Source organism: Caballeronia sp. LZ024 (assembly GCF_031451455.1).
Lineage (GTDB): Bacteria > Pseudomonadota > Gammaproteobacteria > Burkholderiales > Burkholderiaceae > Caballeronia > Caballeronia telluris.
On record NZ_JARUXL010000001.1, the window covers coordinates 2,355,934 to 2,413,020 of the forward strand.

The following is a 57,087-nucleotide window of genomic DNA, read 5'->3' on the forward strand; positions in this document are numbered from 1 at the left end:
CGCAGACGCACCGCTTCTTCCACCGCGATCTCATCGAAGGGATTCATCGACATCTTCACGTTCGCGATATCGACGCCGCTTCCGTCCGACTTCACGCGAACCTTGACGTTGTAGTCGACCACTCTTTTCACTGGCACCAGGATTTTCATGCACACGCTCCAAAGTTACGATTACGTCAACCCAGCGTCTCATTATACGAGCGACGCCTGCCCTCCGATCCACCGAATGGTCGAGAGCGGCCGCCGGGTTGCCGATCAATCAGCATGGTCCGAATATTATCGAACGATCGTGCTATTTTAAATAGAAAGAAACCCGAAGTGCAAATCGACCTGCGTCCGGGCGTCTTACCACGCCGCGATCACGGCGCCCGCGTATTTGCCCTCGATATACTGCTTCACTTCCGCCGAGTGATACGCGGCGAGGAGCTTCGCGACCCACGGCTTGTCCTTGTCAGCGGCGCGAATCGCGATGATGTTCGAGTACGGTCCCTTCGGATCTTCGATCGCGATCGCGTCCGACTTCGGCTTCAGACCCGCTTCCATTGCGAAGTTCGTGTTGATCGCGGCGGCATCGACGTCGTTAAGTGAGCGCGGAATCTGCGCCGCGTCGAGTTCGACGATCTTCAGCTTCTTCGGGTTGTCCACGACGTCGAGCGGCGTCGCCTTCAGGCCCGCATCCGCGCGCAATTTCAGCAGGCCTTGTTTTTGCAGCAGCAACAACGCGCGGCCGCCGTTGGTCGGATCGTTCGGCACCGCGATGCGCGCGCCCGGTTTCAGTTCGGCGAGCGACTTGATCTTCTTCGAATAGATGCCCATCGGGAACGTGACGGTGTCGGCGAGCTTGATCAGCTTGTAGCCGCGGTCCTTCACCTGCGCATCGAGATACGGCGCGTGCTGGTAGCTGTTCGCGTCGAGGTCGCCGGCGGCGAGCGCGGCGTTCGGCTGCACGTAGTCGGAGAATTCGACGATCGTGATCTTCAGGCCGTTCTTCGCGGCGACCTGCTTCACGACTTCCATGATCTGCGCGTGCGGGCCGCCGGTGACGCCCACCTTGATGGCTTCATCGGCGTGAGCGACGCCCGCGAAGAGCGAGACGGCGGAAAGCGCGGCGGCAAACTTCAAAATGAATCGACGTTGCATGGTTTTTTTGATGAGTGAGTAAGCGTTATTTGTGACTGAGACGGCGCACGAGCCAGTCGCCGAACGACTGTACGAGTTGTACGAACACGATCAGGATCACGACGACCGTCAGCATCACTTCGGGCAAAAAGCGCTGATAACCGTAGCGGATGCCGAGATCGCCGAGACCGCCGCCGCCGATCGCGCCCGCCATCGCCGAATAGCCGACGAGCGACACGAACGTGATCGTCAGCCCGGCGACGACGCCCGGCAGCGATTCCGGCAGCAGCACCTTGAAGACGATCTGGCTCGTGGTCGCGCCCATTGCCTGCGCCGCTTCGATCAGCCCGCGATCGACTTCGCGCAGCGCGGTTTCGACGAGCCGCGCGATGAAGGGCGCGGCGGCGATGGTGAGCGGCACGACGGCAGCGGCCGTGCCGATCGACGACCCGACGACGAGCCGCGTGAACGGAATCACCGCGACGAGCAGGATGATGAACGGCGTCGAGCGCACCGCATTGACGACGCCGCCGAGCACGCGATTCACCGCGACGTTCTGCAACACGCCGTCGCGGTCGGTGAGATAGAGCAGCACGCCGAGCGGCAGCCCGACCGCGGCGCCGACGAGTCCCGAGATGCCCACCATCACGAGCGTTTCCCAGAACGACTGCACGAACATATCGAACATTTCACTCAACATGCGAAAGCTCCTCCACCACGACGCCCTGTTCACGCAAATACGTAATCGCCTCGGCGATCTTCACCGGCTGACCGCCCGCGAGCACCGCGAGCGAGCCGAACGCCTGCCCCTGGATCTCGTCGATCTGGCCGTGCAGGATGTTGAAATCGAGTTCGTAGCGGCGGATCGTCTCGGAGAGGATCGGCTGGTCGACGCCCGAGCCCGTGAACGCGAGACGCAGCAAGTGGCCGCTGCCCGTCCTGAGCCGCTCGGCGACGCGCGCCTTCATGGCGGGCGGCAGTTCGTGCGCGATGACGTCGCCGATCAGCGCGCGCGTGACTTCGTGATGCGGCTGCATGAACACATCGACGACCTTGCCCTCTTCGACCACGCGCCCCGCGTCGAGCACGGCGACGCGATCGCACACCTGCTTGATGACGTCCATCTGGTGCGTGATGAGTACGATCGTCAGGCCGAGTTCGCGGTTGATCTTGCGCAGCAGGTCGAGAATCGCGCGCGTGGTTTCGGGATCGAGCGCGGACGTGGCTTCGTCGGAGAGCAGCACCTTCGGCTTGCTCGCGAGCGCCCGCGCGATGCCGACGCGCTGCTTCTGCCCGCCGCTGATCTGCGCGGGATAGCGGTCGCGCTGCGTGGTCAGCCCGACAAGATCGAGGAGCGGCGCGACGGTCGCTTCGATCTCGGCGCGCTTCATGCCGGCGAGTTCGAGCGGCAGCGCGACGTTGTCGAACACCGTGCGCGACGAGAGCAGGTTGAAGTGCTGGAAGATCATGCCGATGTCGCGACGCGCGGCGCGCAACTCGGGCGGCGCGAGCGTGGTGAGATCGCGTCCGTCGACGATCACGCTGCCTTCGCTCGGCCGCGTGAGCAGGTTGATGGTGCGGACCAGTGTGCTTTTACCGGCGCCGCTGCGCCCGATGATGCCGAACACTTCGCCGGCGGGAATCGTCAGATTGACGTTGTGCAGCGCTTCGACCCAGCCCCGCGGTCCCGCGAACCGCTGCGACAGATTGCGTATTTCGATCATGTAAATACAAACGGCGGAGGCTCCGTGCGGATGTCGCGGGAGCCGGCCGCCGTGGAAAGTTCTTAGTGTCAATCCCAAATTTTACCGCACCCGCCTCATTCGGTTTAATAATGAATTTTGCGTGCGTCATAACTCGCGGACATTAAAGAACGGCTCGATTATCATCGCTTCATCTCAAAAATAGCCGGCATCCCATGAGCATTCCCGCGCGCAGCACCTATTCGACCAGCACGATCACCACGCGTCAGGGCGTCGCACTGTTTCTGCATCGCTGGCAGCCGGCGACCGTCGACGGACGGCCGGTCGCGCGGATCGCGCTCGTGCACGGTCTTGCCGAACACGCGCGGCGTTACGACGCGTTCGCGTTGCGCCTGAACGCCGCGGGCATCGAACTGATCGCGGTGGATTTGCGCGGGCATGGGAAATCGTCGGGAGAACGGGCGTGGATCGAGCGATTCGACGACTATCTGCTCGACGCCGACGTGCTGGTCGAAGCCGCTGAAACCACGCCGCCCGCGAACGTGCCGCTCTTTCTGATGGGCCACAGCATGGGCGGCGCGGTCGCCGCGCTCTACGTGGCGGAGCGCGCGCAGAAGCGCAAGCTCGCGGGCCTGATCCTGTCGAGCGCCGCGCTCGAACCGGGCCACGACGTGCCGCGCTGGAAACTGGCAATGGGCCGGCTCGTCAGCCGGTTGGCGCCGCGCGCTCCGGCGCTAACCATCGATCCCGCGCTGTTGTCGCGCGCGCCCGGTGTGGTGGAGGCGAACCGGCGCGATCCGCTCGTGCATCATGGTGCGATTCCCGCGCGCACCGGCGCGCAAATCGTCGCGGCGATGGCGCGCATCGCGGCGAAGCGCGCGTCGATCACGCTGCCGGTGCTGATCTTCCACGGCACCGCCGACAAGCTCACGGAACCCGCCGGCAGCCGCACGTTCGACGCGAACGTCGGCTCGACCGACAGCATGCTCTTCATGTTCGACGGCAGTTATCACGAGACGCTGAACGATCTCGATCGCGACCGCGTGATCCGCGAGCTCGTCGAGTGGACGCTCGTGCGCGCCGATCTGGCGCGCGCGAGGATGTGAAAATACGGCTAGATGCCCGCCAGCGCCCGCACATGCGCGACGACGCTGCGCCCGAGCGCCGACAGGTTGTACCCGCCTTCCAGCGAACTCACGATGCGCCCTTTCGCGTGCTTGTCCGCGACCGCGCGAATCTGCTCGGTGAGCCAGGTGTAGTCGTCCTCGACGAGGCCCATGTTGCCGAGATCGTCTTCGCGATGCGCGTCGAACCCCGCCGACACGAAGATCATCTCCGGCTTGAACGCGTCGAGTCGCGGCAGCCACAGCATGTCGACCGCCTCGCGCACCGCCATGCCCTTGGTGTACGCGGGCATCGGCACGTTCACCATGTTCGGCGCATGACTGTCGGCGCCGGTGTACGGATAAAACGGATGCTGGAAGAAGCTGCACATCAGCACGCGCGGGTCGCCGGAAAAAGCGGCTTCCGTGCCGTTGCCGTGATGCACGTCGAAATCGATGATCGCGACGCGCTGCAAACCGTGCACTTCCAGCGCGTGGCGCGCAGCGACGGCGATGTTGTTGAAGAAGCAGAAGCCCATCGCGCGGGCCGGCTCGGCGTGATGTCCCGGCGGACGCACACTGCAGAACGCGTTGTCGAAACGGCCTTCGATCACGGCATCCGTCGCCGCGATCGCCGCGCCCGCCGCGCGCAACGCCGCCTGGTAGGAACGCGGACACATCGTCGTGTCGGGATCGATCTCGGCGCGCCCTTCGAGCGGCTGCCGATGCTTGATGAAGTCGATATGCGCCTGCGTGTGCACGCGCGCGAGTTCGGCTTCGTCGGCGAGCGGCGCGTCTTCGCGCTCGATCAGCGCATCGATGCGGCTCGCGATCAGTTGATCTTCGATCGCCTGCAGACGGCCCGGGCATTCGGGATGCCACGCGCCCATGTCGTGGAGGAGGCAGTCGGGGTGGGAATAGAAGCCGGTCGCCATGGTCGTTCTCGGCGGCCCGCGTGGCGCCGGGTCCGCGTGTCTCGTGTCTTTTCGTCATACGCGCGACCACATGCCGCGCGATTGACGTTAAGTTACCACACCCCTCGAGCGCGCCGTTCATCGCCATGCGCGGCAGGCTTCTTGCGGTTCCCGGCAAGGAGGCGTCGGTTATACTGCCCCGACTGTCGGACGCACTGCCACACATCGTTACAACAACGCACACCATGACCTTCAAGTTTGCCCCGCTTGCTCTGCCGGACGCGTTCAGGCCTCGTTCCTTCGCTTCCGTCGTTTCCAGGGCTGTCGTCGTTTTTGCGCTCGGCGGTCTCGTCGCCGCGAATGCGTTCGCGCAATCGCAGCCGCAAACCCCGACGCAGCAAGGGCAGGTCTTCGAGGAAGAAATCGTTCCGCAGCGCTACGCGAACAACCGCAATGTCGATGCGTTCATCAACGACATGGTCGCCCGCTACGATTTCGATTCGAGCGCGCTGCACGATCTCTTCAACCGGGTCAGCTATTCGGCGACGGCGGTCAAGCTCGTCCTCCCCGCGCCGACCCCTTCGGTCAAAAACTGGCGCGCGTATCAGTCGCGCTTCATCGAGCCGGTGCGCATCAACGCCGGAGTGAAATTCTGGCGCACCAATCAGGCGACCTTGCAGCGCGCGTCCGAGCAATACGGCGTGCCGCCGGAGGTGATCGTCGGGATCATCGGCGTGGAGACGATCTACGGCCGCTACATGGGCAACTTCCGCGCGCTCGACGCGCTCACGACGCTCACCTTCGACTACCCGAACACGCCGAACCGCGCGGAGCGGCAGGCGACGTTCCGCAAGAATCTCGAAGACCTGCTCGTATGGACGCGCGATGCGCAGATCGATCCGACCACCGTGCTCGGCTCGTACACCGGCGCGATCGGGATTCCGCAGTTTCTGCCGAGCAGCATCGTCCAGTACGCAGTGGATTACGACGGCAACAGCCGCATCGACTTGCGCACGAGCCAGGCCGATGCGATCGGGAGCGTCGCGAACTATCTGAACAAGCACGGCTGGGAAGCGGGCCGTCCGGTCGTGTGGCGCATCGCCGGCGACGAAGGCAGCCAGGGCATCGCGCAGGCCGGCGCCGACGGTCAGCCGGAACCGCGCTGGTCGCTCGCGCAACTGCTCAAGGCGGGCATGCTGCTCAACGAGCCGGGACTGAATGTCGCGGCGGAAGCCGCTACGCCGGTGACGGTCGTCGATTTGCCGACGCCCGGCCGTCCCACCGAATACACGCTCGGCACGCGCAATTTCTATGCGCTCACGCGCTACAACCGCAGCTTCTTCTACGCGCTCGCGGTTTATCAGCTGGGCGAAGCTGTGAAGGCGCGGATTGCAGCAGGCGACACCGGCACGGCGGTGCAATGAGGCATCGGCACTCGCCATGAGCGCCTGAAAACAAAAGGCCGTTCCGACCCAGTCGGAACGGCCTTTTGCATGGTGCGCCTGAAATCGGGCTCAGGCGGGAAATACGCCCGTCGACAGATAGCGGTCGCCCCGGTCGCAGACGATGAACACGATGGTCGCGTTCTCCACCTGGCGCGCGATGCGCAGCGCGACTTCGCACGCACCGCCCGACGATATGCCGCTGAAAATGCCTTCGACCGAGGCCATCCTGCGCGCCATCGCTTCCGATGCGGCCTGGCTCACGTTCTCCACGCGGTCGACGCGGCTGCGGTCGAAAATTTTCGGCAGATAGGCTTCCGGCCATTTGCGGATGCCCGGAATGCGCGAGCCCTCTTCCGGCTGCGCACCGATGATCTCGATCTTCTCGTTCTTTTCCTTCAGGAATTGCGACACGCCCATGATCGTGCCGGTGGTGCCCATCGCCGAGACGAAGTGCGTGATGCGCCCTTCGGTCTGGCGCCACAGTTCGGGGCCGGTTGCTTCGTAGTGCGCAAGCGGATTGTCCGGATTGGCGAACTGATCGAGGATGATGCCGCGGCCTTCGCGCTGCATCTGCTCGGCGAGATCGCGTGCGTATTCCATGCCGCCCGTGACAGGCGTGAGCACGATCTGCGCGCCGTAGGCCGACATGCTCTGGCGCCGCTCGACCGACAGGTCTTCCGGCATCAGCAGCAGCATCTTGTAGCCGCGCACGGCCGCGGCCATTGCGAGCGCGATGCCCGTGTTGCCGCTCGTCGCTTCGATCAGCGTGTCGCCGGGTTTGATGCGGCCGCGCTCTTCCGCCTTCTTGATCATCGAGAGCGCCGGGCGGTCCTTCACCGAGCCCGCCGGATTGTTGCCTTCCAGCTTGGCGAGAACCACGTTGTTGCGGCTGCGAATGTCGTCGTCGACGAGGCGGACGAGCTGCACGAGCGGCGTGTTGCCGATCGTGTCTTCGATTGTCATGTAAGCCATAAGCGGAGCGTTCGTACGAGGCGGGGAATCCAACGATTGTAGCCCACCGGTCATTTCGACGCCGACCGCCCCTATCGGCTTCAGGGATTGCGGATCAGGCCACCGCGAACAGCAAAGCGACAAAAAGCGGCGCACGAGCCGACCGGCGCGTCGGCAGCGTGCGCCGCGCCCCTTCTACTTCTTCACGACGACGGGTTGTCCCGCCGCGCTCGCCGTGAAGGCAGCCGAGCCCGGACGGGCAGCGGCGGCCGTCTTGCTGGCCGGCCCGATCGTGAGACCCTCGGCCTGCAGGCGTTCGACCGTCTTGCCGCCCATGCCCTTCACGCGCTTGCCGAGTTCGGCGGCGTCCTTGAACGGGCCGTGCGCTTGGCGTTCGTCGAGAATGGCTTTGGCTTTTGCCGGTCCGATGCCCTTGATGCCGCGCAAGGCGTCGGTGTTGGCGGTGTTGACGTCGACGGCCGCGAATACGGAACCGACCGCCATGGCGAGCGCGAACGCTGCGATTACTTTCTTGATCATCTGAGTCTCCCTTGAGAACCGTGAGGAACCGGTCAGCGTCGCTCGCTGACCGTGAGACCCAGTTTAAAAAAACGAACCGTGCTTTTATAGCTGGCCGAATAGCCAACGCACGTAGCGATCGACGCCTTCCTGCACGCTCAGAAACGGCGCGTCGTAGCCGGCTGCGCGCAGCTTCGACTGGTCGGCCTGCGTGAAGCACTGATACTTGCCGCGCAGCGCGTCGGGAAACGCAATGTACTCGATCAGCCCACGCTGCACGAGTTCCGCGAGCGACAGCGACGCCTCGCCGTCCATCGCACGCAGCGAGTTCACCACGGTCGATGCGATGTCGTTGAACGGCTGCGCGCGCCCCGTGCCGAGGTTGAAGATGCCCGACTTTTCCGGATGATCGAAGAAGAAGAGATTGACCTTCACCACGTCTTCGACCGAGACGAAATCGCGCGTCTGCTCGCCCGCCGCGTAACCGTTGTATTCGCCGAAGAGCTTGACGCGCCCTTCCGCGCGGAACTGGTTGAAGTTGTGAAACGCCACCGACGCCATGCGCGCCTTGTGCGTCTCGCGCGGCCCGTACACGTTGAAATAGCGAAAGCCGACGATCTGCGTGTTCGCTTGGGGCAATGTCTGGCGCACGATCTGGTCGAAGAGGAATTTCGAATAGCCGTAGACGTTCAGCGGCTTCTCGAACTCGCGTTCCTCGACGAACTGGCTCGATCCGCCATACGTCGCCGCCGACGACGCGTACAGGAACTGCACGTCCTGCTTCATGCACGCGTCCATCACGTCGCGGCTGTAGCGGAAGTTGTTGTCCATCATGTAGCGGCCGTCGGTTTCCATCGTGTCCGAACAGGCGCCTTCATGGAACACCGCGCGCACACGGCCGAAATCGCCGCGCTTGAACCGCTCGACGAACTCGGTCTTGTCGAGGTAGTCGTCGATCTCGCAATCGACGAGATTCTTGAACTTGTCCGCGCGCGTGAGGTTGTCGACCGCGATCACGCGTTGTTCGCCGCGATCGTTGAGCGCCTTCACGAGGTTGCTGCCGATGAACCCGGCCGCGCCGGTGACGATGATGGTCATGATGATCTCAAGCGAAAAGTTCGTTGTAGTCGACAGTCGCCGTGCCCAGCTTGCCCACGACGATGCCCGCCGCCCGGTTCGCGTAGGCGATCGAGTCGATCAGCGGCACGCCCGCGCCAAGCATGGTCGCGACCGTCGCGATGACGGTGTCGCCCGCGCCGGACACGTCGTAGACTTCGCGCGCGTCGGCCTGCGTGTGCACGACGCGATCGTTCGTGAAGAGCGTCATGCCTTCCTCCGAGCGCGTGAGCAGCAGCGCGTCGAATTCGAGTTCGCGGCGCAGCTTCGCGACGCGCTCATGAAGATCCTCCTCCGACTTCCAGTGCCCGATCACTTCGCGCAATTCCGCGCGGTTCGGCGTGATGAGCGTGGCGCCGCGATAGCGGTCCCAGTCGTCGCCCTTCGGATCGACGAGCACCGGCTTGCCCGCGCGCTTCGCGTCCGCGATCATCTGCGTGACGTGCGTCAGGCCGCCCTTCGCGTAGTCCGACATCAGGATGACGTCGTGCTGCGGCAAAAGATCGCCGAAGCGCGCGAGGCACGCGCGCAGCACTTCGTGCGTCGGCGAGTTCTCGAAATCGACGCGCAGCAACTGCTGCTGGCGCGACAGCACCCGCAGCTTGATCGTCGTGAGCAGTTCGGGATCGCGTTCGAGATACGCCGCGACCTTGCTCTCGCCAAGCAGTTCGACCACGCGCTCGCCCGGCTCGTCGTGCCCGACGACGCACAGCAGTCCCGCCTGCGCGCCGAGCGCCGCCGCGTTGCGCGCGACGTTCGCCGCGCCGCCGAGACGGTCTTCCTTCTTCTGCACGTGCACGACCGGCACGGGCGCTTCCGGCGAGATGCGGTCGACGTTGCCGAACCAGTAGCGGTCGAGCATCACATCGCCGACGACCAGCACACGCGCCGCCGAGATGCGTGCGCGCGGCACCACCGGAATGGGTGCCTGCTTGCCTGACTGTTCGGGCTTCTGATCAGGCGCCGGCGAGTTCGACATGGGGACGTCCTATTGCGTAATAGTCGATGCCGAGTTCGGCCATCGCCTCGGGTTCGTACAGGTTGCGGCCATCGAAGACGACCGGCATTTTCAGCTCGCTCTTCAGATGCGCGAAGTCCGGGCTCTTGAATTCCTTCCACTCGGTGACGATCACGAGCGCGTCGGCGCCGGGCAGCGCTTCCTTCTGCGAGCTCACGAACCAGAGGCGGTTCAGGTCGTCCGGACGGCCGGCGAGATCGAGCGCGAACACGCGCTGCGCTTCGTCGAGCGCCACCGGATCGTAGGCGCGCACGGTCGCGCCGCGCGAGAGCAGCGAATCGATCAGACGCCGGCTCGACGCCTCGCGCATGTCGTCCGTGTTCGGCTTGAACGCGAGGCCCCACACGGCGAACGTGCGCCCGCGGAGGTCTTCGCCCATGCGCTTCGTGATCTTGTTCACGAGCACTTCCTTCTGCGCGTCGTTCACTTCCTCGACCGATTCGAGAATGCGCAACCGATGGCCGTTCTCACGCGCCGTCTGCACGAGCGCCTGCACGTCCTTCGGGAAGCACGAGCCGCCGTAGCCGCAGCCCGCATAGAGAAAGTGATAGCCGATGCGCGGATCCGAACCGATTCCCCGACGCACCGCTTCGATGTCCGCGCCGACGGTGTCCGCCAAATTCGACAGGTCGTTCATGAACGAGATGCGCGTCGCGAGCATCGCGTTGGCCGCGTACTTTGTGAACTCGGCCGAGCGCACGTCCATGTACAGCGTGCGTTCGTGGTTGCGGTTGAACGGCGCGTAGAGCCGCTTCATCTTGTCGCGCGCAATGCTGCCGGCTTCGTCGTCGTCGAGACCGATCACGATCCGGTCCGGGCGCATGAAATCGTCGACCGCGGCGCCTTCCTTCAGGAACTCCGGATTCGATACGACGGAAAAGCCGTGCTCGTCCGACGTATCGAGCCCCCGCGCCTTCAGTTCTTCCGCGACGACCTTGCGCACCTGAAGCGCCGTGCCGACCGGCACCGTCGACTTGTCGACGATCACCTTGAAGCCGTTCGAATGGCGGCCGATATTGCGCGCCGCCGCGAGCACGTATTGCAGGTCGGCGGAACCGTCTTCGTCGGGCGGCGTGCCGACCGCGATGAACTGGATTTCACCGTGCTTCACGCTCGCCTCGACGTCCGTCGAGAACTGGATGCGGCCGGCCGCGCGCGTGCGCTTGAGCATTTCCAGCAAGCCCGGTTCGTGGATCGGCACGCCGCCGTTGTTGAGGATCTCGATCTTGCGGGGATCGACGTCGACGCAAAACACGTCGTGGCCGATTTCAGCAAGGCACGCGCCGGTCACCAGACCGACGTAACCCGTGCCGACGATGGTAATTTTCATACGCGTTCCCGTTGTCTGAGGTTGCCGGCAGGCACGCGAACGGGGGATGGCCCGAGCGCCTCATACCGGCGGGCTTGCCGCTCGCGCTGTCAGGCCGACGCCGTGATCGGCTCGACGCGGCGCGGCGCATACGTTTCCCAGCCGCTGCAGCCGGGACATTGCCAGTAGAAAAGACGTGCGCGGAAACCACAAGTTTGACACGTATAACGCGGCAGGTTCTTGGTGCGCTGCTTGACGAGCGTGCGCATCAGTTGCAGTTCGCCGCGACGCGGCTCTTCCGCGACCGCTTCCTGCGCTTCGAGCAGACGCGTCATGCCCGCGAGATTCGGCGAGCTTTGCATCTGCTTGCGCGCGAGCGTGTGCGCGGCGTCGAGGCCGCGCAGTGCCTCGACGTGCTTGAACGCGACGTCGAGCAGGTCGTTCGACGGATAGCGGTTCACATAGTCGGTCAGCAGATCGACGCCTTCTTCCGCGCGATCGAGCGCGCTGTACGCGTTCATCAATTTCTCGGCGACGAGCGGCAGATAAGCCGCATTCTGCTCCTCGACGCGCTTCCAGCACGCAATCGCGCCGACGAGATTGCCGGCCGCCGCATCGACGTCGCCCGCGAGGATGGTCGCGCGCACGTTGTCCGGGTTCGCGTCGAGCGCCAGTTTCAGCTCGGCGCGCGCGTCGTCGGGGTTTTTGCGCTGCAGCGCTTCCTGCGCGAGTTCGCAGTGAAAATGCGCGATTTCCTTTGCGAGCGTCGGCGCGCCCATTTTCTCGATGCGCTCGGCCGTCACGATCGACTTCGGCCAGTCCTTCTCGATCTCGTAGATGGTCAGGAGCGCGCGCGGGGCGCCCAGCGCGTACTCGCCGGCTTCGAGCGAGCGGAACGTTTCCTCGGCGCGGTCGAGCAGGCCCGCTTTCAAAAAGTCCTGGCCGAGTTCGAAAAGCGCGTGATCGCGCTCGGCATCGGGCAGATCGGCGCGGCTCAGCAGGTTTTGATGCACCCGGATCGCGCGGTCGGTCTCGCCGCGCCGGCGAAACAGGTTGCCGAGCGCAAAGTGCAATTCGATGGTTTCCGGATCGAGCTTCGCGACTTCGATGAAGGCATCGATCGCCTTGTCGTGCTGTTCGTTGAGCAGAAAATTCAGGCCGCGGAAGTACGAGCGCGGCAGATTCGCGTTCTCGGACAGCAGCGTTTTCAGGTCATAGCGCGATGCCATCCAGCCGAGCGCAAATGCGACAGGAATGACAAGCAGCCACCAGAAGTCTAGATCCATGCGATGCGTTGAAGGTCGGTAAGGTCGGTGAGTCGGGTTTGGGGTGCCGGCGTGGCCGGCGGCGGCTCAGATGAGCGGCGGCATCGGCGGCTCTTCCACCGCGACCGGCTGCTCGCGCGCGATGCGCAGTTCGCGCTTCAGACGGCCGTTTTCCATGCGCAAGCGGAACATCGCGGGCAGCGCGGACACGAGCCCTGCCAGCAAGCCGACGACAAAAAATGCGAGGCCGATCAGGATCAGCGGCGCCTGCCACACATAGCCAGCGAGGAACTTGAGTTCCGCGGTCTGCGTGTTGGCGAGCGCCAGAACCAGCAGCAGCACGAAGACGAGAACACGGATCAGCCAGACAAAAAATTTCATGGAGACTCTCTCGACGGCGGTGGCGGACGGCATCGGTTTGACTGCGCGCGTGAATCCGCGCGAGCGACACCCGGGCCGAAAGTGACCGGTATTGTAATTGATGCGTATCCCCGGCAGTGCAACGGCTGACGGCCGGTAAGAGTGAAACGGCATCGCCTGCTGCAGCAAGAGTCGAACCCATGCGCGCCTGCGTTGGCGCACACGAAAGCGTCGGACGAAAAAAAAGCACCCCGTGGGGTGCTTTTTTCCGGTCATTGCCGTCTGGCGGGACACGGCGGCCTTCGATTCCGACGCCGATCAGAGATCGTCGTCTTCGTCATCGGACGCTTTCAGCGGCTCGCCTGCGCGGCCGTCGACGCGTTCGCGCAATTCCTTGCCCGGCTTGAAGTGCGGCACGAATTTCTCCGGCACCAGCACTTTTTCACCCGACTTCGGATTGCGCCCGACACGCGACGGACGACGATTGAGCCCGAAGCTGCCGAAGCCGCGAATTTCGATGCGGTGACCGTTAGCCAAAGCTTCCGACATCGCATCGAGCATCGTCTTCACCGCGAAATCCGCATCCTTGAGGACAAGTTGCGGAAATCGCGACGCCAGTTGGGCGACCAATTCCGATTTGGTCATACTGCAGCAGTACCGTTAAGGCTTAGCTGTTCTGGCCGTCGAGCTTGGCCTTGAGCAGCGCGCCGAGGTTGGTCGTGCCGGTAGCAGCGGCGTTCGAGTCCGATGCTGCCAGACCGCGCATCGCTTCCTGTTGCTCGGCCGAATCCTTGGCCTTGATCGACAGGTTGATGCCGCGCGACTTGCGGTCGATGTTGATGATCATCGCATTGACCTTGTCGCCTTCCTTCAGCACGTTGCGAGCGTCTTCCACGCGGTCTTGCGCGATTTCCGAAGCACGCAGGTAGCCTTCAACTTCGCCGGACAGCGTGATGACCGCGCCCTTCGGATCGACCGACTTCACGATGCCGTCGACGATTGCGCCCTTGTCGTTGATCGCGACGAAGTTGCTGAACGGATCGCCTTCGAGCTGCTTGATGCCGAGCGAAATGCGTTCCTTCTCGACGTCGATGCCCAGAACCACGGCTTCGACTTCGTCGCCCTTCTTGTACTTGCGCACGGCTTCTTCGCCGGTTTCCGACCACGACAGGTCCGAGAGGTGAACCAGACCGTCGATGCCGCCAGGCAGACCGATGAACACGCCGAAGTCGGTGATCGACTTGATGGCGCCGCTGATCTTGTCGCCCTTCTTGAAGTTGCGGCTGAAGTCATCCCACGGATTCGGCTTGCACTGCTTCATGCCGAGGCTGATACGGCGGCGGTCTTCGTCGATTTCGAGAACCATGACTTCGACTTCGTCGCCGAGCTGCACGACCTTCGACGGTGCAACGTTCTTGTTCGTCCAGTCCATTTCCGACACGTGAACCAGGCCTTCGATGCCCGATTCCACTTCGACGAATGCGCCGTAGTCGGTGATGTTCGTGACCTTGCCGAACAGGCGCGTGCCCGACGGGTAACGGCGGGAAATGCCTTCCCACGGATCGTCGCCGAGTTGCTTGATGCCGAGCGAGACGCGGTTCTTCTCTTGGTCGAACTTGAGGATCTTCGCGGTGACTTCCTGGCCGACCGACAGAACTTCGCTCGGGTGACGCACGCGGCGCCATGCGATGTCGGTGATGTGCAGCAGGCCGTCGATGCCGCCGAGGTCCACGAACGCGCCGTAGTCGGTGATGTTCTTGACCACGCCTTCCACGATCGCGCCTTCCTTCAGCGTCTCGAGCAGTTTCGCGCGCTCTTCGCCTTGCGTGGCTTCGATCACGGCGCGGCGCGACAGCACCACGTTGTTACGCTTGCGGTCGAGCTTGATGACGCGGAATTCGAGCGTCTTGCCTTCATACGGCGTCGTGTCCTTGACCGGACGCGTGTCGACGAGCGAACCCGGCAGGAACGCGCGGATGCCGTTGACCATGACGGTCATGCCGCCCTTGACCTTGCCCGTGATCGTGCCGGTCACGAGTTCGTTGTTGTCGAGCGCTTTTTCCAGCGACAGCCACGAAGCGAGGCGCTTCGCCTTGTCACGCGACAGGATGGTGTCGCCGTAACCGTTTTCCAGCGCGTCGATCGCGACGGAAACAAAGTCGCCCGCCTGCACTTCGACCTCGCCCGCGTCGTTCAGGAATTCTTCGAGCGGAATGTAGGCTTCGGACTTGAGACCAGCGTTGACGACCACGAAGTTGTGGTCGACGCGCACGACTTCAGCGGAGATCACTTCGCCGGCGCGCATGTCCTGCTTGGTCAGCGACTCTTCGAACAGAGCCGCGAAAGATTCGGTATTCGGGGTGGAGGTTTGCAGGTCGGACATAAAAATCGATAGTTGCCTGGCTATTTCGCGATGCCTGCCTGTCTGGCCGAGGGCCAAAAGGCAAAAAATGGCAAAAAAGGCGAACGCCACGCGGGGTTAAGGGGTTGAAACACGCTCCGTGTTTCTCACGGAGCACCTTGCGAACCGGCGATGCCTCGCCAGCCTTGCTGCTTTTTACCGCTTCTTTGCTGCCGCTTCTTTGCTGCTACTCGACGCTCACTTCGCTGAACCAGCCGATGATCTGCTCGACCGCCTGGTCGATGGATAAGCCGGATGTGTCCAGCGTCTTTGCGTCCGCTGCGGGCTTGAGTGGCGCGGCGGCGCGATTGCTGTCGCGCGCGTCTCGTTCACGCAAATCTCTCAGCAAGTTTTCCATATTAGCAGAAAAACCTTTTTGTATCAATTGCTTATACCGTCTGGCCGCGCGGGCTTCGACGCTCGCCGTCAGGAAGACCTTCAGGGTGGCATCCGGGAAGATGACCGTGCCCATGTCGCGGCCGTCCGCGACGAGGCCCGGAAGCTTGCGGAACGCCCGCTGGCGGGCAATCAGCGCGCGCCTGACCTCCGGGTGAACCGCGATCGCGGAAGCCCGGTTGCCGACTTCCTCGGCGCGGATTTCCGCCGATACGTCCACGCCGTCGAGTTGCGCGCAACCTTCGCGAAACGTGATGTGGAGCGCGTCGACGAGTTTTGCAAGGGCGTCGGCGTCGCCCGCATCGATGCGGTAGCGCAGGCTCGCGAGCGCGGTCAGGCGGTAGAGCGCGCCGCTGTCGAGCAGGTGGAAACCGAGCGTCGCGGCGACCAGCGCGGCGACCGTGCCCTTGCCCGATGCCGTCGGCCCGTCGATGGTGATGACCGGGGTCTGATGAAAGGGACGGGTCGGTTTCATTGAATGAGGGTGCGCAAACGCGTTGTTACAGTCATGTCGTTCGGGTGGTTCAGGGTTTTGCGAGCGTCGCGAAGCGGTCGAAATAGTCGGGAAAAGTCTTGCCGACGCACTTCGGGTCGTTGATGCGCACCGGCACGCCGCCGAGCGCGACGAGCGAAAAGCACATCGCCATGCGGTGGTCGTCGTAGGTGTCGATCGCGGCGTTGGGCGTGCGCGCTTCGGCGGGCGGCGTGACGATCAGGTAATCCACGCCCTCTTCCACCGTCGCGCCGACCTTGCGCAATTCGGTCGCCATCGCGGCGATGCGGTCGGTTTCCTTCACGCGCCAGCTCGCGATGTTGCGCAGCGTCGTCGGGCCGTCGGCGAAAAGTGCGGCGACCGCGATCGTCATCGCGGCGTCGGGGATCAGGTTGAAATCCATGTCGATGGCCGCGAGCCGCCCGTCGTCCGATTCGACTCCGCGCACCTCGATCCAGTCGTCGCCCATCATCACGTTCGCGCCCATGCGGATCAGCGCGTCGGCGAAACCGACGTCGCCCTGGATGCTCGCGCGTCCGACGCCCTCCACGCGCACCGGACCGCCGCCGATCGCGCCCGCCGCCAGAAAATACGACGCCGACGATGCATCGCCTTCCACCATGATCGTGCCCGGCGACCGGTACTGCGCGCCCGCCGGCACGGTGAAGCGCGCCCAGCCGTCGCGCTCTACCGTAACGCCGAAGCGTTCCATCAGCCGGATCGTGATGTCGATGTACGGCTTCGAGATCAGTTCGCCTTCGACTTCGACGTGAATCGCGCCGCCCGGCGACTTCACAAGCGGCAAGGTCATCAGAAGCGCCGTGAGGAACTGGCTCGACACGTCGCCGCGCACGCGGATCGGCTTGTCGACGGCAATCTGCGCCGGGTGAATCTTGAGCGGCGGAAAGCCGTCGTTCAGTTCGTAGTCGATGCGCGCGCCGATTTGCCGCAGACCGTCGACGAGATCGCCGATCGGCCGCTCGTGCATGCGCGGCACGCCGTGCACGCGATATTCGCCGCCGTTGACCGCGAGCGCGGCCGTCAGCGGGCGCACCGCCGTGCCCGCGTTGCCGAGAAAGAGTTCGGCCGTCTTGACCGGAAACGCGCCGCCGGTGCCCGTCACGATGCAGCGCTCGCCGTCGTTCCGGACAGTCACGCCGAGCGCGGCCAGCGCGGCGAGCATCACGCGGGTGTCGTCGGAGTCGAGCAGGTTCGTGATCGTGGTGTCGCCCGCGCCCAGCGCGGCCAGCAGCAGCACGCGGTTCGAAATGCTCTTCGAGCCGGGCAGCCGGACCGTGCCGGACGCACGTGAGAAAGGTCCGAGATCGAGATATTCCATGATTAAGTCCTTAATTCGCGCCTATGGCTGCGGGGTGTGCGTCTCGGTGTGCGTCTCGGTGTACGTCTCGGTGTACGTCTATTTCGCGGGGAAGTCGTCGGCGGATTTGGGCGCGTTCGTCGTGCCGGATGCGCCGTTCGCCTTGGCCGCGTCGATCGTCCCGCGTTCCTGCCATTCGGTGCGCGCGGCGCGCGAGCGGTCGAACGCCGCTTCCAGCGCGGCGCCGTCGGCGGCGTCGATGGCCGCGCGAAAGCGCGCGAGCACGGCCGTGTATGCGTCGAGTTCCGCGAGCAGCGCCGCCCGGTTCGCGACGCACACGTCGCGCCACATTTCCGGGCTCGACGCCGCGATGCGCGTGAAATCGCGGAATCCGCCCGCGGCGAACGAAAACTTGAGCGCGGCGTCGGGCGCTTCGAGAATCTGTTCGACGAGCGCAAACGAGAGCACGTGCGGCAAATGGCTCACCGCCGCGAACACGCGATCGTGCTGCGCCTCGTTCATCCGGTGCACGGCGGCGCCGGCCGCCTGCCACATCGCGGCGACGCGTTCGACCGACTCCGCCGCGTTTTCGGCGAGCGGACACAGCACGACATTGCGGTTGACGTACAGCTCGGACAACGCGGCATCGACGCCGCTCGACTCGCGGCCTGCAATCGGATGCGCGGGCACGAACTGCGCGATCCGCGCGCCGAGCGCCGCGCGCGCCGCCGCGACGACATCGCTTTTCGTGCTGCCGGCGTCCGTCACGACCGTGCGCGCGTCGAGAAACGGCGCGATGCGCGCGAGGAGCGGCTCCGTCTGCGCAACGGGCGCGGCGAGCAGCACGACATCGGCGCCTTCGAGTGCCGAGCGGAGCGCCCGGTCGTCGTCGATGGGAACCGCCGCGTCGATCACGCCGAGTTCCAGCGCACGCGCGACCGACTTCGCCGAGCGCCCGACGCCGACGATCTCGCCCGCGAGCCCCGCCCGTTCGCGCAACGCGCGCGCGAGCGATCCGCCGATCAGCCCGACGCCGAAAATAACCAGTTTGTTGAAAGTGAACGCAGCCACGGGACCTTGCCAAAAAGCGCCTTGCGGCGCGCGGGTTCAGACGGACGCGAGCGACTTCTCGAGCGCGGCGATAAAGGCTTCGTTCTCCGCCGGCAACCCGATCGTGATGCGCAGCCACTGCGGCAGACCGTAGTTGCCGACCGGCCGCACGATCACGCCCTGTTTGAGCAACGCGAGATTCACGCGCGCGCCGGCGGCGTCGTCGTGCCCGACGCGCACCATCACGAAATTGCCGTAGGACGGCACGTAGGCAAGCCCGAGCTGATCGAACGCATCGGTCAGCCGCCGGTAGCCGCGCGCATTCACCGACGCGCTCTCGTCGAGGAACGCGCGGTCGTTCAGCGCGGCGACCGCGGCCGCCTGCGCGAGCGAATTGACGTTGAACGGCTGACGCAGGCGGTTGAGCAGATCGGTGAGTTCGGGCTGCGCAACCGCAAAGCCGATGCGCAGGCCCGCGAGCCCGAACGCCTTCGAGAACGTGCGCGATACGAGCAGATTCGGGTAGCGGCGCACCCAATCGATCGAATCGTAGCGTTTATCAGCCGGGAGATATTCGGTGTACGCCTCGTCGAGCACGATCGCCACGTGGCGCGGCACCTTCGCGATGAACGCTTCGAGCGCCGGGCCGTCGATGAACGTGCCGGTCGGATTGTTCGGGTTCGCGACGAAGACGAGGCGCGTGTCGTCCTCGATGGCGGCGAACATCGCATCGATGTCGTGGCCGTATTCGACCGCCGGCACGACGATCGCGCGCGCGCCCAGGCCCTGCGTCGCGAGCGCATAGACCGCGAACGAATACTGCGAATAGACGATCGACTGCCCCTTTTCGACGAACGCGTGCGCCGCCATTTCGAGGATGTCGTTGCTGCCGTTGCCAAGCGTGATCCATTCCGGCGGCACGCCGTAGCGTTCGCCGAGCGCAGCCTTCAGTTCGAAGCCGTTCGAATCCGGATAGCGCCCGAGTTCCTCGATGGCGAGCGTCATCGCGCGCTTCGCCGACGCCGGCATGCCAAGCGGATTCTCGTTCGACGCGAGCTTGACGATGCTCGCTTCGTTCAGGCCGAACTCGCGGGCCACTTCGGAAATCGGCTTGCCGGCGATGTACGGCGCGATGGCGCGCACATACGAAGGGCCGAATTGCGATGTCATGGTGTTCTCCAGTTCCAGTCGATGCGGCGAGCTCGCGCGTTAGCGGGCGCGCGGATACGAGCCGAGGATCTTCAGGAAAGCGGCCTTCTGGCCGAGTTCGGCGAGCGCGGCCGCGACGGACGAGTCGTCGCGATGCCCTTCCACATCGATGTAGAAGTAGTACTCCCACGTGCCCACGCGTGCCGGGCGCGACTCGAAGCGCGTCATCGACACCCCGTGAGCCGCGAGCGGCTCCAGCAGCTTGAACACCGCGCCGGGTTCGTTCGCCACCGACACGATCAGCGAGGTCTGGTCGTGACCGCTCGCACCGGTCGGCTGCTTGCCGATCATCACGAAGCGCGTGCGGTTGTGCGGATCGTCCTGGATATGCGTGAAGACCGCGCCGAGCCCGTAGTGCGTCGCGGCGCGATCGCCGGCGATGGCCGCGACGGTCGGATCGTTCACCGCCAGGCGCGCCGCTTCCGCGTTGCTCGACACCGCCTGCCGTTCGAGATGCGGCACGTTCGCCGTGAGCCAGCGCTGGCACTGCGCGAGCGCCTGCGGATGCGCGAAGACGCGCGTCACGCCGTCGAGCTTGCCGGTCGAGGTCAGCAAATTGTGATGAATCGGCAGCGCCAGTTCGCCGCCGATCGTGAGCGACGATTGCAGCAGCAGGTCGAGCGTGCGCGACACCGCGCCTTCCGCCGAATTCTCGACCGGCACGACGCCGAATTCCGCTGCGCCCGCTTCGACCGATCGAAACACTTCGTCGATCGACGGACACGGCACGCCTTCGATCGAATGACCGAAGTATTCGAACATCGCCTGCTCGCTATAGGTGCCGACCGGCCCCAAAAACGCGGCGCGGATCGTCTGTTCGAGCGCGCGGCTCGCGGCCATGATCTCGCGCCAGATCGCGCTGATGTGATCAGAGCCGAGCGGGCCGTCGCTCATGTCCTGCAGGCGCTGGATCACCTGCATCTCGCGCTCGGGACGAAACACGGGCGCGTTGAAATGCTTCTTCACCTCGCCGACTTCCAGCGCCACTTCCGCGCGCTGGTTCAGAAGGGCGATGAGTTGCGCGTCGATCGCGTCGATGCGTTCGCGCAGCGGTTTGAGTCTTGAATTGAGATCGTCGTCCATGCGTTTTGCGGGCGGGCGTTGAGGGCAAGTCAAAGTGCGGAGTGCAAGACGCGCAGGCTACGCGCGGCCCTGCTCGAAATCCTTCATGTATTCGACGAGCGCTTTCACGGCCTCGATCGGCACCGCGTTGTAGATCGATGCCCGCATGCCGCCTACGGACTTGTGGCCCTTCAGTTGCAGCAGCCCGCGCGCTTTCGCGCCGGCCAGGAAATCGCTGTTGCGCGATTCGTCGGCGAGGAAGAACGGCACGTTCATGCGCGAACGCGACTGGCGCTCCACCTTGTTGACGTAGAAATCGCTGGAATCGATGGTGTCGTAGAGCAGCTTCGCCTTTTCGGCGTTGCGCGCCTCGATCGCTTCCAGACCGCCCTGCCGTTTCAGCCACTTGAAGACGAGGCCCGCGATGTAGATCGCGTAGGTGGGCGGCGTGTTGTACATCGAATTGTTCTCGGCGACCGTCTTCCATTCGAACGCCGACGGGCAAATCGAGAGCGCGCGGTCGAGCAGGTCCTCGCGCACGATGACGACGGTCACGCCCGCCATGCCGATGTTCTTCTGCGCGCCGCCGAAGAGCACGCCGTACTTGGCGATGTCCATCGGGCGCGACAGGATGTGCGACGACGCATCGGCGACGAGCGGAATGTCGCCGAGATCGGGAATCTCGAAGGTCTCAACGCCGTCGATGGTTTCGTTCGTGCACAAATGCACGTAGGCGGGGTTGTCGGAGAGATGCCACTCGGCGATGCGCGGCACGTGCGTGAAACCTTGCTCCGTCTTGCCGTTCGCGGCGATGTGCGGCGTGCCGTACTTGTGCGCTTCCTTGAACGACTTCTGCGACCAGGAACCGGTCACGATGAAATCGGCGGTCTGCTTCGTGCCGAGCATGTTCATCGGCACGATGGCGTTTTCGCCGATACCGCCGCCCTGCAAAAAGAGAATGCGGTGCGACGCCGGCACTTGCAGCAACTCGCGAAGATCGGCGAGCGCGGCTTCGTGGATCGACATGAACTCGGCGCCGCGGTGGCTCATCTCCATCACGCTCATGCCGCTGCCGTTCCAGTCGAGCATCTCGTCGGCTGCCTGGCGCAGCACTTCTTCGGGCATCGCCGCAGGACCGGCGGAGAAATTGAACACGCGCATCTAGGAACCCCGAATGGCCTGGCGCGGCGGGAAGGAACAACACATACGGAAAACCGCGCCCGGAAAAGAAATGGCTGTTTGCGCTTTCGCGCAAACAGCCATTATCGCACCGTCCTGAAAACCCGCCAATCCGCGGGCGCCGCACGGCGCCCGCCCAGACGGACGGTTCAGGCCGATCAGCGCCTTACTTGGCCGGCTTCACGTTGGCGACTTCAGCGTCGGCCTGCGTGCGCGTCGCCTTGATGGCTTGCGGCATGTACTTCTGCATCAGGCCGTTGACGACGTCACGGCCAACCTGATCCTGCACCTGGATGAACTTGCGGCCGGTCGGGCTCTTGTAGAACGCCGTCAGGTCCTTGATTTCTTCCGTCGTGTAGTACTTCGCGTAGGCGTCGAACTGAGCCTTCATGGCGTCCTGGCGGAACGAATCCGTCGCGAACACCTGGCCTGCCGCGTCAACCAGCTTCGGCACGGCGTTCTTCTGCAGCGCCGGCACGGCGGCCTGCTTCTGCTTGTCGTTCATCGACTTGTTTTCGGAGAGCGCGTCCGACAGGATTGCCGGAACGAGCTGCTTCGATTGCATCTGCGCGCTGTTGCCGATGGCACCGACGAGCTTTTGCGCGTCGATGGCGCTCAGCAGATCGTTGATGGCCGCCTGCTTCGCAGAATCGACCGGCGCCGCTGCCGGGGCGGCCGGAGCGGCTGCCTGGTTCGGGGCCTGATTCTGGAGCGACTGAGCCATCGCGAAGGTCGGCACGAGGGCGGCCAGCAACATCCACTGTTTAAATCGTTTTTGCATCATTACTCCCTTTGAAAAGTATTCAAAACAGCCGTGCGACACCGCTTTGCCGGCCGTGGCCCGGCTCGTCTTCGAACGAGCGGAGCCCGGCGGCATGACGCGAGTCGCACGACTTGATCCATTCAGGCTTTTGAAAGCAGAACGCGAGTCACGCGAGACAAACGAGAATCAGGCTTCGCCGCCTTCATCGCCATTGACGTCGCCTTCGCCATTGACGCCATTTGCGCCATTTGCGCCGTTCGAGTCGGCAGCGTTGTCGATGTCGGCATCGAGCTCGGCCTCGGCTTCCGCCTCGGCGATGTGCTGCAGTCCCGAGAGCTTCGTCCCTTCATCAAGACTGATGAGTGTAACACCTTGGGTTGCACGCCCCATCTCGCGTATCTCGGAAACACGGGTGCGGATCAGGACACCAGAATTGGTGATCAGCATGATCTCGCTTTCCGGCTCGACGAGCGTCGCGGCGACCACCCGGCCGTTGCGTTCCGACGTCTGGATCGCGATCATGCCCTTCGTGCCTCGGCCGTGACGCGTGTATTCGTTGATCGGCGTGCGCTTGCCGAAGCCGTTTTCCGTAGCCGTGAGCACCGACTGGTTCTCGCCGCCCGCGACGAGCATCGCGATGACCTGCTGCCCGTCTTCGAGCTGCATGCCGCGCACGCCGCGCGCTTCGCGGCCCATCGCGCGGACGTCGTTCTCGTCGAAACGCACGGCCTTGCCGGCGTCGGAGAAGAGCATGACGTCGTGCTGGCCGTCGGTGATGGCCGCGCCGATCAGGTAATCGCCTTCATCCAGACCCACCGCGATAATGCCCTTGCGCAGCGGCCGGCTGAACGCTTCGAGCGGCGTCTTCTTGACGGTGCCGAGCGCGGTCGCCATGAACACGTATTTGTCCGCCGAGAATTCCTTGATTGGCAGCACGACGTTGATCTTCTCGCCGTCCTGCAGCGGGAACATGTTGACGATCGGCCGGCCGCGCGAGTTGCGCGAGCCCTGCGGCACTTCATACACCTTGACCCAGTACACGCGGCCGCGGTTCGAGAAGCACAGCATGTGATCGTGCGTGTTCGCGATGAAGAGCGTGTCGATCCAGTCGTCTTCCTTCATCTGCGTGGCCTGCTTGCCGCGGCCGCCGCGCTTTTGCGCGCGATATTCGGACAGCGGCTGCGACTTCACGTAACCCGTATGCGACATCGTCACGACCATTTCCTGCGGCGTGATCAGGTCTTCGGTGTTCAGTTCGGTGGCATTCAGTTCGATGCGCGAACGGCGATCGTCGCCGAATTCGCTGCGAATCTGGCCGAGTTCGTCGACGATGATCTGACGAATCCGCTCCGGGCGCGCGAGGATGTCGAGCAGGTCGGCGATCTGCGCCATCACGTCGCGATATTCGCCAACGATCTTGTCCTGTTCGAGTCCCGTCAGGCGTTGCAGGCGCATTTGCAGAATTTCCTGCGCCTGGACGTCGGACAATCGATAGAGACCGTCTTCCTGCAAGCCGTAAGCCGGATTCAGCCCTTCCGGCCGGTACGCGATGCGCCCGCCCGCGGCTTCCGTCTCGGTGCGCGTCAGCATTTCGCGCACGAGCGACGAATCCCACGAGCGGTTCATCAGTTCCTGCTTCGCGATCGGCGGCGTGGGCGCGGCCTTGATGAGCGCGATGAATTCGTCGATGTTCGCGAGCGCGACCGCCAGACCTTCGAGGATGTGGCCCCGATCGCGCGCCTTGCGCAGTTCGTAGACCGTGCGCCGCGTCAGCACTTCCCGGCGGTGCGACAGGAAGCACTCCAGCATTTCCTTCAGGTTCAGGAGCTTCGGCTGGCCGTCGACGAGCGCGACCATGTTCATGCCGAAGGTGTCCTGCAACTGCGTCTGCTTGTACAGGTTGTTCAGAATGACTTCGGGCACTTCGCCGCGCTTCAGCTCGATCACGACGCGCATGCCGCTCTTGTCGGATTCGTCGCGGATGTCGGAGATGCCCTCGATCTTCTTCTCGTTGACGAGTTCGGCGATGCGCTCGAGCAGCGTGCGCTTGTTCACCTGATACGGAATTTCGTCGACGATGATCGCCATGCGCTGACCGCGATCGATTTCCTCGAAGTGCGTGGTCGCGCGCATCACGACGCGGCCGCGCCCCGTGCGATAGCCGTCGCGCACGCCCGCGACGCCGTAGATGATGCCGGCTGTCGGGAAGTCCGGCGCCGGCACGATCTCGATCAGTTCGTCGACGGTGGATTCGGGATTGTTCAGCAGATGCAGACAGGCGTCGACGATTTCGCGCAGGTTGTGCGGCGGAATGTTGGTCGCCATGCCGACCGCGATGCCGGCCGAGCCGTTGATCAGCAGATTCGGGATGCGCGCGGGCAGGACCAGCGGCTCGCTCTCGCTGCCGTCGTAGTTCGGGCCGAAGTCGACGGTTTCCTTGTCGATGTCGGCGAGCAGTTCGTGGCCGATCTTCGCCATGCGGATTTCGGTGTAGCGCATGGCGGCGGCGTTGTCGCCGTCGACCGAACCGAAGTTGCCCTGCCCGTCGACCAGCATGTAGCGCAGCGAGAACGGTTGCGCCATCCGGACGATCGTCTCGTAGACGGAGGCGTCGCCGTGCGGGTGATATTTACCGATCACGTCGCCGACGATACGCGCCGACTTCTTGTAAGCGCGATTCCAGTCGTTGTTCAGCTCGTGCATCGAATACAGCGCGCGACGGTGAACCGGCTTCAGGCCATCGCGGACATCGGGAAGCGCCCGCCCGACGATCACGCTCATCGCGTAATCGAGATATGAGCGGCGCATTTCCTCCTCTAGGGAGATTGGCAGAGTCTCTTTGGCGAATTGATCCATTATCCGTGTCTTGAACTGTGCGACGGCAGCGCGGCGGCGAGCCCGGTTCGGGCGCTAATGGGCCCCATCAGGACTCCCGCATCAGGGCCCTTCGGCCACCGGTCGGCTACCGCTTGACTGCGCTTTCGCAACGACGCTGCGAACGCAGCGAATCACGCGATTCTAACATGCGCGACATCCGCGCCCGGACGGGTTGCGTATACATACAGTTCGCAGCCGTTACGAATGGAATAGTCGCCGGGGCGGCTTCGTATACACCGGAATCGGCGGCGGAGGAACACGGTCACGCACGCTTACAAATTGCTGCGGGGCGGCGCGTGAAATCGTCATGTGAAAGGGCTATGATGCCGCCTCGCCTGTTAGGACCCTTTGGCAGGGAATTGGCAAAAAAAGCTAAAAAACGGGCGTGTTGTGGCACGCAAAATGCGCAAGCGACGCGCCCGAGCAAAGTTTCATTCGCTTGCTGTCCCTTTCTTGTTGCTCTAGCACCACATAAGGTTGCGGGTCTATAGGAGGGGGGATATTTTTTATCGAAGCAAGGGAACGATATGGCAAAATGCCAACGCACAAAGTTAGACACTGCTCGAAGTCTACACGGCGCGTTTTGTTCCGCGGTAATGTTATACTTCGAGCAATGTATGACTTGTCTTCGTCAACAAGCTCGCAGTAAACCTGCGGTAATCTCAATTTCGAGAGGAGAAATATGAATAAACTTTCAAAGCTCGCGTTCATTGCAGCTACCGCAGTTATGGCTGCATCGGCTTCGGCGCAGTCGGTGCCGGCATCGCGACAAGCAGTGAACGACAACTGGGTGAACGGCACGGGCGAATACGTGTGGATGAACGGCACGAACGAGCTTTGCTGGCGTGATGCGTTCTGGACGCCGGCCACGGCAAACGCAAAGTGCGATGGCGCGCTGGTCGCCCAAGCACCGACGCCGCCCGCACCGGTCGCTCCGGCGCCCGCTATCGTGAGCCAAAAGGTTACCTACCAGGCTGACGCGCTGTTCGACTTCGACAAGGCAGTCCTGAAGCCGGCTGGCAAAGAAAAGCTGGACGATCTCGCATCGAAGATCGGCGGCCTGAACCTGGAAGTGGTGGTCGCAACCGGCTACACCGACCGCATCGGTTCGGACAAGTACAACGACCGCCTGTCGCTGCGTCGTGCACAAGCTGTCAAGGCATACCTGGTCAGCAAGGGCATCGAAGCGAACCGTATCTATACGGAAGGCAAGGGCAAGCGCAACCCGGTCACGACCGGTTGCAACCAGAAGAACCGCAAGCAACTTATCGCCTGCCTCGCACCGGATCGTCGCGTGGAAGTCGAAGTTGTCGGTACCTCGCGCGCACCGCAGTAATAGCAGCAAGGTTGCCGCAGGATCGAACCCCCGCCTCGGCGGGGGTTTTTTTTGCGCGCACACTTCACGCAAGCAGGTCCGGCGCGCGCGTGCCGCACGCGTTCCCGCTGCCGCCGACGCGCGCCCGCGACGCCTGGGCGCTTTTGCCCACCCCTTGCGCCGCCTATATACTCGGGGCTAACCGATTCACGACATCAGGAAGGGCTGCTTTCACCATGACGAACGTCGATCCCCACGAACTTCAGAAATTCAGCGAGCTCGCGCACCGCTGGTGGGACCCGAATGCCGAGTTCAAACCATTGCACGAGCTGAATCCGGTGCGGCTCGGATGGATCGACGCGCACGCGCATCTGATGGGCAAACGCGTACTCGACATCGGCTGCGGCGGCGGCATCCTGTCCGAATCGATGGCCTCGCGCGGTGCGACGGTCAAGGGCATCGACCTGTCGTCGAGCGCGCTCGGCGTGGCCGATCTGCATAGCCTGGAGAGCGGCGTGGAAGTCGCCTACGAGGAGATCTCGGCCGAGGCGCTCGCCGCCCGCGAGCCCGGCACGTACGACGTCGTCACCTGCATGGAGATGCTCGAACACGTGCCGAATCCGGCGGGTACCGTGGCCGCATGCGCATCGCTCGTGAAGCCGGGCGGCTGGGTCTTCTTTTCCACGCTCAACCGCAATCCGAAGGCGTACCTGTTCGCGGTGATCGGCGCCGAATACATCGCGCGGATGCTGCCCAAGGGCACGCACGACTACGCGCGCTTCATCAAGCCGTCGGAGCTCGCGGGCTTCGCGCGCGCGGCCGAACTGTTGCCCGTCGACATCAAGGGCATCACGTACCGGCCGCTCAGCAAGCACTTCGGCCTGTCGAGCGACACCAGCATCAACTACCTGATGGCTTGCCGCCGCGAAGCCTGACGCCATGAACCAAGACGACCTGATGGGCGAACAAAAGCCGACCGTCCTACCCGACGACCCCACGCCCCTCCCGCAGCACGTGCTGGACGGTGACCGGCTGGGCTTGTGCCAGGCGGTGCTCTTCGACCTCGACGGCACCATCGCCGACACCGCGCCCGACCTCGTCGCGGCGGTCAACAAGATGCGCCACGATCGCGGTCTCGAGATGCGGCCGCTGGAGACACTGCGGCCGTTCGCATCGGCGGGCGCGCGCGGGCTGCTTGCCGGCGCATTCGAAATCGGACCGGAGCATCACGACTTCCCGGCGATGCGCGAGGAATTTCTCGCGAACTACGAAGCGGATCTGTGCATCGAGACGACGCTCTTTCCCGGCATCGACGTCCTGCTCGATCAGCTCGACGCGCGCGGCGTGCGCTGGGGCATCGTGACGAACAAGGTGACGCGCCTCTCCGAGCCGCTCATCGCGCTACTCGGGCTCGACACGCGCGCGGCGTGCCTCGTCTGCGGCGATACCACGCCGCATTCGAAGCCGCACCCTGCCCCGCTGCTGCACGCGGCAGAATTGCTCGACGTCGCGCCGGAGCGCATCGTCTATGTCGGCGACGACCTGCGCGACGTGCAAGCCGGTTTTGCGGCCGGCATGATCACGGTCGCGGCGGCCTACGGCTATTGCGGCGACGACATTCCGCCGCGCCGCTGGCACGCGAATCACGTGGTGGACTCGCCGGTCGAACTGCAGCATCTTTTGCGCGACATCGGCTGACGGCCTTGCAAAACGGGCGGTTCGCCTCAACTAGGCTTCTGTGGGATAATGAAATCCGCTTGGGGGCGACCTGGTTTCGACAGGGGTTGCGAAGCGGCCAGGGCATACCGAGGACCCGTCACCTCGTTAATCAATGGGAAAAACGTAACTGCAAACGACGATACGTTCGCACTGGCAGCCTAAGGGCCGCCGTCCTCTGCCTAGTTTACTGACGGGCTAGTGTCGCAAGACCGGTAGCAATACCGACAGAGGTCATATACGTCAGTTAAGTCCTGGTGGCGTCACGACGCCAGGGTCGAAAATCTAGTGAATCGCTGTACCGAAGCGTGTTCGTTCGCGTCGGTGCGGTTAAATCAAAAGACAGAACTAAGTATGTAGAACTGGTCGTAGAGCGCTACTGGACGCGGGTTCGATTCCCGCCGCCTCCACCAATTGCTGTCAAAGAAATCCCGTAAGGTCAAAGCCTTACGGGATTTTTTCTTTGTCCGCCCATCGTCGCGACCTTCCGCGCGAAGCCCGACGGCAACGCTCTCCTAACACGCACCGAAACCCTGCCCATGTTCGCTTGACCACCGACTCCCGCGCTAGCCCCCGGCAATCTTCCGATTTATTCTGCTAAACGGGCGTTTAAGGAGGAAACATGGGCAGGGGCAAGTCGATGTCGATCACGTGGCGCGCGCTCGTCTGCGCGCTCTGCGCGGCGTTCTTTCCGGCGCACGCGCACGCGGCAGAGACGACCGGCGCATCGACCGCCAACTGTCACGCCGGCACGCTCGTGACCGTCGTCGCGCACCTCGACGACGACCTGCTCTTCGTCAATCCCGGCATCAGCGACAAGATCGACGCCGGCTGGTGCGTCACCGTCGTGCATCTGATCGGCGGCGCCAACGGCGCGAAATTCGACTACGTGCTGCTGCGCGAAACGGGCACCAAGCTCGCCTACGCGCGCATGGCAGGCGTCGCGAACGAATGGAGCGAGTCGACCGTGATGTTCGCCGGCAAACCGGTCCACGAACTCGTGCTGAAGGCACAGCCGCGCGTGAAGCTGCTGGAACTGCGTCTGCCGGGTGGCGCGGTGCGCGGCGGAAAGGTGCCGCTCGGCCTGCTGTGGGACCGCGGCGCGACGCTCAGCACCTACCCGATGCAGCGCGACGGCACCGGCTTCACCACCTACGACCGCCCTGCCCTCATCGCGACGTTGCGCGCGATCCTTTCGCAGGCGACCGAGGTCTACACGCTCAACCCGGACACCGTGCCGTTCATCGAGCATCCCGACCACATCTACGCGGCGCGCATCACGCGCACGGTCGCGCAGAGCCTCGGCAAGAGCCTGCCGATCGGCTATCACGTCACCTACCCCACGGGCGGCCTGCCGAAGAACCTGAGCACCACGGAGACGCTGCGCAAGCGCGATGTCGTCGGTAGCTATTTCGCCGTGGACGGCAACGACGCCGGCCACGTCTTCGGCGAATTCCAGTGGGACGGCAACTGGGTTGCGCGCCGCTACTGGAGCGCCGCCCGCACGAGCGACCCCGGCGCCGATTTCCGGCCGCGTCCGACCCAGCTCGTCAACGAATATTCGAGCCAGTGTCTGAGTTCCGGCGGCGGTGCGGGCAAGAGTCCGCGCCTCGCGGCATGCTCCGAATCCGCCACGCAGGACTGGCACTGGCAGCCGCTACCCGTCACGCCCGGCGACAAGAACGACGCGCAGCTCGTCAACGAGGGGACGCGCCTGTGCGTCGCCGAGCGCGACGGCCGCCTCGTCGAGGAAGCCTGCAGCGCGAGCGCCGCCGCGCAGCGCTGGACACCGTGGGACTTCGGACTCGTCTACACGCCATCGGGGCGCTGTCTCGGCGCGGTGAACGGCACCGTGTCGATCGGACGCTGCTCGCTTCTGACCGCCGAGTATCGCTGGGCGGTGTCGCCGCGCTCGCAATGGACCGACACGCGCGAGGAAGGCGCGCTCTACGGCGACGTGCGCGGCGCGGGACGCGACAGCACGGTCTACGTCCAGCGGCGCAAGGACGGCCCGGGCTTCAACGTGTGGGTCGCGGAGATGTCGCGCTTCGAGGGCGCGATGCCGTGGTATCTGAACGCCGTGCCGTTCGATCCGGAAGCCACCGCCCCTACCTGCACCGCCGACACGCTCTGCTTCGACGGCGCACGCTTTCTGGTCGCGGATTTCGACGGCGACGGCCGCGCCGATCTGATGGTCGTCGAGCCGCGCAACAGCGGCACGGCGTTCTGGCTCCTGCGCAGCAGCGGCAGCCGCTTCGAGCCGCCCCGCCTCTGGTATCAGACCGACTCGGCGTTCACGCCGGCGACGGCGCAGCAATACGTCGCGAGCGACTTCAACGGCGACGGCCGCGCCGACGTGATGATCGCGCAAAAGCGCAGCGACGCCGGCGTCGACCTGTGGGTGCTGACGGGCAGCGCGTCGGGCAACACGGCGAGCGGCGCCCCCGCCCGCTGGCTCGAAGCCCCGCAACTCGACGCCGCCGCGCGCTTCTTGCCGGCGCGCGTCGCGGGCGCCGCGCACGGCGGGGTCGTGGTCATCGAAAACGTGAAGTCGGCGCTCGCGGTGATGCCGCTCGCGAGCACGGGCAGCGCGTTCGCGAGCGGCGAGCGCGGCACGCCGTATCCCCAATTTCCGAGCGCGTGGGTCAAGACCGCGGCAGGCGACGTCGACGGCGACGGCATCGACGACCTCGTCCTCTTGCAGCCGCGCGGCGACAGCGCGAGCGTCGACGTGTGGACGATGAAGGGCGGCAAAACGTTCGGCGCGCCGGTGCGCATCGCGACGCTCGCCGACACGTCCTACGCCGACACGATGCCCGCCATCGTCCGCCGCAACGACCGCGCGACGCTGATGCTCTTCCGGCGCGCCAACGCGACGCTCGGCGAGTACTACTTCACGGGCGGCGCGCCGAGCATCTCGGGCTACGACTTCGACGGCGGCACGCGGCTCGGTCCACTGCAGGTCTGGGGCAACCTGCCGGGGCTTTTCTCCGAATCGCTCTGGCTGCGCTCGCTCAGCCAGTAAGAGACGCGCCGGCAGCGCGACACGCGGCCGGCCCTCGATCGTTCAGCCGAAAAAAAAAACGCCGCCGATTCTCATCGGCGGCGCTTTCTCATCGACGCAATCGCTCAGCTCAATCCCACCCGCAGATTCAGCACATCGCGCGCGATGGCGAGATAACGGTCGGCGGTGCTCTGTAGCGTGAGCCCGTTGAGCGGCCGCGTCGCGCGCGGCTGCGTCAGCGATTCGAGCAGGGCGCGGCCGTAGGCGTCGGCATCGCTCGTGTCGAGCAGACGCACGCCCGAGAAATTGCCCGCGAACGCAAACGACGGAATCGCGTTGGCGACCACCGGAATGCCCGACGCCAGCGCCTCGAGAAAGCCGATGCTGTGCGCCTCGAAGCTCGACGGCATCGCGAACGCCGCCGACGCCCGCAGAATCTGCGCGACGTTCGACTGCGGACCGTCGATCACCACGCGATCCTTGAGCCCGAGCTTCGCGACGAGATCGACCACGGACGCGTGATAAGCAAGGTTCTCGATCACGCCGCACAGCAGGAGGCGCGCGTCCGGATCGGCCCTCGCGACCCGCGCGAAGGCCTCCACGGTCTGCAACTGGTTCTTCTCCGGGATATAGCGCCCGATCTGCACGATCTGCTTGCAGGCGACGGGCGTGGCGGACACGTCGTCGGTGAAGCGCGAGACGTCGACGCCGTTGGGAACCACGATCATCGACGGATGCAGGCCGACTTCCTTCACGTAGTCGTCGATATTTTTCTGCGACACGCCGATCACCGCCTTCGCACGCCCCGACAGCAGGCGTTCCGCGCGCAGCAGCGCGTTGTTCGAAAAATCGTTGGCGCCCGAATGCATGACCCAGACGATCGGCACGCGCGTCGGCAGCGCGCGCACGTAGAGCGCGGGAATGGTCGCGTGCGCGAAGATGATGTCCGGCTTGAACGCGCGGATTGCCTGATACAGGAACAGCAGCCGGCCCACCTTGCCGTGGGCGCGCGTCGGGAACAGACACGTCACGTCATGCGAGCGCAGCTCGGCGCTGATGTGCTCGAAGTCGCTGTGCTGCGGCATGAGCGACGCGATGCACACGTCGTGGCCGTCGCGCTGATGCCCGATCGCGACGCCCTTCGCGAGCACCTCGGCCCCCGACAGGCGCGGCGCCAGTATGACCTGGAGAATTCGCATTTATGCAGTCCCTCGGCATATCCGAAGCGTCGTCTGGCGGCCCGGCGGGCAAACGGGTAGCCACGGCCCCCGTCGCCGCATGTCGCCGCATTTGAATCTGGGCGACTGCGGATCAACCAGCGCGCTTCCTTTATTGTTTGTCTGGATGGAAGTGGCCCGTCGCCAAACGACATTCGGCAACGCCCTGCTAAGTTACTCCTGACGTCATACCAAACGCCCGCCATCTCGTAGTGTTTTTCGGTCGCTGTGCAGCGTTTGTTGAACTTCAGCGCGCGATAGCCAACACGTGCCGTGAGACGGCGCGCGTCGCGGCAACGAAGCGGGTGGATTTTTCAGTGTAGTGGAAGTGCGCGGGCTGAATACGTGCGCGGCGCAGCACAAAACGGCGAAGGGAAAAGCGGCGGCCGGCGAACCCATGCTCAGGCGGGCTCGCCGATGCTTGGGGACGTTATTCAGCCTCTTTCGGGCACTTCAGGTTGCAGCCGTTCGGATCGCCGTTATCCGCACGGCGACGCGAGGCCGACTTGCCCTGCTGATATTTGTCGCTCGGCGCGGACGCGGCGAACTGCATTTGCGGATGTTCGTTCAGACGGAACTGGTCCTGAAGGATGCCGCCCGGAATGCCCGGCGAGTTTTGGGCAAAGGCGACAGGAACGAGATAGACCGCGCCAGCGACGAGCGCGGCACAAGCAGAAGCGACGAGAGGCAGTTTCATGGCGGATTGGGGCGCAGCGCGGGCAACGCGCGGAACGTGGACGGCAAACCGATAGGTTAACGTAATTCGGGATGGGCGGCAGTCTTTGCTGCGGGGCGAATTTTACCGTTCGTTTCGAATCGGGCGCTGACGACGGTTTCGATGCCGTCGCTCAAGCCGCGTCGACGCCGCTCAGCCCCTGCTCCACGCCGACCACCACGCCGCAGCGCACCGGATCGTAGCCTTCGAGATGCGCGACGCTGTCATTGAACGCGTCGCTGCGCAAAATGCCGATCACGTTCGCGAGCCGTCCTTCATCCAGACGCTTGCGCTCGAAGGCGAAGAAATAGTCTTCGTCGATGACCGGAATGAAGTCGAGCGCGAAATGCTGCGCGGCGGGCTGCACGCCGAAGCCGAGGTCCGCCATGCCGCTCGCGACGAACGCGGCAATCGCGGAGTGCGTCAGTTCCGTGGTCGCATAGCCGTTGATCTCGTCCGGATCGACGCCGATGCTGCGTAGCGACAGATCGAGCAGCATCCGCGTGCCGGAACCCGGCTGCCGGTTCACGAAGCGCACGTCGCCGCGCGCGAGGTCGTGTAAACCCTCGATGCGCTTCGGGTTGCCCTTCGGCAGGAAGAGTCCCTGCGTGCGCCGCGTGAGGTGAATGAGTTGATGCTTGCCGGCATCGAGATATTGCCGGTACACCTGCGCGCAGGTCGAGCGAAATTCGCCGATCGGCAAGTGAAAACCAGCCAGCTCGCACTCGCCGCGCGCAAGCGCACTCACCGCCTCCGCGCTTTCGCGATACTTGATGTCGACGGGAACGCGCTTTTCGCCGAGCGCGCGCACGAGCGTGGCGACCGCGTAACCGTGCGATGCGTGGATGCGCACCGGCGACGCGTCGCGCGACAGCCGGCGGTTCAGTTCGCCCGCCACTTCGTTCGCGACCGATTGCAACGGCGCGTCGAGCCTTTCGCCGGAGATGCGCTGCGCGCGCAGCACCGATTCGCCGAGTTCGGAAAGCACGGAGCCGCGTCCGCGCGATTTGGTGATCAGCGCGCCGCCCAGCCGGGCCTCGATTTCGCGCAACAAACCCCACGCGTGCCGATAGGACAAACCCTTAGCGGCCGCGGCGTTCGCGATGCTTCCGGTCTGCGAGACCAGCTGCAAGAGCGGCACAACCGCGCTGAGACTGGTTTCCCGGCCGTCGGCGTCGCGCAGCACGAGTTCGGCGCGGCATTGGACGTCGATCATATGAACTCCTCCTTCCTATTGCCAAGATATATCACGGCGCCTATTGTTCACTACATCGGCTCGGTGCAAGGAATTATAAGTCCTGAATATGCACACGATAAACATATGCCGAGCTTGGAGGAGCCCCCAATGACACACCCGCAGCAAGCCCTTGCCGTATCCGTCAGTGCGCCCGACGAACTGGTGCGCCGTCACGCCACTCAGGGCGCCACCCTGATGGCGATCCTGCACGCGATCCAGGACGATGTCGGCTTCGTGCCGCCCGCGGTCGTCCCGCCGCTCGCGCAGGCGCTGTCGTTGTCGCGCGCCGAGGTCCACGGCGTCATCACCTACTACCACCACTTCCGCTCTGAGCCGCCCGCGCGCGTCACCGTGCAGCTGTGCCGCGCGGAAGCGTGCCGCAGCATGGGCACCGAGGCGCTCGCGCAGCACGTCGAGGGCCACACGGGCTGCAAGTTCGACAGCGGCCATCACGCGGATACCGAACTCGAATCGGTGTTCTGCCTCGGTCAGTGCGCGCTGTCGCCGTCGATGATGATCAACGGCGAGCTGCACGCGAAGGTCACGCCGCAGAAATTCGATCGGCTTTACGCCGCCGCGCAAACGCGCGCGAACGCCGGCACGGAGGAAACGGCATGACACGCATCTACGTTCCCTGCGATTCGTCGGCGCTCGCACTCGGCGCCGACGCAGTCGCGCTCGCCATCGCCGATGAAGCCGCCAAGCGCGGCGTCGACGTCCAGATCGTGCGCAACGGTTCGCGCGGTCTCCTGTGGCTGGAACCGCTCGTCGAAGTGGAGACGGCGGAAGGCCGCATCGGCTATGCGAATGTCGAAGCCGAGGAAGTCGGCGCGCTCTTCGACGCCGGGTTCATCGAAGGCGGCGCGCACGAAAGAAACGTCGGCGTGGTCGACGACATTCCGTATCTCAAGAACCAGCAGCGCCTGACGTTTGCGCGCATCGGCATCACCGACCCGCTCTCCGTCGAGGACTACACCGCGAACGGCGGACTTGAAGGCTTGCGCCACGCGCTCGCCATGAACGGCGATGCCGCCTGCGAGTCGCTGATCGAATCGGGCCTGCGCGGGCGCGGCGGCGCGGCATTCCCGGCCGGCATCAAGTGGCGCACGGTGCGCGGCGCGCTGGCGGACCAGAAGTACATCGTCTGCAACGCGGACGAAGGCGATTCCGGCACGTTCTCCGACCGGCTCGTCATGGAAAGCGATCCTTATGTGCTGATCGAAGGCATGATCATCGCGGGCATCGTGACGGGCGCGACCCAGGGCTACATCTACGTGCGCAGCGAATATCCGCATTCGATCACGACGCTCAACCGCGCGATCGACCGCGCACGCGAAGCCGGCTGGCTCGGCGAGAGCGTGCTCGGCAGCTCGCACGCGTTCGACCTGTTCGTCGCGAAGGGCGCGGGCGCCTACGTGTGCGGCGAAGAGACCGCGCTCCTCGAATCGCTCGAAGGCAAACGCGGCATCGTGCGCGCGAAGCCGCCGGTGCCGGCGCTCGTCGGCCTGTACGGCAAGCCGACCGTCATCAACAACGTCATCACGCTCGCGACGGTGCCGATCATCTTCGCGAAGGGCGCCTCGTTCTATCGCGACTTCGGCATGGGACGCTCGCGCGGCACGCTGCCGTTCCAGCTCGCGGGCAACGTGAAGCAAGGCGGGCTCGTCGAACTCGCGTTCGGCGTGAGCTTGCGCGAACTGGTCTACGACTACGGCGGCGGCACGGCGAGCGGCCGGCCGGCGCGCGCGGTCCAGGTGGGCGGCCCGCTCGGCACGTATTTGCCGGAAAGCCAGTGGGACATCCCGCTCGATTACGAGGAATACGCGAAGGTCGGCGCGGTGGTGGGTCACGGCGGACTCGTGGTCCACGACGACACGTCGAACCTCGCCGACCTCGCCCAGTACGCGATGCATTTCTGCGCGCTCGAATCGTGCGGCAAGTGCACGCCGTGCCGGATCGGCTCGACGCGCGGCGTCGAGGTGATCGCGAAGATCCGCTCGGGCGATACGTCGCCGAAGCAGGTCACGCTGCTGCGCGATCTGTGCGACACGATGGTGTCCGGATCGCTCTGCGCGATGGGCGGCATGACGCCCTTCCCGGTGCTTTCGGCACTCGAACATTTCCCTGAAGACTTCGGCCTTGCCAAAGCGCCGTCGCAGAAAGCGGCTTAACGCAGTTATACATTGCATGGGACCCGAGTAAGGCGCATGGGACCAGAGTAAGGCGCTAAAGCGCCAACTCTGGTCGACAGCGCCAACTCTGGTCGACAGGAGACAAGACATGTCCAACACGAACAACGGCTGCGGCTCCGGAAATTGCGCGTGCAAGAGCGCGGCATCGGTGCAGCGGCGCGATCCCTTCGACTTCACCGACTACGGCACGCCGTTGCGCCACGCCGATGTCGATGTCACGCTCGAAATCGACGGCGAGGCGGTGACGGTGCCCGCGGGCACGTCCGTGATGCGCGCGGCGATCGAAGCGGGCGTCAACGTGCCGAAGCTCTGCGCGACCGATTCGCTCGAACCGTTCGGCTCATGCCGCCTGTGTCTCGTCGAGATCGAGGGCAAGCGCGGCTATCCGGCCTCGTGCACGACGCCCGTCGAAGCGGGCATGAAAGTGCGCACGCAAAGCGACAAACTGCAATCGCTGCGCAAGAACGTGATGGAGCTTTATATCTCCGATCACCCGCTCGACTGCCTCACCTGCCCCGCCAACGGCGACTGCGAACTGCAGGACATGGCGGGCGTCGTCGGCCTGCGCGAAGTGCGCTACGGCTACGAAGGCGCGAATCACCTGAAGGACAAGAAGGACGAATCGAACCCGTACTTCACCTACGATCCGTCGAAGTGCATCGTCTGCAATCGCTGCGTGCGCGCCTGCGAGGAAACGCAAGGCACCTTCGCGCTGACGATCGCCGCGCGCGGTTTCGAATCGCGCGTCGCCGCGAGCGAGAACGTGCCGTTCATGGAATCCGAGTGCGTGTCGTGCGGCGCGTGCGTGGCCGCCTGCCCGACCGCGACCTTGCAGGAAAAGACCGTCATCATGCTCGGCCAGCCGGAGCATTCGGTCGTGACGACGTGCGCGTATTGCGGCGTCGGCTGCTCGCTGAAGGCCGAGATGAAGGGCAGCCAGGTCGTGCGCATGGTGCCGAACAAGAACGGCCAGGCGAACGAAGGCCACGCGTGCGTGAAGGGCCGCTTCGCGTGGGGTTACGCGACGCACAAGGACCGCATCCAGAAGCCGATGATCCGCGCGAAGATCACCGATCCGTGGCGCGAAGTGTCGTGGGACGAAGCGATCAAGTACGCGGCAAGCGAATTCCGCCGCATCCAGGACAAGTACGGGCGCGATTCGATCGGCGGGATCACGTCGTCGCGCTGCACGAACGAGGAAACGTATCTCGTGCAGAAACTCGTGCGTGCCGCGTTCGGCAACAACAACGTCGATACCTGCGCGCGCGTCTGCCACTCGCCGACGGGTTATGGCCTCAAGACGACGCTCGGTGAGTCGGCGGGCACGCAGACCTTCGCGTCGGTTGAGAAGTCGGACGTGATCGTCGTGATCGGCGCGAATCCGACCGACGGCCATCCGGTGTTCGCATCGCGCATGAAAAAGCGCATCCGCGAAGGCGCGCAACTGATCGTGATCGATCCGCGCCGCACCGATATCGTCGACGGCCCGCACATCAAGGCCTCGCATCACCTCGCGCTGCGTCCGGGCACCAACGTCGCGATGATCAACGCGCTCGCGCATGTGATCGTCACCGAAGGGCTCGTCGACGAGGCGTTCGTCGCCGAGCGCTGCGAAGCGCGCGCGTTCGGCCAATGGCGCGACTTCGTCTCGCAGGAAGACAACTCGCCCGAAGCGATGGAAGCGATCACGGGCGTGCCCGCGCAACTCGTGCGCGAAGCCGCGCGCATCTATGCGCGGCCGGGCAACTCCGCGATCTTCTACGGCTTGGGCGTGACGGAACACGCGCAAGGCTCGACGATGGTGATGGGCATCGCGAACCTCGCGATGGCGACGGGCAACATCGGCCGCGAAGGCGTCGGCGTGAATCCGCTGCGCGGCCAGAACAACGTGCAGGGCTCGTGCGACATGGGCTCGTTCCCGCACGAACTGCCGGGCTATCGCCACATCAGCGACGCCGCCACGCGCGCCCTCTTCGAGGAAGCCTGGGGCGCGAAGCTCCAACCCGAGCCGGGCCTGCGCATTCCGAACATGTTCGATGCCGCGACGCACGGCACCTTCATGGGTCTTTATTGCCAGGGCGAGGACATCGTCCAGTCCGACCCGAACACGCATCACGTGACGAGCGCGCTCGCGGCGATGGAGTGCATCGTCGTGCAGGACATCTTCCTGAACGAGACGGCGAAGTACGCGCACGTCCTGCTGCCGGGCACGAGCTTCCTGGAAAAGGACGGTACGTTCACCAACGCGGAGCGCCGCATCTCGCGCGTGCGCAAGGTGATGCCGCCGCAGCCGGGCTACGCGGACTGGGAAGTGACGATCCTGCTCGCCCGCGCGCTCGGCTACGAGATGAACTACACGCATCCGTCGGAGATCATGGACGAGATCGCGCGTCTCACGCCGACGTTCCACGGCGTCTCCTACGACCGGCTCGACGAACTCGGCAGCATCCAGTGGCCGTGCAACGAGCACGCGCCCGAAGGGACGCCGACGATGCACATCGACGAATTCGTGCGCGGCAAGGGCAAGTTCGTCATCACGAAGTTCGTCGCGACGCCGGAAAAGGTCACGCGCAAGTTCCCGCTGCTGCTGACGACGGGCCGCATTCTGTCGCAGTACAACGTCGGCGCGCAGACGCGGCGCACGGAAAACTCGCGCTGGCACGACGAGGACCGGCTGGAGATTCATCCAGTCGACGCCGAGGATCGCGGCATCAAGGCGGGCGACTGGGTCGGCATCGAATCGCGCGCGGGGCAGACCGTGCTGCGCGCGAAGATCACCGAGCGGATGCAGCCGGGCGTCGTCTACACGACGTTCCACTTCCCGGAATCGGGCGCGAACGTGATCACCACCGACTCCTCCGACTGGGCGACGAACTGTCCGGAATACAAGGTAACAGCGGTGCAGGTGATGCCGGTCGAGCAGCCGTCGCAATGGCAGAAGGACTACTCGCGCTTCAACGCGCAGCAGATCGGCCTGCTCGAAATGCGCACTGACGCGACTTCCGACGCGCTCGTCACGACTTCGGGGAAATAGACATGGATCTGGATAACCTGATCGACATGGCGAACCGCATTGGCGAGTTTTTCGATTCGCTGCCGGACCAGCATGAAGCCGCCGACAGCATCGCCGATCACATCCGCCGGTTCTGGGAGCCGCGCATGCGGCTCGCGATCCTCAACTCGCTGGATGATGCCGAGGCGAGCTCGGCCATGCATCCAATCGTGCGGGAGGCGCTGACGGATCATCGGCAGGATTTGACGCCGGCTGCGGCGGCCCCGGCGGCCGTCGGCTAGTTTCAGTCTTCGCGGTAAGGCGCGTCCGTGGGTTCGTCGCCCGCGGACGCGTTCGCGCTGAACCACGTCTCGCAGTGACGCAACAGACCGTGCACGTCGGACGGCGCCCGTCCGCGCGTCGCGATGTAGCCGTCCGGGCGCACCAGATAGAACGACGGCCGCGTGCGTCCGTAGTTGTCGGTCAGCGATTGCGCGCCCTCGCCTTGCATGATGTCGGTGATGCGCCACACGCGCACGGCATTGGGCAGCACCCGCTCCACCTGTTCCGCGAGCCCGTTCAGATCGGGATCGCGCATCGCGTGCGCCACCGTGATGGTCGCAGGCGCGAGCGCGATGTCGTCGGCGCCTTCCGGGGTGATCAGCAAGAAGAGCGAGAAATACGCCGGATCGTGCAGGTCGTAGAGACAGCAGAAGCCGGGCGCACGTCCGAGCGGCCCGTCGAGCACATGCACCCGCGCATCCGGCGCACGTTCGCCCGCGCGCGGACCGCCGTCGAGCAGACGCTCAAGCGTAAGCGGCGAGCGCCGGTACTGGATCGACAGCTCGCTCACCGTGCGCCGCATCGCGTCGCGTAACGGGCCGATCGCGGCAAGCGCGGGCATCACGTGATCGCGCATCAGCTTCATCGGACCATGCTCTGCCTCCGCCATCTGCGTGAGCATGCTCGACTGGCGCAGCACGTCGCGCTCGATCGGATGGCGCTCGGTGTGATAGCTGTCGAGCAGCCGGTCCGACGCGCCGCCCGACAGCATGCGCGCGATCTTCCAGCCGAGATTGAGCGCCTCCTGAATGCCCGTGTTCATGCCCTGCGCGCCAGCGGGGCTGTGCACGTGCGCCGCGTCGCCGGCGAGGAAGATGCGGTCCACGCGCAGCCGGTCAACCATGCGGCTGTTGAGCCGGAAATACGACGACCAGCCGATCTCCGACAGCGTCACGCGATGATGAATACGCCGCTCGACGATCGCGCGGCAGTCGTCGAGCGACGGGCCGTGGTCGGACTCGGGCGGCGAGTGCAGGTCGGCGATCAGGCGCGCGCGGCCGTCGCCCATCGGGAAGAGCGCCGCGAGTCCGGCGCCCGACGCGAAGATGTGGAACTCGTCGTCGGGCCAGTCGGAGTCGGCCTGCAGGTCGGCGAGCAGGAAGGTCTGTTCGAAGGTCTTGCCGGTAAAGCCGATGTCGAGCCGATGCCGCACCATGCTGTGCGCGCCATCGCAGGCGATCATGTACGACGGACGCAACAGTTCGTCGCGCCCGTTCGCATGACGCAACGTCGCCTGCACGCCCGCCGCGCCCTGCGAAAAATCCGTGAGCTCGACGCCGCGCTCGATCCACACGCCGAAGGTCTTCAGATGCTCGGTGAGCAGCCGCTCGGTTTGCGACTGGTCGAGAAACAGCAGGTACGGATAGCGTGTCTGGAGCGGATCGAAATCGAGCCGCGCGAGCCGCTGGCCGTTCGAGTAGAGATTCGCGACGCGCGCGCGATGGCCGAGTTCGAGGAACGGCTGCGCGATGCGATGCTGTTCGAGCAGTTCGAGCGTGCGCGCCTGGATGCCGATCGCGCGTGAATACGGCGACGGCTCGCGGGCGCGGTCGACGAGCCGCACCGGGATGTGCGCGCGGGCGAGACTCATCGCGGCGGCGAGACCCGTCGGGCCCGCGCCGACGATCAGGACCGGCGCCACATCGAGCTTGTCGTGGGGATTCACCTTTGGCGCAAACATGCACTCCTCCCTGAATCATCACGTCCTCAAGTGTACGCCGCGCGTGCCCTGTTTCGGCTGAGGGAAGCCTCGCTGCGTGGCCGCGCCCTTACGCGCGCGCGTGCAGCGCACAACGGTGATGCGTCGTCCCGAGTTCGACCTGCAGCGTCGCGTGATGCATCGCGTAGTCGGCGCGCAGCGTGTCCACGATGCCGTCGACGAACGCATCGCCGGGATGGCCCTCCGGCATCACCAGATGCGCGGTCATGGCGTTTTCGGTCGTCGAGAGCGCCCACACGTGAAGGTCGTGCACGTCGTCGACGCCCGGAATCTCCGCCAGGTATTGCCGGATACGCGTCATGTCGACCGAAGGCGGCACGGCCGCCATCGCGAGGCGCATCGCGTCGCGCCCGAGTCCCCAGGTGCCGTAGACGATCACCGCGACCACGACGAGGCTCATCAGCGGATCGATCCAGCTTGCGCCCGTGTACAGGATCACGAGGCCGCTCACGGCGACGGCGGCGGAGATCGCGGCGTCGGCGGCCATGTGCAGGAAAGCGCCGCGCACGTTCAGGTCTTCCTTGCTGCCGCGCATGAAGAGCCACGCCGAGAAGCCGTTCACGACAAGGCCGAGCGTCGCGACCACGAACACGTCGAGGCCCGCGACGGGCGCCGGGTTCAGAAGCCGCTGGATCGCTTCGAGCGCGATCGCGCCGCACGCGAACAGCAGGAGTGCGGCGTTCGCGAGCGAGGCGAGAATCGACGAACTGCCGAGGCCGAACGTATAGCGCTGCGACGGCTGGCGCTTGCCAAGCCACACCGCGCCCCAGGCGAGCAGGAGGCCGAGGACGTCGGAGAGATTGTGGCCGGCGTCGGCGAGCAGCGCGGTCGAATGGGCCAGGAAACCGTAGATGCCCTGCACGACCACGATCAGCATGTTCAGCCCGACCGCGAGCGCGAAGACGCGGCCCTGGCCTTCCTGCGGCGCGTGATGATGATGATGCCCGCCGTGACCGTGATCGTGATCGTGCTTGTGGCCGTCGTGATCGTGATCGTGGGAATGCGCGTGATGGTCGTGCGTGTGCGTGTTCATGACTCGTTGTCCGGTCGGAAATCGGCCTGCGGCTCGGCGACGTGTTCGAGCAGTTCACCGATCATCGCGCTGATGTGACGGTCGGCCGCGAGATAGAAGACCTGCTTGCCCTGCCGTTCGGCCCGCACGACGCGCGCAGCCCGCAACAGGCGCAAGTGATGGCTCACGAGCGAGCCCGACAAGCCGAGCGTCTCCGCGATCGCGCCCACCGCGCGCTTCTCGTCGACGCACGCGAGCACGATACGCAGGCGCGTCGGATCGCCGAGCAGTCGGAAGAGATCCGCGAGCGGAACCACGCGGTCGTCGGAAGCGGTGAAGATCGAGCCCACGGTGCCCTTCATCCCATAACATGTGAATACGTGTTCATATGTTATAGATTCGCCACGCGGTCTGTCAATCTTGCGGACCGGCATCGCCGATGTGGGAAAATGCGGCGTTCGCATTCTTTTCCCTTCATGGACACTGTATTTGCCCGCGGTTTCGCGGCCCATCGTGACGGCCGCCTGACCGAAGCGGAACGCGACTATCAGGCCGCGATCGCCGCCGAACCTCGCCACGTCGACGCCTTGCATCTGCTCGGCGTGCTGCGCCACCAGCAAGGCCAGCACGCGGAAGCGGCCGCGCTCGTGCGCCGCGCGGTGGACCTGCGTCCGACCGACGCGGGGCTCCAGCTCAATCTCGGCAATGCGTTGAAGGCGCTCGGACGCATCGACGACGCCATCGAGCGCTTTCGCAACGCGCTCACGCTGAAGCCGGGTTTCACGCTCGCGCAATACAACCTCGGCAACGCCTACACGGCGGTCGGCCGTCACGAAGACGCCGCCGATGCGTTCGAAAAAACGCTGCGCCTGCAACCCGGCGACGCCGCGGCGTGGAACAACTTCGGCAACGCGCTCGCCGCGCTCTCCCGTTTCGACGATGCCGCGAAGGCGTTTCGCCGCGCGCTCGCGCTGCGTCCGCGTCACGCGGGCGCGCACAACAATCTCGGCATGGCGCTCAACGCGCTCGGCGACCGCGACGGCGCGATCGCGCAGTTTCGCGCCGCCATCGACGCCGAACCGAATTACGTCGCCGCGCATTTCAACCTCGGCAATCTGCTCGATGCGGCAGGCAAGCCCGCGCAGGCCGTCGACGCGCTCGCGACGACGATCCGCATGCAGCCGCAGTTCGCGCCGGGGCACTTCGCGCTCGGGCATGCGCTCGCCGCGCTCGGCCGTTATGAAGAAGCGCTGCCGCGCTTCGAGCGCGCGGTCGGGCTCGATCCGAAGTATGGCGTCGCGTGGCTGCAACTCGGCAATTCCCATCTCGCGCTCGGCAATCATCCGGCGGCGATCCGCGCGTTCGATCAGGCGTTGCGCCTCGATCGCGAGCAACCGGCCGCGCATCTGAACCGCGCGCTCGCGCTGCTCGCCCTGGGCGACTACGCGCGCGGCCTGCCTGCCTACGAATGGCGCCTCGCCACGCCCGGTGCGGAAAAAGCGCCGCCGCTGCCGCGCTGGAGCGGCGAACCGATGCCCGGCCGCACGCTGCTCGTGCGCGGCGAACAGGGCTTCGGCGACACGCTGCAGTTCATGCGCTTCGCGCCGTTCGCCGCGAAGCGCGTCGGGCGTCTCGTCTTGCAAGTGCAACCGGCGCTCCTGCCGCTTCTCGAACCCGCGGCGCAGGCAGCGCGGATCGAACTCGCGAGCAGCGCCGACTCTCCCTGGAAGGCCGACGCGTTCTGTCCGCTCATGAGCCTGCCGCTCGCGCTCGGCATGACGACGCTCGAATCGATTCCCGCCCGCACGCCGTATCTCGTGATTGCGGCGGCTTACCGGCGCAAGTGGCGCGGGTCGATCGGCGGGCAGGCGAAACGCAAGATCGGCATCGCGTGGTCGGGGCGGCTGCAACCGGGCGAGACGCGTTCGATGCCGCTCGCGCTGCTCGATCCGCTTTTCGCGCTCGAAGGCATAGACTGGATCGCGCTGCAGCCGGTCCTCACGAGCGAGGAACGCGCCGCGCTCGATGCGCATCCCCACGCGAATTCGATTCACCGGCTCGACGGCGGGCTCGGCAATTTCGCCGATACCGGTGCGATCGTGGACCGGCTGGATGGCGTGGTGTCGGTGGATACGTCGGTCGCGCATCTGGCCGGCGCGCTCGGCAAGCCGCTCTGGCTGATGCTGCCGCATGCCGCCGACTGGCGCTGGGGCATCGACACGCCGTCGAGCGCGTGGTATCCGAAGGCGCGGCTTTATCGACAGAGCGCGCCGGGTGCGTGGGCGGATGTCGTCGCGCAGGTCGCGGCGGCGGTGCGCGACGCATGAAAAAAACCCTCGCGCCCGATGGACGCGAAGGGTTTTGTTTTTGGCGCGACCGTTACGCCGTCTTGTACTGGTTGCGCGCCTCGGGCGAGCGGTACAGCACGAGCGTCGCGATCAGGCCGCAGATCGCCGCGAGTCCCATCCACAGGCCCGGCGCGGCCTTGTTGCCGGTTGCGTGGATCAGGTAGGTCGAGATCGCGGGCGTGAAGCCGCCGATGGTCGTCGCAAGGCTGTAGGCCATCGAGAAGCCCGTGGTGCGCACGTCGACCGGCATGACTTCGGTCAGCGCCACGACCATCGCGCCGTTGTAGCTGCCGTAGAGGAACGAGAGCCACAGTTCGACGCCGAGCAGACGCAGGAACGACGGGTCCGCGACGAGCCACTGCACGGCCGGATACGACGTCAGGATCGTGAGGATCGTGAAGACGAGCAGCACCGGACGACGGCCGACGCGATCGGACATCGCGCCCATCACCGGCAGCCACACGAGATTCGACAAGCCGACGCACACCGTCACGACGAGCGTGTCGATCGCCGACATCTTCAGCACTTCCTTGCCGAAGGTCGGCGTGTAGGCGGTGATCATGTAGAACGACACGGTCGTCATGATGACCATGCCCATTCCCGCGATCACGATGTTCCAGTTCTGCACCATCGACTTCGCGATCTCGCCCATGCTCGGACGATGCTTGCGGGCGAGGAACTCGTCGGTTTCGCGCAGCGAGCGGCGAATGATGAAGAGAAACGGCACGATCAGGCAGCCGATCAGGAACGGCACGCGCCAGCCCCAGGCGGTCATCTGCTCGGGCGGCAGCACGCGGTTCATGATCACGCCGATCAGCGCGGCGAACACGACCGCGACCTGCTGGCTGCCCGACTGCCACGAGCAATAGAAGCCCTTGTTGCCCTTCGTCGCGATCTCCGACAGGTACACCGACACGCCGCCGAGTTCCACGCCCGCCGAGAAGCCCTGCAGCAGACGCCCGCCGAGCACGATGACCGGCGCGAGCGCGCCGATCGTCGCGTAGCCGGGCACGAGCGCGACGCACGCGGTGCCGATCGCCATCAGTGTGAGCGTGAGGATGAGGCCCTTGCGCCGGCCGTGGTGGTCGATATATGCGCCGAGCACGATGGCGCCGACCGGCCGCATCAGGAAGCCCGCGCCGAACACGGACAGCGCGAGCATCAGCGAGGCGAACTCGTCGCCGGTCGGGAAATAGGTCTTGGCGATCGCCGAGGCGTAGTAGCCGTAGACCATGAAGTCGTACATTTCAAGAAAGTTACCGCTGACGACGCGGAATACCGTCTTGAACTTGGACTCGTTGGCGAGAATGGGGTGTGACGTGGACATGACTCTCTCGATTGGACCGGGCGCCGGTGCTTTCTAAAAACGAGCCGCCGCCGAGGGCTGTCGACGGTGGCAGCACCGGCTGCCGAGATAAGGGTTTTCCCGTAGGACTTTTGAAATCCGGGGACGCCCAATATTAACGCCGCCAAGCGGATTGCGCGCGTCCTAACGTCGGCTAATTTCGATCATTTTTACATTAACATCGCCTTACATATGTCTATCTCTAAGCATACATCCGCATCTCGTTTCTTACGTCTTCGCAAGGCGACGCACACCGACGCTGCGCTGATCGCACAGATGCACGCGCAAAGCTGGGCGGCGACTTATCGTGGCATCCTGCCCGACACGTTCCTCGACAACGAAGCGCCCGCGGAGCGCACGGCGCACTGGATAAAACGCATGGAAGCGATCGATGCGGGCGAAGGCATCGCGTGGGTCGCGGAACTGGACGGAGCGCCGATCGGCTTCGTCTGCCTCGTCGATCCGGACGCCAACGGCAGCGTTCTCGTCGACAACCTCCATGCGCTGCCGGGATTCAAGGGCGCCGGCGCGGGCACGGCCATGCTCGCCGCCGCACAGGCGTGGGCGCGTGAACGCGGCGCGCACCAACTGCATCTGTCGGTGCTCGAAGGCAATCAGCCCGCGATGGGCTTCTACGAATCGCGCGGCTGGCGCTTCGCCGCACGCGAGGACGATCGCATGGGCGGCATCGACGTCGTTTCTCTCGTCTATGTGCTGGCGCTGGAATGAGACGGGCGCCGCCTTTATCGCATCGGCTGAAGCCTGTCAAGGCAAGCCGTTTGTTAAAAAGTTAAATCGGACAATTCTTATCGTTTTCGACTTCGCCGGTCCGTATGATCGCCGGGCTTTCGTCGCTGCTCCGGGTATTGCGCCTCCGATACCCGTGTCTGGCACATAGCCATCTGGCTAGCACGTGCAGGTTGCTCGATGAAAAGAAGAGCACTCAAGACGCACGAATTCGGACCCGAGAAGACCCATGACCGCTCCCATGATCGATGTACAAGGCGATCTGCTTTTGCCCACCTTGTACCCACTCGCCAATCTGGCCGCGTCCTTCGGGCACGAATGGACGGCGGTTCATGCGCGGCCCGTGTTCTCCGAGTATGAGGTGCCGTTCTACGCCGCCAGGCTGCTGACCGCTTATGTCAGCGCGCTGACGATCCGCGACGTGACTTCGTTGTACACGCCCGCCAGTCTCTGGCACAACTTCCCCCGCCCGGATTTCGACGCGTTCATTGGGCGCCTCACCGGGGGCGCGGCTCCGTCGCCGGTCCCATTCGAATCCACCGCGTCGGACGCGGCGGCTCCCTCCGCGATTCCTCCAGTCAAGCGCGTCGCCAGCAGGAAGCTCGCGGGCGGCGCGATCGCGCTCGCGAGCGCCGGCGCTCTCGCCTGGCTCATGTTCGGCACCGAGCACGGCCCGAAGCGCGACGAGCAACCGCAGGCGATCACGCCGGCCGCGCAAGCTGCACCGGTCGTTGCGGAGCATGCCGCGGCGGCCGCTCCGGCAAGCGCCGCGCCGATTGTTTCGGTGAGCGCGGCTCCGGCCAGTGCGGCAAGTGCGCTTCATATGGGTGCTGCAAGCGCAGGTCCGGTCGTCGCGCGCGCGTTCCCGGCCGCGACCGATCCGGTCGCCGCCAAGGCCACGAATAGCGTCGCGCGCGATGTCGCGTCCGCTGTGCCGTCGCTTTCCAGCAAGACGTCGAGCCCAGCCCGCGTCTTGCACAAGTCTTCGAAAATCGCGGCGAAGAGCGAAGTCAAAACCGCAGCGGCGCACTCGAGAGCGAGCGAGATCTATCCCGCGCCCTCGCATGTCACGACGAAGTCGCTGCGCGCGACGCGCGAAGCCCGCGTCGATCAGCACCGCGGCAAGCGGCGCGGCGCCGACGCATCGGCGAATTCGGCGCGCGCCGTCGCCTACGATCGGCTCATCGCGACGCGCGACGCTCAAGCGGACGCGACTCGCATCAGCCGTCGCGCGGCCGTGCCTCTCGTCGTGCATCAGGATGCCAAACCGGCCGCGCCGCCGGCGAGTCGCACGATGAGCGTCGCCGAGATGTACGACATGCTCCAGCATTCGCCCACCCTCGACGACAACAGTTCGCTCGCCCGTTCCGGACCGCGCGGCCGCGTGCAGGCGGGCAACGCGTCGAGCGCCGGCGTGCAGTTGTCGAAGCAGCGCGTGACCGACGCGCCCGGCGAGTTCATGAAGTGATCCGCCCACCCTTTTTATCCGCGCTCGCTCGACCCGCCCCGCGAGTGCGCCCTCATTCGCTTCATCCACTTTATCGGCGCCAGGCCACCATGACGTCTACCCTTCATTTGCGGCACGCGACGCTTGCCGTCGCAATCGCCCTTTGCGGTGCGCTCGCGCCCGCCGCGCATGCGCTCGAATTGCTCGCGGCGCCCCGTCCGGCAAGCGCCACAACAGCGCCGACACCCGCCGCGCTCCCGGCCAGCGACGTCGACGATCTCTCCGACGCGCTCTCCCCGTCACAGGCGCAGGGCAACGTCGCGGAACTCAGGCAGATGGTGCAGACCGGACAGCTCACCGAACTGCGCACGACCTACAACGGCAGCTACGGCGCGACGCTCTTCTTCTATCCGCAGGAGATGGTGTATTACGTCGCGCTCTTTCAGGACAAGCGCTTCTGGCGCGTCGTGAAGACCCAGGACGACGTCCGCGCCGATACGGTCTACGCTCAATTCGCGCGCAAGAGCTACGACCTCGCCGAAAACGAGATTCGCCGCATGCAGTTGCAGGCGCAGAAGGCGCTGCTGGAACGCGTGATCGCCGTCTCCGACGACCGCGCGAAACGCCTTTCCGCCGATCTGTCGATCGCGCGGGCGCAGGACAACGAAGTCTCGCAGCGGCAGCAGCAGTTGCAGGCGGAATCGGCGACGCTTCAGGGCGACAAGCTCACAGCCGAGCGCAAGCTGCGCGCGTTGCAGTTGCAGGTCGAGCAGCTTCAGCGTCAGACGGAGTCCGGCTTGCCTTCGCTCGGCGCGTCGGAGCGCTGAGCCGTTCCATTCCCGATCGCAGGAAAGCAGAAAGCCCGCATGCAAGCGGGCTTTCTGCTTTTCAACGACGCCGCAAACGCAGCGCTAGAAGCGTGTTTCCCGCGCGACACGCAGGAACGTATCGAGAAGCGGCGTGCAGTCGAGCAGTTCCTCGCCGCCCGCGCGATGAAACTCCGGATGCCACTGCACGCCGACCACGAACGGCGCGCGCCGGTAGCGCACGGCCTCGATGATCCCGTCCGACGCCGACACCGCCTCGATGTTCAGATCGCGCCCGATGGTCCGCACCGCCTGGTGGTGGATCGAGTTCACCATGGCGTCGCGGTGTCCCGGAAACATGTTCGCGAGCGTCGAGCCGTCGGGGAAACGGATCGAGTGGCGGTGCTGGTCGTATTGCTCGTTGACGTGGATGCCCGCCGTCGGCACATCGGTCGCGATGTCCTGATACAGCGTCCCGCCGAACGCGACGTTGATCAGCTGGCAGCCGCGGCACACGCCGAGCACGGGCTTGCCCGACTCGATGAACTCGTGCAGCAGTTCCAGCTCGTACATGTCGCGCACGCGGTCGCCCGGCCATTCGGGACGCGTCGCCGCTTCCTCGTAGGACTGCGGCGAGACGTCGGCGCCGCCTTGCAGCAGCAGGCCGTCGAGATGCTTCGCGTAGTCGCGCAGACGAATATTGCTCGGATGCAGCATGCCCTGATGGCCGACCGTCGGGATCATGAACACGAGCACGTCGCGCGACATGACCCAGTGCGCGATCGATTCCTCCAGATATTGCAGCGTCTTGCCGCGCAGGCCTTTCGCGCCCGGCTCCGGATGAAAGATCCGCGCCGACACGCCGATGCGCAACGTGCGCTGCGTGATCCGCTGCCCGGCGCGATCGAAGATCTGACGCGTGCGCGCCGCGATCACGCGGCCGAACACCGACCATGCCGAGTCCGTCTTGCGCAGATACGCGGGCGGCGCCTGCGCTTCGGGCGGAATCGGCGGCGGCGGATTGGCGGCGGTGATGTCGGGCGTCGAGCTGAATTCCGGCGGCAGCGCGCGCGGCGATGCGGTGGTCGCGGGCATGTCGATCGTGTCGCCTGCCTCGGCGGCGAGGGCGGCTTCGGCTTCGGTCGCCGATTCGACGTTCGCCGCGAGACTCGCCTTCGCCGACGTCGATCCGACCGCGCGGGCAGCCGCTTCTTGCGCGGCCGTTGCGCTCGCCGCGGATGCCCGCGCCTCGCGCGCATCCGCGCGCTGGGCGGCGGGCTTGTCGGCGGGTTCAACGTTGGAGGCGCTCGCGGGCTGGTCGGTCGATGCGCGCTCGGCGGCGCTCGCCTGGGGGCCGGGAGCAGACGTCGCGGACGACGCCGCTTTGCTGTCGGCGCCGGCCGACGATGCGGCGGCGGAAGAAGATTGAGTGCCGGCGGGGCCAGCGTCAGGCGTTTTGTTTTCGCTCATTCCGTTTCAGGCGCATGAAGCGCTGTGAGAATGGACAGAATTTGATTATCCGCCTCTGGTCCGGACGCGGCAAACCATCAAACAATTGCTCACATTATTGCTGGAACTGAACGAATCGAAAACCTGAGAAAAGAATCAGGAATGATCGCGCGGTTCCTCGAAGGTCTCGCGCAATGCGATCTGCATCGTCGCGTGAATCTTCACGCACCAGCGCCACAATACCGTGAGCAACAGGGCCGCGCAAAGCAGGACCGCGACCATCAGCCCGAACGGCGGCAGGATCGCGCCCGAGAGCGCCGCCACCAGCAGGAATACCCCGAACATCGCGACGATCGGAATCAGCCCGGAGATCGTCGAGCGGATCGCGCTCGTGAAACGCCCCGCCTTCGCCGGCTGCACGCTCACCTCGGCGAGCAACAGCGCGAGCGAATCGAGCTTGCGATACACCGCGACGAGAAACGGCATCGAAACGACGAGCGCCGCGCTCCACAGGACGACGCGTTGCATGTCGTCGGTTTGCAGCCAGCGCGACAGGTATCCCGTCGCATACGGCGCCGAGTACGACGCGCCCAGGAAGATCGCGGCGACGAGCGCGAGATTCACGGCGATCTGCAGCACGATGCGCCGCGTCATGCTGAAGAGAGTCGGTCCGCCCGAATCGGGTCCGATGCTCGCGAGCCACTGCGAATACAGCCCGAACGTGTTGGCGAGCGGCGCGGGCATCGAGCGCGCGAGGCGCATCGTGATCGGATCGGCGGCGCGGATCAGGTAGGGCGTGAAGAGCGTCGTCAGCGCGGAGACGGCGACCGCGATCGGATAGAGGAAAGGGCTCGTGACCTTGAGCGACAACCCGAGCGACGCGATGATGAACGAGAACTCGCCGATCTGCGCGACGCTCATGCCGACGCGCATCGACGTGCGGCCGTCCTTGCCCGCGAGGAACGTGCCGAGCCCGCACGACACGATCTTGCCGAACACGACCGCCACGGTGATCACCGCGATCGGCCACGCGTAGTCGATCAGCACGGCCGGATTGAGCAGGAGGCCGATGGTCACGAAAAAGATCGCGGAGAACATGTCGCGCACCGGCGCAATCAGCCTTTCGATGCGATGCAGACTGCGCGCCTCGGCCATGATCGCGCCGATCAAAAACGCGCCGAGCGCGATGCTGTAGTCGAGCTTCACGACGAGCAGGCAAAAGCCGAAGCAGAAGCCGAGCACGGTGACGAGCAACATCTCGTCGCTTTTCGCGCGCGCGACGTAATCGAGCGCGCGCGGCACGATCAGGATGCCGACCACGAGCGAGACCGTCATGAAGAGCAGCAAAGACCCAAGCGTCGTGAACGCGACGCCCGCGCTCACCGAACCCGTCTGCGCGATGCCCGACAGCAGCACGAGCATTGCAATCGCGAGAATGTCCTCGACGATCAAGATGCCGAAAATGAGTTGCGCGAAGTCCTCGCCTTTCATGCCGAGTTCGGAAAGCGCCTTGACGATGATCGTCGTCGAGGAGATCGCGAGCATCGCGCCGAGAAAGAGCGAATCCATCGCATTCCAGCCGAACCAGCGGCCGATCTCGTAGCCGAGCCAGATCATCAGCACGATCTCGGAAAGCGCCGCGACGAACGCGGTGGCGCCGACCTTGAAGAGCTTGCGCAGACTGAATTCCAGTCCCAGCGAAAACATCAGGAACACCACGCCGAGTTCGCCGAGCGTCTGGATCGTGGCTTCGTCGTGGATCAGCTGGAACGGCGGCGTGTACGGCCCAATGATCACGCCCGCCACGATGTAGCCGAGCACCACCGGCTGCTTCAGGCGATGGAACAGCACCGTCACGACGCCCGCGATCGCCATGATCACCGCCAGATCCTGAATGAAGCCGATCGCGTGATGCATCCACAAATCCTTACAAAAAGTATACGGAGACGGCGATATTACCGCATGGACCCGTGCGGGTCGCAGTCGTTCGAAAGACGTCGGGAGCGAGTTGGCGCGCGTCGCGGCGGCGCCGGGTGATGCGCGGCTCACGACGCGCGCCGCAATGGTGCACGCGTCGAGGCCGGCGATGAATGCGCGGGAAAGACGAACCGGCGTCAGACCGCCGCTTCGTTTTCCTCGCCGGTGCGGATGCGGATGACGCGCTCGACATCGGCGACGAAAATCTTGCCGTCGCCGATCTTGCCGGTGCGCGCGGCGCCGATGATCGCGTCGATGACCTGGTCGGTCTGGTCATTCGCGACGACGACTTCGATCTTCACTTTCGGCAGGAAATCGACGACGTATTCCGCGCCGCGATACAGCTCGGTATGCCCCTTCTGGCGGCCGAAGCCCTTCACTTCCGTGACCGTCAGACCTGTGAGGCCGACCTCGGCCAGCGCTTCGCGGACTTCGTCGAGCTTGAACGGTTTGATGATTGCGGTGATACGTTTCATGGCGTGCCTCGTTTCGGTGAATCGTTCGGATGGTCGGAACTCAGGACAGATGCATTTGATTCTAGACGTCTTTGATCAAGCCAGCGGTTCGGTAAACCGCGAGGTGATCGGATAACGCCAGTCGCGGCCGAACGCGCGATGCGTCACGCGAATGCCGATAGGCGCCTGGCGGCGCTTGTATTCGTTGATCTTGATGAGCCGCGTCACGCGCTTCACGTCGTCGCTCGCGTAGCCGGCGGCGACGATCTCCGCGAGCGAACGGTCCTCTTCCATGTACATGCGCATGATCGCGTCGAGCACTTCGTAGGGCGGCAGGCTGTCCTGGTCGGTCTGGTTCTCGCGCAGTTCCGCCGACGGCGCGCGTGTCAGGATCCGCTCCGGAATCACGTCGCGGCGGCCATACGCGTCGGCGCCGTTGCGATAGTGGCAGACGCGGTACACGAGCGTCTTCGCGATGTCCTTGATGACCGCGAAGCCGCCTGCCATGTCGCCGTAGAGCGTGCAGTAGCCGACCGCCATCTCGCTCTTGTTGCCCGTCGTGAGCACGAGCGAGCCGAACTTGTTCGAGAGCGCCATCAGGAGCGTGCCCCGGATGCGGGCCTGGATGTTCTCCTCGGTCGCGTCTTCGGCGCGGCCTTCGAACTCCGTCGCGAGCGCGCCGCGGAACGCGTCGAACATCGGCGCGATCGCGATCTCGTCGTATTTCACGCCGACGCGTTCGGCCATGTCGCGCGCGTCCGTCGTGGAGATGTCGGCGGTGTAGCGCGAGGGCATCATCACCGCGCGCACGCGTTCGGGCCCGAGCGCATCGCACGCGACGGCCAGCACGAGGGCCGAATCCACGCCGCCCGACAAGCCGATGATCACGCCCGGAAAGCCATTCTTGCCGATGTAGTCGTGCACGCCGACGACGAGCGCGCTATATACCTGCGCCTCGACCGACAGGTCCGCGGCAATCGTGCCCTGCACCGGCGTGGTGCCGTCGAATTCGACATAGCCCACGGCTTCCTCGAACTGCGGCATCTTCGCGACGAGCGCGCCGTTCGCATCGAGCACGAACGAGCCGCCGTCGAAGATCAGTTCGTCCTGGCCGCCCACGAGGTTCACGTAGACCATCGGCAGGCCGGTCTCGCGGATGCGCGCGCGCAGGATGTCGTAGCGCACCGACTCCTTGTCGAGATGAAACGGCGAGCCGTTCGGGATCAGCAGCACCTCGGCGCCCGCCGCCTTCGCGAGCTGCGCCGCCGACGCGTGCCACGCGTCCTCGCAGATCACGACGCCATAGCGCACGCCGTCGAGATCGAAGACGAACGGTTTGGGATCGGAGGCGAAGTAGCGCTTTTCGTCGAAAACTTCGGCGTTCGGCAGATCCTGCTTCAGATAGGTCCCGACGATCTCCCCGTCGACGATCAGCGACGCCGCGTTGAACGTATCGACGGGCGGCACGCCGCGCGCGATCGGCAGATCGGGCGCGCCGTCGTTCTCGCGATGCGGATGGCCGACGATCACATGCAAGCCCGCGAATGCCTTCAGTTGCGCGGCGAGCGAAGCGAGCGCCTCGGCGCTCGCGCGATAGAACGCGGGACGCAGCAGCAGATCTTCTGGCGGATAGCCCGAGAGCGCCAGTTCGGGCGCAATCAGAAGCTTCGCACCATCGCGATGCGCGGCGCGCGCGGCATCGACGATTTTCGCGACGTTGCCGGCGAAATCGCCGACCGTGACGTTGATCTGGGCTAGTGCAATTCGGGTTTTCATGTCGGGAGTCGTGTGAAGCGCTGAAACGGGGCTCGAAGGCAATCGATTATCGCACGGGGCTTTTGCGTCCTCGCGCCTGCCTCAGGTCTTCTTCCTGAACGGCGTATGCGCTTCCAGTTCTTCGATGTGCTGGTCCATCGCGGCGGTTTCGGCGTCGAGAAATTCGCCGATCGCGTGGGCGAAACGACGGTCGGCGATCCAGTGCGCGGACCACGTCGGCGTCGGCAACATGCCGCGCGACATCTTGTGCACGCCCTGCGCGCCGCCCTCGAAGCGCGCGAGCCCGTGCTCGATGCAGTATTCGATGCCTTGCATGTAGCACGTCTCGAAGTGCAGCCCCGAGATGAACTCGCGCGTGCCCCAGTAGCGCCCGTACATCACGTCGCCGCCGATCATGTTGAGCGCGCACGCGAGGCGCTGGCCGTCCGCTTCTGCGATCACGAGCAGCACGCTGTCCGGCGCCGCCGCGTGAACCTGCGCGAAGAATTCGCGGCTCAGGTACGGCGGATTCCAGTGTTCGCGGTAGGTGTTCTCGTAACACGCGTAGAAGAAGTCGAGCGCCACGGTGTCGATCTGCGCGCCGCGCAGCCACGTATAGGTCACGCCCGCATCGGCGACGCGACGGCGGTCCTGCTTCACCTTCTTGCGCTTGTCGTGGCTCATCGTCGCGAGGAAGGCGGCGAAGCTCTCGTAGCCGTCGCCGGGCAGGTTCTGCCAGTGGAACTGCACGCCTTCGCGCAGCATGTAGCCGGCCTCCGTCAGCGCTTCGACGTCCTCGGCCTGCGGAAACAGCACGTGCAGCGACGAGAGATCGAGACGCTTCGTCAATTCGATCGCCCCGCGCGCGAGCGTCACGCGGTCCTCGTGATTCGGCGCGATCAGGCGCGGACCGGTGACGGGCGAAAACGGCACCGCGGACAGCGCCTTCGGGTAGTAGCGGATGCCGTGGCGCTGGAAGGCGTCGGCCCAGGCGTGATCGAAAACTTATGTGGTCAATCCTTTTGCGAAGCAAAACTGTATCACTAGGGTTTGTTGGGTATTGTCTCTCAAATTCCGAGGGTCGAGCACGACCCGAGGAGCATGAGGGCAAGCATGCCCGAATGCAGGAGGGGGTCCGGGGGAGGAAAACCGCGCTCAAACTCGCCAGCCGCTGGCGCCAAGCCCCCGCCCGTCCTATAACCGATTGATACCGACTAACTCGACCCGAGCCTATCATGCGACCAGAAGACCTGCAGGGCCTGGACGTGGTCGTGGAATCCCCCCGTGACCAGCGAACGCTCGAGTACCTGATTTCAGTCTGTGGCATCAAACGAGTCAAACGAGCCCGAGCAGACATTCCCGATGAGCGCCGGCCCTATGTTTCCAATCTCGCCAAAATCCTTGGCGTCACCATCCCCATCGAAGTGCTGGCAACGCCGCGGCCCGAAGCACACCGACGAATTAGTGAACTCAAGGACAAGCTTGCGAAAGGGAAATGGAAATAAGTTCAGCTCACTTACAAATCAATCACTGCCCAAACGGGTCGTCTTGAAGGTCGCGCTCCGGATTGCCCTGCTTCAGAACCCAATCACCCAGCGAAAGAGGCTTTTCGCCCTCCTCCCAAAACGGATTGTTTAGATAATTGCAATATTCCTCTGCGATAGTTGTTTTGTCGTTAGAAGGCACAAAATTCACCATGTGCTCAAGCATCACAGCGAACCCCTTCT

48 protein-coding genes, 1 other RNA gene and 1 pseudogene (1 of these 50 only partly in view) are annotated in these 57,087 nt (G+C 64.8%); 16 read left to right on the forward strand and 34 right to left on the reverse strand.

Annotated features, from left to right (window positions below):
* Positions 1-344: 344 nt before the first annotated feature.
* The 3 genes from QCE48_RS10670 to QCE48_RS10680 are packed head-to-tail and all read right to left on the reverse strand — an operon-like array spanning position 345 to position 2,842.
* A complete protein-coding gene (locus QCE48_RS10670; RefSeq protein ID WP_309787872.1) occupies positions 345-1,139 on the reverse strand; it encodes a MetQ/NlpA family ABC transporter substrate-binding protein in 795 nt (264 codons plus the stop codon).
* 25 nt (positions 1,140-1,164) lie between these two features.
* Entirely contained in the window at positions 1,165-1,818 is a 654-nt protein-coding gene (locus QCE48_RS10675; RefSeq protein ID WP_087632671.1) for a methionine ABC transporter permease, read from the reverse strand.
* Positions 1,808-2,842 carry a methionine ABC transporter ATP-binding protein gene (locus QCE48_RS10680; protein WP_116565620.1) on the reverse strand — a complete coding sequence of 345 codons (1,035 nt, stop codon included), beginning with the start codon at positions 2,840-2,842 and terminating at the stop codon, positions 1,808-1,810. The genes QCE48_RS10675 and QCE48_RS10680 overlap by 11 nt, the downstream gene beginning before the upstream one ends.
* A 194-nt stretch (positions 2,843-3,036) precedes the next feature.
* Here QCE48_RS10680 and QCE48_RS10685 point away from each other — a divergent pair, with 194 nt between their 5' ends.
* Positions 3,037-3,927: an alpha/beta hydrolase gene (locus tag QCE48_RS10685; protein WP_309787871.1), complete on the forward strand. Its 891-nt coding sequence runs from the start codon at positions 3,037-3,039 to the stop codon at positions 3,925-3,927.
* Between the two features lie 8 nt (positions 3,928-3,935).
* Here the strand turns inward: QCE48_RS10685 and QCE48_RS10690 are convergent, their stop codons facing one another.
* Complete coding sequence (locus QCE48_RS10690; protein ID WP_309787870.1) at positions 3,936-4,859, reverse strand: histone deacetylase family protein; 924 nt, start codon at positions 4,857-4,859, stop codon at positions 3,936-3,938.
* Positions 4,860-5,083: 224 nt separating this feature from the next.
* Between QCE48_RS10690 and mltB the strand changes: the two genes are divergently transcribed.
* Positions 5,084-6,262, forward strand: coding sequence for a lytic murein transglycosylase B (gene mltB / locus QCE48_RS10695; protein ID WP_309787869.1), 1,179 nt, complete (start codon positions 5,084-5,086; stop codon positions 6,260-6,262).
* A gap of 90 nt (positions 6,263-6,352) precedes the next feature.
* Here mltB and cysM read toward each other — a convergent pair whose 3' ends face one another.
* From cysM to gyrA, 17 genes are all read right to left on the reverse strand, one after another.
* Positions 6,353-7,255, reverse strand: a complete 903-nt coding sequence (gene cysM, locus QCE48_RS10700; protein WP_309787868.1) for a cysteine synthase CysM — start codon at positions 7,253-7,255, stop codon at positions 6,353-6,355.
* 174 nt (positions 7,256-7,429) lie between these two features.
* On the reverse strand, positions 7,430-7,774 hold the full coding sequence (locus tag QCE48_RS10705) for a helix-hairpin-helix domain-containing protein (protein WP_309787867.1): 345 nt from the start codon (positions 7,772-7,774) through the stop codon (positions 7,430-7,432).
* Between the two features lie 84 nt (positions 7,775-7,858).
* Entirely contained in the window at positions 7,859-8,851 is a 993-nt protein-coding gene (gene rfaD, locus QCE48_RS10710) for an ADP-glyceromanno-heptose 6-epimerase (RefSeq protein ID WP_309787866.1), read from the reverse strand.
* A gap of 7 nt (positions 8,852-8,858) precedes the next feature.
* Positions 8,859-9,848 carry a D-glycero-beta-D-manno-heptose-7-phosphate kinase gene (gene rfaE1 / locus QCE48_RS10715; RefSeq protein WP_309787865.1) on the reverse strand — a complete coding sequence of 330 codons (990 nt, stop codon included), beginning with the start codon at positions 9,846-9,848 and terminating at the stop codon, positions 8,859-8,861.
* Positions 9,826-11,217, reverse strand: coding sequence for a UDP-glucose/GDP-mannose dehydrogenase family protein (locus QCE48_RS10720; protein ID WP_309787864.1), 1,392 nt, complete (start codon positions 11,215-11,217; stop codon positions 9,826-9,828). The genes rfaE1 and QCE48_RS10720 overlap by 23 nt, the downstream gene beginning before the upstream one ends.
* A gap of 89 nt (positions 11,218-11,306) precedes the next feature.
* Positions 11,307-12,482 (reverse strand): lipopolysaccharide assembly protein LapB, encoded by a 1,176-nt coding sequence (lapB, locus tag QCE48_RS10725; RefSeq protein WP_309794127.1) that lies wholly within the window; start codon positions 12,480-12,482, stop codon positions 11,307-11,309.
* A gap of 66 nt (positions 12,483-12,548) precedes the next feature.
* The gene (locus tag QCE48_RS10730) at positions 12,549-12,842 is read right to left on the reverse strand and encodes a lipopolysaccharide assembly LapA domain-containing protein (protein WP_087632660.1); all 294 of its coding nucleotides are present in this window, start codon (positions 12,840-12,842) and stop codon (positions 12,549-12,551) included.
* A 297-nt stretch (positions 12,843-13,139) separates the two neighbouring features.
* Positions 13,140-13,466 carry an integration host factor subunit beta gene (locus QCE48_RS10735; protein WP_087632659.1) on the reverse strand — a complete coding sequence of 109 codons (327 nt, stop codon included), beginning with the start codon at positions 13,464-13,466 and terminating at the stop codon, positions 13,140-13,142.
* A 22-nt stretch (positions 13,467-13,488) separates the two neighbouring features.
* A complete protein-coding gene (rpsA, locus tag QCE48_RS10740; RefSeq protein WP_309787862.1) occupies positions 13,489-15,204 on the reverse strand; it encodes a 30S ribosomal protein S1 in 1,716 nt (571 codons plus the stop codon).
* A 205-nt stretch (positions 15,205-15,409) separates the two neighbouring features.
* A complete protein-coding gene (cmk, locus tag QCE48_RS10745) occupies positions 15,410-16,093 on the reverse strand; it encodes a (d)CMP kinase (protein WP_309787861.1) in 684 nt (227 codons plus the stop codon).
* Between the two features lie 49 nt (positions 16,094-16,142).
* Positions 16,143-17,450, reverse strand: a complete 1,308-nt coding sequence (gene aroA / locus QCE48_RS10750; protein WP_309787860.1) for a 3-phosphoshikimate 1-carboxyvinyltransferase — start codon at positions 17,448-17,450, stop codon at positions 16,143-16,145.
* 78 nt (positions 17,451-17,528) lie between these two features.
* On the reverse strand, positions 17,529-18,500 hold the full coding sequence (locus tag QCE48_RS10755; RefSeq protein WP_309787859.1) for a prephenate dehydrogenase/arogenate dehydrogenase family protein: 972 nt from the start codon (positions 18,498-18,500) through the stop codon (positions 17,529-17,531).
* Between the two features lie 36 nt (positions 18,501-18,536).
* The gene (hisC, locus tag QCE48_RS10760; protein WP_309787858.1) at positions 18,537-19,649 is read right to left on the reverse strand and encodes a histidinol-phosphate transaminase; all 1,113 of its coding nucleotides are present in this window, start codon (positions 19,647-19,649) and stop codon (positions 18,537-18,539) included.
* A gap of 39 nt (positions 19,650-19,688) precedes the next feature.
* Positions 19,689-20,771, reverse strand: a complete 1,083-nt coding sequence (pheA, locus tag QCE48_RS10765) for a prephenate dehydratase (protein WP_309787857.1) — start codon at positions 20,769-20,771, stop codon at positions 19,689-19,691.
* A gap of 57 nt (positions 20,772-20,828) precedes the next feature.
* Positions 20,829-21,911, reverse strand: a complete 1,083-nt coding sequence (gene serC, locus QCE48_RS10770) for a 3-phosphoserine/phosphohydroxythreonine transaminase (RefSeq protein WP_309787856.1) — start codon at positions 21,909-21,911, stop codon at positions 20,829-20,831.
* Positions 21,912-22,095: 184 nt separating this feature from the next.
* Positions 22,096-22,710: a DUF2059 domain-containing protein gene (locus QCE48_RS10775; RefSeq protein WP_087632680.1), complete on the reverse strand. Its 615-nt coding sequence runs from the start codon at positions 22,708-22,710 to the stop codon at positions 22,096-22,098.
* Between the two features lie 168 nt (positions 22,711-22,878).
* Positions 22,879-25,548 (reverse strand): DNA gyrase subunit A, encoded by a 2,670-nt coding sequence (gene gyrA / locus QCE48_RS10780; RefSeq protein ID WP_309787855.1) that lies wholly within the window; start codon positions 25,546-25,548, stop codon positions 22,879-22,881.
* Between the two features lie 703 nt (positions 25,549-26,251).
* On the opposite strand from gyrA, the gene ompA reads away from it, so the two are divergent.
* From ompA to QCE48_RS10805, 5 genes are all read left to right on the forward strand, one after another.
* Positions 26,252-26,905, forward strand: a complete 654-nt coding sequence (gene ompA / locus QCE48_RS10785) for an outer membrane protein OmpA (protein ID WP_309787854.1) — start codon at positions 26,252-26,254, stop codon at positions 26,903-26,905.
* Positions 26,906-27,120: 215 nt separating this feature from the next.
* Complete coding sequence (ubiG, locus tag QCE48_RS10790) at positions 27,121-27,819, forward strand: bifunctional 2-polyprenyl-6-hydroxyphenol methylase/3-demethylubiquinol 3-O-methyltransferase UbiG (protein ID WP_309787853.1); 699 nt, start codon at positions 27,121-27,123, stop codon at positions 27,817-27,819.
* Between the two features lie 4 nt (positions 27,820-27,823).
* Complete coding sequence (gph, locus tag QCE48_RS10795) at positions 27,824-28,582, forward strand: phosphoglycolate phosphatase (protein ID WP_309787852.1); 759 nt, start codon at positions 27,824-27,826, stop codon at positions 28,580-28,582.
* A gap of 61 nt (positions 28,583-28,643) precedes the next feature.
* Positions 28,644-29,013, forward strand: a transfer-messenger RNA (tmRNA) gene (ssrA, locus tag QCE48_RS10800).
* A gap of 209 nt (positions 29,014-29,222) precedes the next feature.
* On the forward strand, positions 29,223-31,625 hold the full coding sequence (locus QCE48_RS10805; RefSeq protein WP_309787851.1) for a VCBS repeat-containing protein: 2,403 nt from the start codon (positions 29,223-29,225) through the stop codon (positions 31,623-31,625).
* 104 nt (positions 31,626-31,729) lie between these two features.
* Here the strand turns inward: QCE48_RS10805 and QCE48_RS10810 are convergent, their stop codons facing one another.
* The 3 genes from QCE48_RS10810 to QCE48_RS10820 all read right to left on the reverse strand — a co-directional run bounded on the left by QCE48_RS10810 (position 31,730) and on the right by QCE48_RS10820 (position 34,752).
* Entirely contained in the window at positions 31,730-32,803 is a 1,074-nt protein-coding gene (locus QCE48_RS10810) for a glycosyltransferase family 4 protein (RefSeq protein WP_116565662.1), read from the reverse strand.
* A 448-nt stretch (positions 32,804-33,251) separates the two neighbouring features.
* Complete coding sequence (locus QCE48_RS10815; protein WP_309787850.1) at positions 33,252-33,518, reverse strand: hypothetical protein; 267 nt, start codon at positions 33,516-33,518, stop codon at positions 33,252-33,254.
* Between the two features lie 151 nt (positions 33,519-33,669).
* Positions 33,670-34,752 carry a substrate-binding domain-containing protein gene (locus QCE48_RS10820; protein WP_309787849.1) on the reverse strand — a complete coding sequence of 361 codons (1,083 nt, stop codon included), beginning with the start codon at positions 34,750-34,752 and terminating at the stop codon, positions 33,670-33,672.
* Between the two features lie 129 nt (positions 34,753-34,881).
* Here QCE48_RS10820 and QCE48_RS10825 point away from each other — a divergent pair, with 129 nt between their 5' ends.
* From QCE48_RS10825 to QCE48_RS10840, 4 genes are all read left to right on the forward strand, one after another.
* Positions 34,882-35,391: an NAD(P)H-dependent oxidoreductase subunit E gene (locus QCE48_RS10825; protein WP_309787848.1), complete on the forward strand. Its 510-nt coding sequence runs from the start codon at positions 34,882-34,884 to the stop codon at positions 35,389-35,391.
* Positions 35,388-36,944 (forward strand): NADH-ubiquinone oxidoreductase-F iron-sulfur binding region domain-containing protein, encoded by a 1,557-nt coding sequence (locus QCE48_RS10830; protein ID WP_309787847.1) that lies wholly within the window; start codon positions 35,388-35,390, stop codon positions 36,942-36,944. Before QCE48_RS10825 ends, QCE48_RS10830 begins: the two co-directional genes overlap by 4 nt.
* Before the next feature lie 109 nt (positions 36,945-37,053).
* Complete coding sequence (fdhF, locus tag QCE48_RS10835; RefSeq protein WP_309787846.1) at positions 37,054-39,999, forward strand: formate dehydrogenase subunit alpha; 2,946 nt, start codon at positions 37,054-37,056, stop codon at positions 39,997-39,999.
* Between the two features lie 2 nt (positions 40,000-40,001).
* Positions 40,002-40,259: a formate dehydrogenase subunit delta gene (locus QCE48_RS10840; RefSeq protein ID WP_309787845.1), complete on the forward strand. Its 258-nt coding sequence runs from the start codon at positions 40,002-40,004 to the stop codon at positions 40,257-40,259.
* 2 nt (positions 40,260-40,261) lie between these two features.
* Here QCE48_RS10840 and QCE48_RS10845 read toward each other — a convergent pair whose 3' ends face one another.
* The 3 genes from QCE48_RS10845 to QCE48_RS10855 form a co-directional block, all read right to left on the reverse strand.
* Entirely contained in the window at positions 40,262-41,980 is a 1,719-nt protein-coding gene (locus QCE48_RS10845; RefSeq protein WP_309787844.1) for an FAD-dependent monooxygenase, read from the reverse strand.
* Positions 41,981-42,068: 88 nt separating this feature from the next.
* Positions 42,069-43,052, reverse strand: coding sequence for a cation diffusion facilitator family transporter (locus tag QCE48_RS10850; protein WP_309787843.1), 984 nt, complete (start codon positions 43,050-43,052; stop codon positions 42,069-42,071).
* On the reverse strand, positions 43,049-43,393 hold the full coding sequence (locus QCE48_RS10855) for a metalloregulator ArsR/SmtB family transcription factor (RefSeq protein ID WP_309787842.1): 345 nt from the start codon (positions 43,391-43,393) through the stop codon (positions 43,049-43,051). Before QCE48_RS10855 ends, QCE48_RS10850 begins: the two co-directional genes overlap by 4 nt.
* 114 nt (positions 43,394-43,507) lie before the next feature.
* On the opposite strand from QCE48_RS10855, the gene QCE48_RS10860 reads away from it, so the two are divergent.
* Positions 43,508-45,358 carry a tetratricopeptide repeat protein gene (locus tag QCE48_RS10860; RefSeq protein WP_309787841.1) on the forward strand — a complete coding sequence of 617 codons (1,851 nt, stop codon included), beginning with the start codon at positions 43,508-43,510 and terminating at the stop codon, positions 45,356-45,358.
* A 52-nt stretch (positions 45,359-45,410) separates the two neighbouring features.
* On the opposite strand, the gene QCE48_RS10865 is transcribed toward QCE48_RS10860, so the two are convergent.
* Complete coding sequence (locus QCE48_RS10865) at positions 45,411-46,706, reverse strand: MFS transporter (RefSeq protein ID WP_309787840.1); 1,296 nt, start codon at positions 46,704-46,706, stop codon at positions 45,411-45,413.
* Between the two features lie 210 nt (positions 46,707-46,916).
* Here QCE48_RS10865 and QCE48_RS10870 point away from each other — a divergent pair, with 210 nt between their 5' ends.
* From QCE48_RS10870 to QCE48_RS10880, 3 genes are all read left to right on the forward strand, one after another.
* On the forward strand, positions 46,917-47,453 hold the full coding sequence (locus tag QCE48_RS10870) for a GNAT family N-acetyltransferase (protein ID WP_309787839.1): 537 nt from the start codon (positions 46,917-46,919) through the stop codon (positions 47,451-47,453).
* Between the two features lie 247 nt (positions 47,454-47,700).
* Entirely contained in the window at positions 47,701-48,939 is a 1,239-nt protein-coding gene (locus QCE48_RS10875) for a hypothetical protein (protein ID WP_309787838.1), read from the forward strand.
* Between the two features lie 89 nt (positions 48,940-49,028).
* On the forward strand, positions 49,029-49,745 hold the full coding sequence (locus QCE48_RS10880; RefSeq protein ID WP_309787837.1) for a DUF2968 domain-containing protein: 717 nt from the start codon (positions 49,029-49,031) through the stop codon (positions 49,743-49,745).
* 84 nt (positions 49,746-49,829) lie between these two features.
* Here the strand turns inward: QCE48_RS10880 and QCE48_RS10885 are convergent, their stop codons facing one another.
* From QCE48_RS10885 to QCE48_RS10905, 5 genes and pseudogenes are all read right to left on the reverse strand, one after another.
* On the reverse strand, positions 49,830-51,194 hold the full coding sequence (locus QCE48_RS10885; protein WP_309787836.1) for a type 1 glutamine amidotransferase: 1,365 nt from the start codon (positions 51,192-51,194) through the stop codon (positions 49,830-49,832).
* A gap of 135 nt (positions 51,195-51,329) precedes the next feature.
* Complete coding sequence (locus QCE48_RS10890; protein WP_309787835.1) at positions 51,330-53,090, reverse strand: cation:proton antiporter; 1,761 nt, start codon at positions 53,088-53,090, stop codon at positions 51,330-51,332.
* 197 nt (positions 53,091-53,287) lie between these two features.
* Complete coding sequence (gene glnK, locus QCE48_RS10895; RefSeq protein ID WP_008342452.1) at positions 53,288-53,626, reverse strand: P-II family nitrogen regulator; 339 nt, start codon at positions 53,624-53,626, stop codon at positions 53,288-53,290.
* 75 nt (positions 53,627-53,701) lie between these two features.
* On the reverse strand, positions 53,702-55,381 hold the full coding sequence (locus QCE48_RS10900; protein ID WP_309787834.1) for an NAD+ synthase: 1,680 nt from the start codon (positions 55,379-55,381) through the stop codon (positions 53,702-53,704).
* An 81-nt stretch (positions 55,382-55,462) separates the two neighbouring features.
* Positions 55,463-56,365, reverse strand: a pseudogene (locus QCE48_RS10905) (GNAT family N-acetyltransferase); the annotation flags it as partial.
* Positions 56,366-56,595: 230 nt separating this feature from the next.
* On the opposite strand from QCE48_RS10905, the gene QCE48_RS10910 reads away from it, so the two are divergent.
* Positions 56,596-56,865, forward strand: coding sequence for a hypothetical protein (locus QCE48_RS10910; RefSeq protein WP_309787833.1), 270 nt, complete (start codon positions 56,596-56,598; stop codon positions 56,863-56,865).
* 22 nt (positions 56,866-56,887) lie between these two features.
* Here QCE48_RS10910 and drt4 read toward each other — a convergent pair whose 3' ends face one another.
* Positions 56,888-57,087 carry the 3' portion of an antiviral reverse transcriptase Drt4 gene (gene drt4, locus QCE48_RS10915; RefSeq protein WP_309787832.1) on the reverse strand. 1,456 nt of this gene lie beyond the right edge of the window, so the window shows 200 of its 1,656 coding nt (coding positions 1,457-1,656); its start codon lies off the right edge, out of view; its stop codon occupies positions 56,888-56,890.

What these genes read in the sequence shown, in the direction of transcription:
- QCE48_RS10825 (WP_309787848.1), top strand. Translation starts at nt 34,882, where the DNA reads ATGACACACCCGCAGCAAGCCCTTGCCGTATCCGTCAGTGCGCCCGAC.
- rfaD (WP_309787866.1), bottom strand. Translation starts at nt 8,851, where the DNA reads ATGACCATCATCGTCACCGGCGCGGCCGGGTTCATCGGCAGCAACCTC.
- QCE48_RS10720 (WP_309787864.1), bottom strand. Translation starts at nt 11,217, where the DNA reads ATGAAAATTACCATCGTCGGCACGGGTTACGTCGGTCTGGTGACCGGC.
- lapB (WP_309794127.1), bottom strand. Translation starts at nt 12,482, where the DNA reads ATGGATCTAGACTTCTGGTGGCTGCTTGTCATTCCTGTCGCATTTGCG.
- QCE48_RS10855 (WP_309787842.1), bottom strand. Translation starts at nt 43,393, where the DNA reads ATGAAGGGCACCGTGGGCTCGATCTTCACCGCTTCCGACGACCGCGTG.
- gph (WP_309787852.1), top strand. Translation starts at nt 27,824, where the DNA reads ATGAACCAAGACGACCTGATGGGCGAACAAAAGCCGACCGTCCTACCC.
- QCE48_RS10910 (WP_309787833.1), top strand. Translation starts at nt 56,596, where the DNA reads ATGCGACCAGAAGACCTGCAGGGCCTGGACGTGGTCGTGGAATCCCCC.
- QCE48_RS10735 (WP_087632659.1), bottom strand. Translation starts at nt 13,466, where the DNA reads ATGACCAAATCGGAATTGGTCGCCCAACTGGCGTCGCGATTTCCGCAA.
- gyrA (WP_309787855.1), bottom strand. Translation starts at nt 25,548, where the DNA reads ATGGATCAATTCGCCAAAGAGACTCTGCCAATCTCCCTAGAGGAGGAA.
- fdhF (WP_309787846.1), top strand. Translation starts at nt 37,054, where the DNA reads ATGTCCAACACGAACAACGGCTGCGGCTCCGGAAATTGCGCGTGCAAG.
- QCE48_RS10900 (WP_309787834.1), bottom strand. Translation starts at nt 55,381, where the DNA reads ATGAAAACCCGAATTGCACTAGCCCAGATCAACGTCACGGTCGGCGAT.
- QCE48_RS10830 (WP_309787847.1), top strand. Translation starts at nt 35,388, where the DNA reads ATGACACGCATCTACGTTCCCTGCGATTCGTCGGCGCTCGCACTCGGC.
- hisC (WP_309787858.1), bottom strand. Translation starts at nt 19,649, where the DNA reads ATGACATCGCAATTCGGCCCTTCGTATGTGCGCGCCATCGCGCCGTAC.
- QCE48_RS10675 (WP_087632671.1), bottom strand. Translation starts at nt 1,818, where the DNA reads ATGTTGAGTGAAATGTTCGATATGTTCGTGCAGTCGTTCTGGGAAACG.
- ubiG (WP_309787853.1), top strand. Translation starts at nt 27,121, where the DNA reads ATGACGAACGTCGATCCCCACGAACTTCAGAAATTCAGCGAGCTCGCG.
- rfaE1 (WP_309787865.1), bottom strand. Translation starts at nt 9,848, where the DNA reads ATGTCGAACTCGCCGGCGCCTGATCAGAAGCCCGAACAGTCAGGCAAG.
- QCE48_RS10870 (WP_309787839.1), top strand. Translation starts at nt 46,917, where the DNA reads ATGTCTATCTCTAAGCATACATCCGCATCTCGTTTCTTACGTCTTCGC.
- QCE48_RS10690 (WP_309787870.1), bottom strand. Translation starts at nt 4,859, where the DNA reads ATGGCGACCGGCTTCTATTCCCACCCCGACTGCCTCCTCCACGACATG.
- QCE48_RS10730 (WP_087632660.1), bottom strand. Translation starts at nt 12,842, where the DNA reads ATGAAATTTTTTGTCTGGCTGATCCGTGTTCTCGTCTTCGTGCTGCTG.
- QCE48_RS10880 (WP_309787837.1), top strand. Translation starts at nt 49,029, where the DNA reads ATGACGTCTACCCTTCATTTGCGGCACGCGACGCTTGCCGTCGCAATC.
- cmk (WP_309787861.1), bottom strand. Translation starts at nt 16,093, where the DNA reads ATGAAACCGACCCGTCCCTTTCATCAGACCCCGGTCATCACCATCGAC.
- pheA (WP_309787857.1), bottom strand. Translation starts at nt 20,771, where the DNA reads ATGGACGACGATCTCAATTCAAGACTCAAACCGCTGCGCGAACGCATC.
- ompA (WP_309787854.1), top strand. Translation starts at nt 26,252, where the DNA reads ATGAATAAACTTTCAAAGCTCGCGTTCATTGCAGCTACCGCAGTTATG.
- QCE48_RS10865 (WP_309787840.1), bottom strand. Translation starts at nt 46,706, where the DNA reads ATGTCCACGTCACACCCCATTCTCGCCAACGAGTCCAAGTTCAAGACG.
- QCE48_RS10705 (WP_309787867.1), bottom strand. Translation starts at nt 7,774, where the DNA reads ATGATCAAGAAAGTAATCGCAGCGTTCGCGCTCGCCATGGCGGTCGGT.
- QCE48_RS10680 (WP_116565620.1), bottom strand. Translation starts at nt 2,842, where the DNA reads ATGATCGAAATACGCAATCTGTCGCAGCGGTTCGCGGGACCGCGGGGC.
- QCE48_RS10885 (WP_309787836.1), bottom strand. Translation starts at nt 51,194, where the DNA reads ATGAGCGAAAACAAAACGCCTGACGCTGGCCCCGCCGGCACTCAATCT.
- QCE48_RS10670 (WP_309787872.1), bottom strand. Translation starts at nt 1,139, where the DNA reads ATGCAACGTCGATTCATTTTGAAGTTTGCCGCCGCGCTTTCCGCCGTC.
- serC (WP_309787856.1), bottom strand. Translation starts at nt 21,911, where the DNA reads ATGCGCGTGTTCAATTTCTCCGCCGGTCCTGCGGCGATGCCCGAAGAA.
- rpsA (WP_309787862.1), bottom strand. Translation starts at nt 15,204, where the DNA reads ATGTCCGACCTGCAAACCTCCACCCCGAATACCGAATCTTTCGCGGCT.
- QCE48_RS10860 (WP_309787841.1), top strand. Translation starts at nt 43,508, where the DNA reads ATGGACACTGTATTTGCCCGCGGTTTCGCGGCCCATCGTGACGGCCGC.
- QCE48_RS10850 (WP_309787843.1), bottom strand. Translation starts at nt 43,052, where the DNA reads ATGAACACGCACACGCACGACCATCACGCGCATTCCCACGATCACGAT.
- QCE48_RS10845 (WP_309787844.1), bottom strand. Translation starts at nt 41,980, where the DNA reads ATGTTTGCGCCAAAGGTGAATCCCCACGACAAGCTCGATGTGGCGCCG.
- QCE48_RS10840 (WP_309787845.1), top strand. Translation starts at nt 40,002, where the DNA reads ATGGATCTGGATAACCTGATCGACATGGCGAACCGCATTGGCGAGTTT.
- cysM (WP_309787868.1), bottom strand. Translation starts at nt 7,255, where the DNA reads ATGGCTTACATGACAATCGAAGACACGATCGGCAACACGCCGCTCGTG.
- QCE48_RS10685 (WP_309787871.1), top strand. Translation starts at nt 3,037, where the DNA reads ATGAGCATTCCCGCGCGCAGCACCTATTCGACCAGCACGATCACCACG.
- QCE48_RS10815 (WP_309787850.1), bottom strand. Translation starts at nt 33,518, where the DNA reads ATGAAACTGCCTCTCGTCGCTTCTGCTTGTGCCGCGCTCGTCGCTGGC.
- mltB (WP_309787869.1), top strand. Translation starts at nt 5,084, where the DNA reads ATGACCTTCAAGTTTGCCCCGCTTGCTCTGCCGGACGCGTTCAGGCCT.
- QCE48_RS10775 (WP_087632680.1), bottom strand. Translation starts at nt 22,710, where the DNA reads ATGCAAAAACGATTTAAACAGTGGATGTTGCTGGCCGCCCTCGTGCCG.
- QCE48_RS10875 (WP_309787838.1), top strand. Translation starts at nt 47,701, where the DNA reads ATGACCGCTCCCATGATCGATGTACAAGGCGATCTGCTTTTGCCCACC.
- aroA (WP_309787860.1), bottom strand. Translation starts at nt 17,450, where the DNA reads ATGGAATATCTCGATCTCGGACCTTTCTCACGTGCGTCCGGCACGGTC.
- QCE48_RS10810 (WP_116565662.1), bottom strand. Translation starts at nt 32,803, where the DNA reads ATGCGAATTCTCCAGGTCATACTGGCGCCGCGCCTGTCGGGGGCCGAG.
- QCE48_RS10805 (WP_309787851.1), top strand. Translation starts at nt 29,223, where the DNA reads ATGGGCAGGGGCAAGTCGATGTCGATCACGTGGCGCGCGCTCGTCTGC.
- QCE48_RS10820 (WP_309787849.1), bottom strand. Translation starts at nt 34,752, where the DNA reads ATGATCGACGTCCAATGCCGCGCCGAACTCGTGCTGCGCGACGCCGAC.
- QCE48_RS10890 (WP_309787835.1), bottom strand. Translation starts at nt 53,090, where the DNA reads ATGCATCACGCGATCGGCTTCATTCAGGATCTGGCGGTGATCATGGCG.
- glnK (WP_008342452.1), bottom strand. Translation starts at nt 53,626, where the DNA reads ATGAAACGTATCACCGCAATCATCAAACCGTTCAAGCTCGACGAAGTC.